Origin of the sequence: Sphingomonas silueang, assembly GCF_040049155.1 — a bacterium.
GTDB classification, from domain to species: domain Bacteria; phylum Pseudomonadota; class Alphaproteobacteria; order Sphingomonadales; family Sphingomonadaceae; genus Sphingomonas; species Sphingomonas silueang.
This window is the reverse complement of sequence record NZ_JBDZDK010000002.1, coordinates 1-57003: the sequence shown is the minus strand read 5'-3', so window position 1 is coordinate 57003 and position 57003 is coordinate 1. Positions and strand designations below refer to the sequence as shown.

The following is a 57003-nucleotide window of genomic DNA, read 5'->3' as shown; positions in this document are numbered from 1 at the left end:
CAGGTCGCGGCGATGGGTCACGCGGTCGATCAGGCCGTGGTCGCGGTAATATTCCGACGTCTGGAAATCGTCGGGCAGCTTCTCGCGGATCGTGCTCTCGATCACGCGCCTGCCGGTGAAGGCCAGCGTCGCCTTGGGTTCGGCGATCTGCACGTCGCCGAGCATCGCATAGGCCGCCATCACCCCGCCCGAGGTCGGATCGGTCAGCACCACCAGATAGGGCAGGCCCGCATCGTGCAGCATCTCGATCGCCACGGTCGTGCGCGGCATCTGCATCAGGCTGAGAATGCCCTCCTGCATCCGCGCACCACCGCTGGCGGTGAAGACGATATAGGGCACGCCGCGCGCGATCGCCGCCTCGACCCCCGCGATGAACGCCTCGCCGACGAACTGGCCCATCGACCCGCCCATGAAGGCGAAGTTCTGGACCCCGATCACCGCGCCGTGGCCCCGGATGGTGCCATAGGCGTTCTGGAAGGCGTCCTGTTCGCCGGTGTCGGTGCGCGCGGTCTTCAGCCGGTCGACATAGCGCTTGCTGTCGCGGAACTTCAGCGGGTCTTCGGCGACGCGCGGGTTGGGCAGCACCTCGACGCTCCCGGCGTCGAACAGCTGGGCGAACCGCTCCTTGGGGCCGATGCGGCCGTGATGGTCGCATTGCGGGCAGACGTGGAGATTTTCCTCCCATTCCCTGGTGAAGATCATCTGCCCGCATCCCCGGCACTTGTGCCACAGGTGATCGGGGGTTTCCTTGCGCGCGACGAAGGGGAGCGCGTTGCGGACGCGGTTCAGCCAGCTCATGCGGGGTCCTTTGCCGCGCCACGCACCGCGGAGGCAAGCGTTTCGATATAGGCGCGCACCGGTTCGGCGGCGTACGCGCCGTGCTGCGCCACGATCTCGACGATCGCCGAGCCGACCACGACGCCGTCCGCCACCGTCGCGATGGCGGCGGCCTGCTCGGGCGTGCGCACGCCGAAGCCGACCGCGATCGGCAGGTCGGTCTGTGCCTTCAGTCGCGCGACGGCGCTGTCGATCGAGGTCTGCTGCGCCTGCTGCTTGCCGGTGATCCCGGCGACCGAGACATAATAGAGGAACCCGCCCGCACCCGCCAGCACGGCGGGCAGCCGGGCGTCGTCGGTCGTCGGCGTGGCGAGGCGGATCGCGGCGATGCCGTGATCGCGCAGGGTCGTGCCGAGGCTGTCGTCCTCCTCCGGCGGGATATCGACGCAGATCACGCCGTCGACCCCGGCGGTGGCGCAGCCTTGCGCGAACCAGTCCGGCCCGCGCCGGACCATCGGATTGGCATAGCCCATCAGCACCAGCGGCACGTCCGGATGACGCTCGCGGAAATCCGTCGCGATGCGCAGCACGTCGGCGGTGCGGGTGCCCGCCGCCAGCGCCCGGATATTGGCCGACTGGATCGCGGGACCATCGGCCATCGGATCGGTGAACGGCATGCCCAGTTCGATCACGTCCGCTCCCCCGGCGACCAGCGCGTCGAGGATGGCGGGGGTGGCGTCGGGCGAAGGATCGCCCGCGGTCACGAAACACACGAGCGCGGGGCGGCCTTGCGCGAAAGCGGCGGCGAGGCGGGCGGTCAAAGCCCTCTCTCCTTCAGGGGAGAGGGTTGGGAGAGGGGGTTGTTCACAACGTCTTCCAACTGTCTGAGCACGCCGTCGAGATGGTGCATCACATCGGCATTGGTGAAGCGCACTACCCGATAGCCTGCCTGCGTCAAATAGGCGGTGCGTTCGGCGTCATAGGCGGCGGTGGTTCCATGCAGGTGGCCGTCGAGCTCTACCACCAGCTTCGGTACGTTCGATGCGAAGTCGGCGATGTAGGGATCGATGACCTTCTGGCGGCGGAACTTGACGCCTGCGAAGCGTTCGGCGCGGAGGGCGAACCATAGTTTTTGCTCGGCTGGGGTGGGGGCTTTGCGCGCGGCCTTGGCCCGTTCGGTCAAACCGACGTCTCGCATTCCCCCTCTCCCAACCCTCTCCCCTGAAGGGGAGAGGGCTTTAGATGTTTACCCCCAGCGCGCTGGCCACCGTAAAGATATCCTTGTCGCCGCGCCCGCACAGGTTGGCGAGGATGATCTGGTCCGACCGCATCGTCTTCGCGCGGCGCGCAACGGCGGCGATGGCGTGGGCGGGTTCCAGCGCAGGAATGATCCCCTCGGTCCGGCACAGCAGCTGGAAGGCGTCGAGCGCCTGCGTGTCGGTCGCGCTGTCGTACTCGACCCGGCCGATGTCGCGCAGCCACGCATGTTCCGGCCCGATGCCGGGATAGTCGAGCCCCGCCGAGATCGAATGCCCCTCGGCGATCTGCCCGTCCTCGTCCTGCAACAGATAGGTCTTGTTGCCGTGCAGGATGCCGGGGAAGCCGCCCGCGAGCGACGCGGCATGGTCCTTGTCCAGGCCGTGCCCAGCCGCCTCGACGCCCAGCATCGCGACGTCGGGATCGTCGAGGAAGGGATGGAACAGCCCGATCGCGTTCGATCCGCCGCCGATCGCCGCGACCAGCAGGTCGGGCAGGCGTCCGGTGCGCTCCAGCAGCTGCGCGCGCGCCTCGCGCCCGATGATGCTCTGGAAATCGCGCACCAGTTCCGGGTACGGATGCGGCCCCGCCGCAGTGCCGATGATGTAGAAGGTGTCGTGGACGTTCGCGACCCAGTCGCGCAGGCCCTCGTTCATCGCGTCGGACAGGGTAGCGGCACCGCTCGTCACCGGGCGGACCTCCGCGCCCAGCAGCTTCATGCGGAAGACGTTGGGCTGCTGCCGCTCGACGTCCTTGGCCCCCATGTAGATCACGCAGGGCAGGCCGAAGCGCGCGCACACCGCGGCGGTGGCCACGCCGTGCTGCCCCGCCCCCGTCTCGGCGATGATCCGCGTCTTGCCCATGCGGATCGCCAGCAGGATCTGGCCGATGCAGTTGTTGATCTTGTGCGCGCCGGTATGGTTCAACTCGTCGCGCTTGAACCATACCTGCGCGCCCATGCCCGGCTCGGCGGATGCGCGCAGCGTCTCCGACAGCCGTTCGGCATGATAGAGCGGGCTGGGGCGACCGACATAATGCGTCATCAGGTCGTCGAACTGCGCCGCGAAGGCGGGGTCGGCCTTCGCCGCCTTGTACTCGCGGTCGAGGTCGAGGATCAGCGGCATCAGCGTCTCGGCGACGTAGCGGCCGCCGAATGCACCGAAATGCCCACGCTCGTCGGGCTGGGCGCGATAGGAATTGGGGGCGTTCATGGGGCAGTCCGTTACGCCCCGCCGCCGCGCCTGTCGAGGGATCAGGCGGCGTGTACCGCACGGGCAAAGGCGGCGATGCGCGCGGCGTCCTTGACGCCCGGCGCGCTTTCGACGCCCGAGGACACGTCGACCAGCGGCGCGCGCGTCCGCCGGATCGCCTCCCCGACATTGGCAGGGTCCAGCCCGCCCGACAGCGCCCAGGGCAGCGGATGCGCGAACCCGTCGAGCAGCCCCCAGTCGAAGCGCAGCCCCATCCCGCCGGGCAGCGCCGCGCCTTCGGGTGTCTTGGCATCATAGAGCACGCGATCGGCAGCACCCGCCAGCGCCCGCGCGCCGTCGAGATCGGCGCGGGTCTTGACCGCCACCGCGCCCCAGGTCTCGCGCCCGAACCGGGCGCGGATCGCGGCGATGCGGGCGGGCGCGGTCTTGTGCAGCTGGATCGCGTCCAGCCGGCCGGCGGCGAGCGCCTGTTCGAGCAGCGCGTCGTCGGGATCGACGAACACGCCGACCCGCGCGACCTGCGGCGGCACCATCGCCGCCAGCCCCGCCGCCCGATCGAACGCCAGGTGCCGGGGCGAGGGCGGGAAGAACACGAAGCCGACATGGCTCGCCCCCGCCGACAGCGCGGCGGCCAGTGTATCGGGAGTCGAAAGGCCGCAGATCTTGATTCCGGTCATGGCCCCCGCCTAGCCGGTGGCGCGCGGCGGGTCCACGCCATGCCGTCGCGATGCGCCTTGGCCGGAATCGCGCTCGAACCCTGATGCGGCGCGGCATGGCGGAAGGGGGCGGGCAGGGTTGCTGCTGCCGGTCGCGTTGCTCGGGCTCCCGCCTGTCTTTCACGGCAAGCGGGTGGCGCAGGCGATTCACGCCGCCCGGCGGCGGGGTGGAGCGGGAATCGGGCGCCGCGCGTAGCTGCGGACTCGGCTGCCGCTCCATCCCCCGTTCGTCCCGAGCGGGGTCGAGGCACGTGCCGCAGGTGTTGCGTACGGTGTCTCGACGTCGCCCGACACGAACGGCCGGGGGTGGGGATCGCACCCCCGGCCGGACTTCAGCGTGCGGGCGGCGGCGGCGGCGGTGGGACGGCCCCGGGCGCGGCGGGCGGCGTCACGCCTGCGCCGGGCGGGGGCGGCGGTACCGCACCGGCGGGGGGCGGCGGCGGGACGGCACCCGGTGCACAGGGCGCGCCGGGACCGGCGGCCGGGCCGTCATGTCCCGGCCCGTGGCGACCGGGGCGGGGTGGCGGCGGGCCGACCGGCGTCACCTTGCCCGCGCCGTCGACCAGATAGGAGGCGCGCAGCTGACCGTCGTCATAGCGGCCCTGCACCTGCACCGGCGCGCCGCGCGTCGGTGCCGCATCGCGCCCGGCATCGACCATCGTCCGCCCCGTCGCGTCCTGCACCACGAAGCGGTCGCCATAGACCTCCGCTACGCGGCCCTTGACCGTCACCACGCCGCTGCTGTCGCCGAGCTTCGCCACCGGGGTCGCGACGGTCGGTGCCATCTCCACCGACGGGCGGGTCAGCGACACCGCGCCCGCGCCGCCTGCGGCACCCAGCCCCAGCCCGATCGCGACGCCCAGCGCCACCTTGGCCGTGCCGGTCACTGCAAATCTTGCCATCATCTTCACTCCTGCTTCGTTGGTGAAGCCGGTGTAGGCGATTCGTCCCCGCGCCCCGCTGAACCCCGCGGTTCAGTTTCGGTTTAGCCATGCGAGATAGCGAGCCGGCCCATGCGTATCCTGCTTGTCGAGGACGATCCCGATCTTGGCCCCGCCATCGCGCGGGCGCTGCGCGCGGAGCAATGCGCGGTCGACCTGGTGCCGAGCGGCATCGACGCGCAGCATCTGGGCGATACCGAACGCTATGACGCGGCGGTGCTCGATCTCGGCCTGCCCGATCGCGAGGGGACGGCGGTGCTGCGCGGCTGGCGCGAGGGCGGGCGGACCCTGCCGGTGCTGATCCTGACCGCGCGCGACGGCTGGTCGGACAAGGTCGCCGGGTTCAAGGCCGGGGCCGACGATTTCCTGACCAAGCCGTTCCGGATCGAGGAACTGATGATGCGGCTGCGCGCGCTGGTTCGCCGCGCGGCGGGGCATGGCGCGACGCGCATCACCTGCGGTCCGCTCGCCTATGAAAGCCAGACCGGGGTGTTCGAGCTGGACGGACTGCCGCTGCGCCTCACCGCGCTCGAACATCGCGTGCTGGCGCAGCTGATGCTGGCCAAGGAAGCGGTGATCGAACGGCTCGACCTGATGGAGCGGGTCTATGAAGGCGATGCCGATGTCGATTCCAACAGCCTCGAGGTCATCGTCGGGCGGCTGCGCAAGAAGATCGGCGCATCGCTGATCGAGACGGTGCGCGGGCGCGGCTACCGCCTGACGGCGGATCGGCCATGAGGCTGCCGCGATCGATCCACGGGCGGATGCTGGCGCTGTCGGCGGCGACGACATTGGTCGCGCTGCCGGTCGCGGGGTTCGCGATCGGGCAGGTGCTGGAACATTTCGTCACGCGCAACATCGATGCACGGCTGGGCGACCGATTGCGGCTGGCGGGGGCGATGGTGCGCGACGACGGCACGATCGACCGCGCGCTGCTGCGCCGTGCCGCGATCGGGCAGGCGATCGGCGACGACGGCGTCTGGCGGATCGAGACGCCGGGCGGCGCGATCGGCGACATAGGCCTGGCCGGTCCGCCGCCGCCCGGTCCACCGGGGCCGCCGCCGCCGCTACCGCCCCTCGAACGGGACGAGCGCGCGCGACCGTTCGAGGGACGGCTGGCGGACGGTACCCGCATCCATGGGCTTCAGGCGACGCTGCCGACCACCGCCGGGCCGGTGCGGATCGCGGTCGCGGTGCCGCATTGGCAGATCGACCAGCCATTGCGCCTCGCCATGCTGCCGCTGCTGGTAACGCTGGCGATCGTCGCGCTGCTGCTGGCGGCGGCGACATTGGTCCAGCTCCGCTATGGCCTGCGACCGCTGCGCGCGCTGCGCGACGGCGTGGCGGCGGTGCGCGCGGGGAATGCCGTGCGCGTGGACGAGGACCAGCCCGACGAACTGCGTCCGCTGGCGACGGAGTTGAACGCGCTGCTCCACGACAACGGCGTCGCGCTGGCCAGCGCGCGGGCGAGCGCGGCCAATCTCGCCCATGCGCTCAAGACGCCGGTGGCGACGCTGGCGCTCGACCTCGCAGGCGATCCGCGCGGGCGGCAGGTAGCGCGGATCGATGCGACGATCCGCCACCATCTGGCGCGCGCGCGCGACGGCGCGGTCGATCGCCGCGCCGCCGCCGCACTCGCCCCGGCGATCGCGGCGCTGGCAGGGGCGGTGCGGGCGCTGCACCGGGGGCGGGGGGTGACGATCGTCGCCGACGTGCCCGACCTGTACGTCGCGGTCGATGCCGCCGACCTCGACGAACTGGCAGGCAACCTGATCGACAATGCCGCGCGGCATGCCCGTTCCACCGTCCTCGTCAGCGCGGTCCGCGACGGTGCCATGGTGACGATCGCGGTGGCCGACGATGGCCCCGGCATCCCCGCCGCCGACCGCGCCCGCGCGACCGACCCCGGCGTGCGGCTGGACGAGCGCGGCGACGGCCACGGCTTCGGCCTGGCGATCGTGCACGATCTGGCGGCGCTCTACGGCGGGGCGCTGACGCTCGACGCGGCGGCGGGGGGCGGGCTGCTCGCGCGCGTCACCCTGCCGGTGGCGGGCGGTCCGGCAACGCTCTAACCCACACGGATGGTTGCGATATCGCCCGTCATGCGGCAAGCGTGGGGCCGGTAGTGCAGGGGACCGAGTGTGGCGTCAGGGGTGAACCGGCGGACGGCGATGGCCGGACTGGCGCTGGCGTTGCCGGGAGCGGGGGTGCTGGCCCGCCCGGCACGCGCCGAACCGCTGGTCTTCGCCTATTTCGGCACCGGGCGCGGCGAGGCGGCGGGCCTGAAACTGGCCATCAGCGACGACGGCTTCGCCTTTCGCGAGGTGGCAGGCGGGGCGAGCTTTCTGAAGCCGACGGTCGGCGAGGCGAAGCTGCTGCGCGATCCGTTCCTGTTCCACGGGCCGGGCGACCGCTGGCACCTGTTGTGGACCACGGCATGGGACGGGGTGACGATCGGCCATGCCACCAGCCGCGACCTGCGCCACTGGTCGCCGCAGCGCGCGATTCCCGTGATGGCTTCGGTGGCGGGCACGCGCAACTGCTGGGCGCCCGAGGCGGTGTGGGACGCGCGGACGCGGCGCTGGATCGTCTTCTGGTCGAGCACGGTCAAGGGGCGTTTTCCCGAAACCGACGGCACCTCCGAATCCGGCTACAACCATCGGCTGTGGTATGTCACCACCCGCGACTTCGTGACGTTCGACGCGCCGCGCGTGCTCTATGATCCGGGGTTCAGCGTGATCGACGGCACCTTCGCCACCGGTCCCGGCGGCGCGCTGCACCTGATCGTGAAGGACGAGACGGTGCAGCCGCCGCGCAAATACCTCCAGGTCGCCCGCGCCCGATCCGCCACCGGCCCGTTCGCCCCGCTGTCGCCGCCGTTCACCCCGTCATGGGTCGAAGGGCCGATGACCGCGCGGGTGGACGACGAGACGATCTGCTACTGGGACGTGTATCGCGACGGGCGCTGGGGGGCGGCGGCGACGCGCGATTTCCGGACGTGGCGCGACGTCGGCGAGCGGCTGGCGATGCCGAAGGGCGCACGCCACGGATCGCTGGTCCGCGTGCCCCGCGCCCTGGCGAAGGGACTGGCGGCGGGGCCGGTGACGGGCGCCTGAGGCGATGACGGTCGCCCCCTTCCTGAACGGCGGCGGCCGCGCGACGGAGATGATCCGCGCGCGCGACTGGTCCGGCCATCCGCTGGGACCGCCCGATGCGTGGCCGGACGCGCTGTGCGCCGCGCTCAGTCTCGTCGTCAATTCGCCCGAATCGATGATCCTGTGCTGGGGGCCGGAACTCTGGTTCTTCTTCAACGAGGCGTATTTCCCGCTGCTGGGGCCGCGCCTGCCATGGGCGATGGGAGAGCGGTTCGACCGGGTATGGGCCGACGGCCTCGAACAGGCGATGCCGATCATCCATGCCGCCTATGCCGGGAACAGCCCGCGTTACGTCGACCTGCCGTGGAAGCTCGATACCGATCGCGGGGCGGCGGATACATGGTGGAGCTTTTCCTACTCGCGCATCCTCGACCGGGACGGCGCGATCGCCGGGCTGTTCATCTTCACCAACGAAACGACGGCGCGCGTCCTGTCCGATGCGGCGCTCAAGCGCAGCCAGGCCGAGCTGACCACCGCGCTCGAGGATTTGCGTCAACTCAACCGCACGCTGGAACAGCGCGTCGCCGAGCGCACCGCCGAGCGCAACGTGCTGGCGACGATCCTCGAGACGACCGACGCGACGGTCAACGTGCTCGACCTCGACTATCGCTGGCTGGCGATCAACCGCGCCGGGATCGCCGAGTTCGAGCGGGTGTTCGGCATCCGGCCCGCCGTGGGCGACTGTATGAAGACGCTGCTCGCCGACCAGCCCGAGCAGCTCCGCGCGGTATGCGCGATCTGGGACCGCGCGCTGGCGGGCGAGGAGTTCACCGCGATCCACGGCTTCGGCGACCCGGCGCAGGGACGGGCGCGGCGCCTGTACGAGATGAAGTTCAACAGCCTCTACGACGACCGGGGGCAGCGGATCGGCGCGTTCCAGTTCGTGACCGACGTGACCGACCGCATCGCCGCCGAGACGAAGCTGCGCGATGCCGAGGATGCGCTGCGCCAGGCGCAGAAGATGGAGGCGATGGGCCAGCTTACCGGCGGCGTCGCCCATGATTTCAACAACCTGCTCACCCCCATTCTCGGCAGCCTCGACCTGTTGCAGCGGCGCGGGCAGTTGTCCGCGCGCGAGGCACGGCTGATCGACGGCGCGCTGCAGTCGGCGGAACGCGCCCGTACCCTCGTCCACCGGCTGCTGGCCTTTGCCCGGCGGCAACCGTTGCAGGCGGGGCCGGTCGATCTGGCGCGATTGGTGAACGACATGGCCGAGCTGATCGACAGCACGACCGGGCCGCAGGTCGCGCTGTCGATCATGATGCCTGCCGATCTGCCGCATGCGACCGCCGATGCCAACCAGCTCGAACTGGCGGTGCTGAACCTGTGCGTCAACGCGCGCGATGCGATGCCGGGCGGCGGGCGGATCACCATCGCCGCCGACGAGCCCGCGACCGAGGAGACGCGCGAGGCAGGCGTCGCGCCGGGCCGCTATGTCCGCCTGTCGGTGATCGACACCGGCACCGGCATGGCCCCCGACATCGCCGAGCGTGCGATCGAGCCGTTCTTCTCGACCAAGGGCATCGGCAAGGGCACCGGGCTGGGCCTGTCGATGGTCCATGGCCTCGCCTCGCAGCTCGGCGGTACGATGCGGATCGTCAGCGCGCCAGGCTTCGGCACCCGCATCGACCTGTGGCTGCCGGTCAGCGCCGTCGCCGCCGAGCGCGCGGTACCCGGCGAGGCGGTCGACCTGCCCCGCTTCCGCGGTCGCGCGCTGGTGGTGGACGACGAGGTGCTGGTGCGCATGACCACCGCCGACATGCTCCAGAGCATCGGTTATGACACGGTCGAGGTGGACGGCGCGCTTGAGGCCGAACGCCTGCTGGGCAGCCGCCGGTTCGACCTGGTCGTCACCGACCATCTGATGCCGGGCGCGTCGGGGGCATGGCTGGCGGGAGTCGTCCGGACCCGCTTTCCCGGCGTGCCGGTGCTGATCGTGTCGGGCTATGCCGAGGTCGACGGCCTTCCCGCCGATCTGCCGCGCCTGACCAAGCCGTTTCGCGAGGACGAACTCGCCCGGGCGATCGCCGCGCTGGGCAACTGAACCGGATCGCACGGCCGGACGTTGCGCGATGCGAACCGTTCAGCCGGAGTATCGCATGCCCCACGACACCCAAGGTTTCGCGCTCAACCAGACGATGCTGCGCGTCCGCGATCCCAGTGCCAGCCTCGCCTTCTATCAGGACGTGCTGGGCATGACGCTGCTCCAGAAACTGGATTTCGAGGAAATGGCCTTCTCGCTCTATTTCCTCGGCTATCTCCGGGACGGCGAAACCATCCCGACCGACCCTGCCGAGCGCGCCCGGTTCCTGTTCAACCGCGAGACGACGCTGGAACTCACCCATAACTGGGGCACCGAGGACGACGCCGATTTCCCCGGCTATCACAGCGGCAACGACGAGCCGCGCGGCTTCGGTCATATCGGCATCTCGGTGCCCGACGTCGCCGCCGCCTGCGCACGGTTCGAGGCGATGGGCGTGCCGTTCCGCAAGCGCCCCGACGACGGCCGGATGAAGGGCATCGCCTTCATCACCGACCCCGACGGCTACTGGATCGAGATCCTGTCGGCGCACGGCATGACCGATGCGATCGTACAGGCGGACGCGGCGGCATAGCGGCAAGGCCCCCCTCTACCGCCGGGGAAGAGGGGGGCGGCGGATCAGTTGCCGCTCGGCGTCTTCGCCTTCACCGTCTCGGGCGGCGTGACCGGCGAGAGCGTCTGTTTCTGCGTCGCGGTGTTGATCCGGCGACGACGCTCGAACGGCGGCAGCTCGACCCGGCGACCGGTCCTGAGCGCCTCGACGATCCCCTCGATCACCCGCAGGTCGGCGAGGCCTTCCTCGGCATCCGGCTCGGGATCGTCGCCGCTCAGGATGCAGTCGGAGAAATATTTCATCTCGCCGCCGAACTGGTCGGTCGGCCTGAACTTCTCCTCGGCCTTGTCGGTGCCGGTGGTGATCGTCTGATACTGGGTATCGCCATAGCCGAAGGCGGGGTCGATATGGATGCTGCCCTTCGTCCCGCAGATCGTCAGGTGATCGACGTTCCCGGCGTAATAGCTGACGGTGAAGCTCGCCAGCCGGTCGCCCGGCATCCGCAACACCACCGCGAAGCTATCGTCCAGATCGCCGAAGCCCGCGCGCGCCTGTCGCGTCGCCACCGCCGATTCCACCGCCACCGGCTCCTCGCCGAACAGATAGCGGATGGCGTTGATCGGATATGGCCCCATGTCGAACAGCGGCCCTGCCTCGATCCCGTGCCTGGCGCGGTGGTTGTCGGGATCGAGCGACTGGCTGAAGGTCGCGGTGAAGGTGACGAGATCGCCGAGCTTCCCGTCGCGCACCTTGTCGATCGCCGAGAGCGTGCCGGGTTCAAAGTGCAGGCGATAGGCGGTCATCAGCTTCGCCGACGATGCCTGTTGCGCGGCGAGGATCGCGCGGGCCTGGTCGGTCGAGATTTCGAGCGGTTTCTCGCACAGCACATGGATGCCCGCGGCCAGCGCGGGGATGGCGAATTCGGCATGCCGCCAGTTGGGCGTGCCGATATAGACCGCATCGATCGTGCCCGACGCCAGCAATTCGTGATATTCGTCATAGGCATAGGTGCGCTCGAGGCCGTACATCTCGGCCAGCGCCGCCGCCTTTTCCCGGTCGCCGGTGACGACGGTGACGAGCCTGGAATTGCCGGTGTTCCTGATGCCCGGCAGCATCGATCGCTGGGTGATGTCCCCTGCGCCGATGACGGCGTAGCGGACCTTCTTGCCGAAGCCGAAGGCGGATGCGAGGCTCATGCGGGATTCTCCAAACGGGTGGGTGTTGGGTCCGCAACGCACGCCGCCGCCGCTGTCTCCCTGCGATTACGGACATTTGCGCGTTATCATGGGTTATCGCGCCCATGCTGTTCCGAACCGACCGTTCCGCCGCCCCCGCTCCCTCGCGCGATGCGGCGGGCTATCTGCCGCTCGCCCGCTACGGCGCACTGGGCGACGGGCGGGCGGTGGTGCTGTCGGGCGCGGACGGATCGATCGACTGGTGGTGCGTGCCCAACATGGATTCGCCGCCGCTGTTCGACCGGCTGCTCGACGGGACGAAGGGCGGCTATTTCGCGATCACGCCGACCGAAGCCTTCACCAGCGAGCAGCGCTACCGCGACAACAGCAACGTGCTGGAGACGATCTTCACCACCGCCACCGGCCGGGCCAAGCTGGTCGAGAGCCTCAACAGCGGCACCGCCGGGCGGCTGCCCTGGGCCGAACTGGCGCGGCGGGTGGAGGGGCTGGACGGGCGTGTCGCCTTTACCGTCACGCTGCGCTTCGGGCGGCGGGCGGATACGGTCAGTCCGTACTGGGCGCGCGCCGGGGGGCATGACGTATTCCACATCGGCGCGGTGCTGGGGCTGTTCCGCCATTGCGACCGGGTGACGATCGACCGGTGCGGGGACGACGGCATCGACGCCCGCCTCGCCGTCACGCCCGGAGAGCGCGCGACGATCGGCATCGTCGCCGGGGCCGACGAGCCGCTGGTAGTGCCGACGATAGAGGCGATCGACGAGCGGATCGAACTGTCCGACAAGGAATGGCGCGACTGGACCGGGCGGCTGACCGTCGCCGATGCGGACCGCGACCTGACGATCCGCAGCGCGCTGGCGTTGAAGCTGCTGCTCTATTCGCCGTCGGGTGCGATCGTCGCGGCGGCGACCAGCTCGCTGCCCGAACGCATCGGCGGCAACAAGAACTGGGACTATCGCTACGCCTGGATTCGCGACGCGGGCTATACGATCAAGGCGTTCCTGCGCATCGGCGCGCTCGGCGAGGCGAAGGCGGGCTTCACCTGGCTGCTCCAGCGACTGGGCGAGGACGTGCCGCGCGTATGCTATACGCTGGGCGGCGATCCGGTGCCCGACGAACGGCACATCGACCTGCCGGGCTATCGCGGATCGCAGCCGGTGGTCGTCGGCAATCTTGCCACCGGCCAGCACCAGCACGGCATCTACGGCGACATCTTCGAGACCGCCGAGCGCTTCGTCGCGTGCGGCAATATCCTCGATGCGAAGAGCGCCGAAACACTGTCGCACCTCGCCGACCGGTGCGCCGACCACTGGCGACAGAAGGACGCGGGCATCTGGGAACTGCCCGAGGCACAGCACTATACCATGTCCAAGATCAGCTGCTGGCAGGCATTGCAGCGCGCGGTCGAACTGGCCGATGCGGGCCAGATCCCGACCACCTGCCGCGATCGCTGGGCGCGCGAGCGCGACCGGATCATGGACTGGATTTCCGAGCATTGCTGGTCGGAGGCGCGCGGCGCCTATCTCTGCTATCCGGGTGCCGACGGGCTGGATGCCTCGCTCGCGCTGGCGGTGCGCTTCCGCTTCGACGGGCAGGACCGGCTGGCGCGCACGCTCGACGCGATCGACCGCGAGCTGGGCGCGGGCGCGTTCCACTATCGCTATTCGGGGATGGAGAAGGAGGAGGGCTGTTTCCTCGCCTGCACCTTCTGGATGGTCGAGGCGCGCGCGATCCTCGGCCAGCACGCCCGCGCCCGTGCCGCCTTCGATGCGGCGATGGCGGGGCTGGCGCACGGCACCGGCGTGCTGCCCGAAATGATCGATCCCACGACCGGCGCGTATCTCGGCAACCTGCCGCAGGGCCTCAGCCACCTCGCACTCATCCAGGCGATCGCCACGCTCGGCGGCGCGGAATTGTAAGACGGAGAACTGACGATGGATTTCGGACTGAAGGGCAAGGTCGCGCTGGTCACCGGCGCGGACAGCGGCATGGGACGCGAAACGGCACGGCTGTTGCTGGCGGAGGGGGCGCGGGTGGCGATCAGCGACCGGGATGCGGACAAGCTCGAGGAGACGCTGGAGGAACTGCGCCGCCATGACGAAGCGGTGGGCTTCGCCGCCGACGTGACCGACGCGGCCGATGTCGACGCGATGGTCGCCAAGGTCCGCGATGCGCTGGGCAATCCCGATATCCTGGTCCATGCCGCGGGCGTGACCGGCGCGACCGGCGATTTCCTCGAAACCGACGACGACGGCTGGTGGTCGACGCTCGATACCAATCTGATGGGCGCAGTGCGCGTGACGCGCGCGGTCATCCCGGCGATGCGGGCGAAGGGCGCGGGTCGGATCGTGCTGATCGCATCCGAGGACGCGGTGCAGCCCTATGTCGACGAACTGCCCTATTGCGCGTCGAAGGCGGGCATCCTCAACCTCGCCAAGGGGCTGTCCAAGGCGTACGGCTGCGACAACGTGCTGGTGAACAGCGTGTCGCCCGCCTTCATCGAGACGCCGATGACCGACGCGATGATGGAAAAGCGCGCCAGGGAACAGGGCACCAGCGTCGACGAGGCGATCGCCAGCTTCCTGAGGGAAGAACGCCCCGGCATGGTGCTGAAGCGTCGCGGCAAGGCGGAGGAGGTCGCCGCGGCGATCCTGTTCCTGTGCTCCGGCCCGGCGAGCTTCGTGAACGGCGCGAACCTGCGCGTGGATTCGGGATCGGTGATGACGATGGCGGGGTAGGGCGACCGACGCACCGTATCCCCGCGCAGGCGGGGATCCAGGGTTCCGCGGGCTACCGATGGTTCCCTTGGCCCTGGACCCCCGCCTGCGCGAAGGTACGGTGGGTCACACCAGCACCGGCTCCGGCTTCGGCACCGCCGTCAGCGGGGTCGCGGCATCGATCTCCATCAGCGGTTTCAGCAGCCCGTCGCGCAGGTCATAGACCCAGCCGTGGAGTTCCAGCGGCTTGCCCGCAGCGAACGCCGTCTGCACGACATCGGTACGCGCCAGCTTCACCAGCTGGTCGCGGACGTTCAGTTCGACCAGCCGGTTGCTCCGCGCCTCGCCCGCGGGCAGCGCGTCCAGTTCGTCGGCATGGTCGCGGATCACGTCGCGCAGGATGTTGAGCCAGTCGTCGATATGCCCGTCGACCTTGCCCGAGAGCACCGCCTCGACGCCGCCGCAGCCGTAATGGCCGCAGATGATGATGTGCCGCACGCCGACGATCTCGAGCGCATATTGCACCACCGACATCAGGTTCTGGTCGTTCGGATCGATCAGATTGGCGATGTTGCGGTGCATCAGCATCTCGCCCGGCTGGGCGTTGGTCAGCTGATCGGGCGCCACGCGGCTGTCGGACGGGCCGATCCACAGGAAATCGGGCTGCTGGCCGACGGTCTGCCGCGCGAAATATTGCGGGTTCTCCTCCAGCTTCTCGGCGGCCCATGCCTTGTTGGCGAGCAGCAGGTGCTTGTATTCCCTCATGCGTAGGCGACCTCCTTGCGCGGCGCCTTGATCTGCGGCGCGGTCTTTTCGCCGATGTCGCCGCGCACCAGCACCTTGATGTTGCGATAGCCCGCATTCTTGATGAAGCTGTTGATGATGTCGATGTTGTCGAGATCGACATAGCTGGTCGCCGACAGGTCGATCACCACCGTGCAGTCGTCGGGCACCTTGTCCAGTTCCCTGGTCAGCTCGACCTTGTGGATGAAGTACAGGTTGCGCTTGGCGCGGATCATGCAACTCGCCCCCGGACCCTCGCCGTCCTGCACGAAGGTGACGGCGGGGCGGAAGTTGCGCGCGATCACGAAGATGAAGCCGATGACCAGCCCGATGACGATGCCCTTGAGCAGATCGGTGAACAGGATCGCCACCACCGTCGCGACGAACGGCACGAACTGGGTATAGCCCTGCTTCCACCGCTTCACGAACAGGTCGGGCTTGGTCAGCTTGTAGCCGGTCTGGATCAGCACCGCCGCCAGCGCCGACAGCGGGATGAGGTTGAGCAGCGCCGGGATCAGCAGCACCGACAGCAGCAGCCACGCGCCGTGCAGGATGGTCGATGCCTTGGACGCGGCGTTCGCGCCGACGTTCGCCGACGACCGCACGATGACCGAGGTGACGGGCAGCCCGCCGATCAGGCCCGACAGGATGTTGCCGCCCCCTTGCGCGAACAGCTCGCGGTTCTTGTCGGTCACGCGGCGCTTGGGATCGAGTTCGTCGACCGCCTTCACCGACAGCAGCGATTCGAGGCTGGCGACGATCGCCAGCGTCACCGCCACGGTCCACACCGTCGCATTGCCGATCTGGCCGAAGTCGGGGAAGCTGAACAGCTTGACGAAGCCGGTCACGCTGTCGGCCACCGGCACGCTGACCAGATGGGTCGGCTTCACCTGGATCGCGGGCGCGAATACCCCGAACAGCGCGTTGATCACGACCGATCCGACCACCACGACCAGCGGGCCGGGCACGAACTTCAGGAAGCCGTCGCTCGGCTTCGCCTTTTCCCACCAGAACAGGAAGACGAGGCTGATGGCGGCGATGATCGCGGCGCCCCACACCACCTGTTCCTTCAGCACATAGACGATGGTGTTGAAGGTGTTGCGCCCGTCGCCCTGCGAAAAGGCGAAGTCGCCGCCCGGATCGCCGTCATAGCCGATCGCGTGCGGCACCTGCTTCAGGATCAGGATCAGCCCGATCGCCGCCAGCATGCCGGTGATGACCGACGAGGGCACGAACTCGCCCAGCACGCCTGATCGCGAGAAGGACAGCAGCACCTGCATCACCCCCGCCAGCATCACCGCCAGCAGGAACGCCTCGAACGAGGGCAGGCGGGTGATCGCGTCGAGCACGATGACGGTCAGGCCCGCCGCCGGGCCGCTGACCGACAGCGGCGACTTGGACAGTGCGCCGACGACGATGCCGCCGACGATCCCGGCGATCAGCCCGGAGAACAGCGGCGCACCCGATGCGAGCGCGACGCCGAGGCACAGCGGCAGCGCGACCAGCGCCACCACGATCGATGCGGGCAGGTCCTGCCGGATATTGGCGAGTAGCGATGGTTGCGACATGGGCGGGGGCCAGCCTTGCGGTTGAACGGGGTGCGCCGGCCATGCTTCGGGGGAAGCATGGCCGGCGCGGAACCCACTAAACCGGCGGGACGGGGGAGGGAAGATTCGCCCCGCCGGATTGCGGGAACGGCTATTCGGCGGCTTCGGCCGTCACGAAATCGGCGGCGAGCCGCTTGGCGGCGGGCAATGCCACCGGCAGCGGCACATCCTGCTTGATCGGCGCGAACCGTCCGGTCCGCCCGTCGAGCGCGAGGATGGTGCCCGCATGGATGTCGACGAACCAGCCGTGGAGCGTCAGGTCGCCCTTGGCGATGCGCGATGCGACCGCCGGATGGGTGCGCAGGTGCGAGATCTGCACCACGACATTCTCGAGGCTGGCGGCGCGCACCGCCGCCTGATCGTCGAGGTCGGGATAGCTGTGCGCGACGACCGAATGGGCGGCATGCGAATGGCGCAGCCATGCCGCGACGCTGGGCAGGCCGTCGAGCGTCTCCGGCTTCATCAGCGCGCCCATCGCGCCGCAGCCCGAATGGCCCGACACGATGATGTCGGTGACGCCGAGCACCGCGACGGCATATTCGACCGTGGAGGTCGTGCCGCCGTTCTGCTGGGTGAAGGGGGGCACGATGTTGCCCGCGTTGCGGATGACGAACACGTCGCCCGGCTTCGCCTGCAGGATGTGTTCGGGCACCACGCGGGAATCGGAGCAGGAGATCATCAGGACCTTCGGGCTCTGACCGTCGGTCGCGAGCTTGGAGTACAGGTCCGCGTCGTTGCCGAACACGTCCTTCTCGAATCCGAACACCCGGCCGATGACGTCGTTCATCCTGCTTCTCCATTATCGTTGGGGCGGCATGCGCCCGATCGGATCAGCGTATAGCGGGGCGATAGTTGCTGCGTTCGGCGGTCCTGTAACAAATCATTGCGCGGCGGCGGGCAGCACGATCGCGGCGCACAGCCCGCCGCCGGTGCGGTTGCGCAGGTCGAGCCTGCCGCCCTCCGTCTCCACCGCACGCGCGACGATCGAGAGGCCGAGGCCGAACCCCACGGTGTCGCGCTTGCGCGCGCTGTCGAGCCGGACGAAGGGTTCGAGCACCAGCGCCAGCGATTCCGCGGGGATGCCGGGGCCGTCGTCCTCCACCCGGATCACGGTGTCGCCTGCCTCGATCGCCACCGTGACGCGCGCGCATCCGCCGTAATGCACCGCATTCTCGACAAGGTTCACGACCGCGCGGCGGAAGTTGGAGCGCCGGACGATGCGTTCGAGATGATCCGGCCCGGCATAGGTCGCGTCATGGCCGTGGTCGGCGGCATCGTCGACGATGCTGGCGCACAGCACCGCGATATCGACCAGCATCGGCTTTTCCGGATCGCCCTCGCCGCCGAGGAAGGCGAGCAGCGACGTGACCATCGCCTCCATTTCGGCAAGGTCGTTCTGCACCGTGTCGCGCACCTGTGCGTCGCGGATCGCATCGGTGCGCAGCCGGAGGCGGGCGAGCGGGGTGCGCAGGTCGTGGCCGACCGCCGCCAGCGCGCGGGTGCGATCCTCGATCAGCCGGTGGATGCGCGCCTGCAACCCGTTGAACGCGGCGACGAGGCGGCGGACCTCGCCCGGCCCCGTCTCCTCGACCGGCGGCAGCGCGGACAGTCCGCCGGGGCCGAAGCGATCGACCGCATCGGCCAGTTGCCGCATCGGCCTGAGCGTCCGGCGGATCAGCAGCCCGCCGACCACCATCAGCGCGATCGCCGGGATCAGCGCCAGCAGGATGCGCCCGATCGCCAGATCGAACGCGCGCAGCGGCTCCAGCGTGCGGAAATACAACCAGCTCCCGTCGCCGAGCGTCAGGGCACCGGTCACCACCGATCGTCCCCCCGGCGACGCCAGCGTCAGGTGCAGCCCGGTGTCGGCCAGCGTCGGCTCCCACGCCAGCACCTGCTGCTCCATCTCGCGCAGCTCGGCCCCCTTGGCGGGCAGCGCGGGCGGGGTGGGGCGCCATTGCACCGCATAGCGATCGGTGGTCAGCTCCGCCGCCATGCCCGCCCGTTCGGCGAGCGGACGTTCCTCGACGATCCGCCGCGCGATCACCAGATGCTCTGCCAGCCGCCGCGCCTCGTCGTCGCGGACCGAGAACTGGCTGGCGCGCTCGTACAGCAGCACCGATACGCCGAACTCGATCACGATCGTCAGCAGCAGGATCGCGACGATCCGCCCGATCAGCCCGAGCGGCGGGCGGCGGATCACCGGCGCTCGACCGGCACGTTCAGCATATAGCCGACGCCGCGCACCGTCACGATCGGCGGGGTGCCGCCCGCCGTCGACAGCTTGCGGCGCAACCGGCTGATGAGCACGTCGATGCTGCGGTCGGACGAGTCGCCGAGGCGCGTGCGCGACAGCTCGATCAGCCGTTCGCGCGCGATCACCCGCTGCGCATGGTCGAGCAGCACGACCAGCAGGTCGAACTCCGCGCCGGTCAGGTCGACCGACGCGCCGGTGGGGGAGGTCAGCTCACGCCGCGGCAGGTTCGCGGTCCAGCCCTCGAAGCTGTAGATGCCTTCCTCGCGCTGCGTCGCCTGCGCATTCAGTTCACCCCGGCGCAGCACCGCGCGCACGCGGGCGATCAGTTCGCGCGTGCCGAACGGCTTGGGCAGGTAATCGTCCGCGCCCAGTTCCAGCCCGATGACACGGTCGACCTCGCTCCCCTTGGCGGAGACGAAGATGATCGGCACCGCGCTGTTCTGGCGAATCTGGCGGCACAGGTCGATGCCGCTGGTGCCCGGCAGCATGATGTCGAGCAGGATCAGGTCGACCGGCCCCTGTTCCAGCGCCAGCCACATCTCGGGCGCCGCCGAACAGGTGCGGACGAAATAGCCGTTTTCCTGAAGCGCCCGCGCGGTGAGGGTGCGCAGCGCGGGATCGTCCTCGACGACGATGATGGACGGGGCGGTCATGCAGGCGGTCTCTTCGTGCGGGTTTCGGAAACAGGCGATCCCCTTCCTTCCAGGGAGGGGAGCATGTGGGACATGTCGCCGCCTTTCGTCAATTCACCTCCCGCCCGACCGGATAGAGCAGGTAGCGCTGGTCGTAATAGGGCGTGCGGGCATAGAACCATTGCAGCCGCGCGGCGGGGTCGGCGGCGAACGTCGGGTCGCCGGCCAGCTTCGCCTCGAACGCGGCCTTGAGCGCGGGATCGCCCGCCAGCATCCGGTCGGCCAGCGGGGCGATGGCATAGCCCTCGATATATTCGGTGCGCTGGAGCATGCCCGGCGCCATGTTCCATGCCAGCACCCCGTCCTCGCTCTCGGGTTCGAGCAGATAGGCGGCGAGCAGCCCCAGCGGCTGGTCGGCGGGCACGCGGACCGATCCGGGCGGCATCGTCTCGCGGCGGCGTTCGTGGACGACCGTCGCGTCGAGCGGGACGTGCCCCTCGCTCGCCGCGCCCAGTTCGGGACTGGTCGCCCGCGCCATGTCGAGGTCGACGGTGCGGGCCTCTCCGATCGGTTCGACCGTCACGCCGTGCAGCTTCAGCAGATCGATGACATGCGGCAGCGTGGGCGGCACCCACCATGCGCGGGGCAGGGCGACGACCTTGTCGGGCAGGCTGCCGTACACCGGCATCCGGAACGTCACCGGCTTCGGCAGCCAGCGCAGTTCCGCCCGGCCCGATGCGGGCGAGACATAGCTGTCATGCGCGAGGCCGAGGAAATCGACGGTGTAGAGCGGGGTCGGGTTCGGCTTCCATGTCGCGGTCAGCGTGGTCGGGCGCGCCGCACGATCCGCGGCGATCGCACCGCGCAGCGCATCGCCGCGTTCGCCCGCGATCCGAAGCGCCTCCTCGACGAACACATAGGTGCCGAGCACCCGCTGGCGATAGGGTTTGAGCGAATGCGTCTCGACCAGCACGGTCGGGATATGCGCGACATCGCCATAGCCGGTCGAGAAGCGCGGGGTGTCCACGTCCTGCGACATGCCCTTTTCGGGTTCGCGATTGTCGATGGTGCTGACGTAATAGCCCGGCGTATGCCCTGCCTTCGTCAGCGCGCGGTCCATCGCCGGGCGCAGGTCGGTGTCGAGGAACCGTCCGATCGCCGCCGAACGCGCATAGTATCCGCGCCAGCCGGAAAAGGCATAGGTCACGTCATAGCGGTGGTCGATCCCGTCGGTGACGTGCAGGTCGAGGTACAGCACCGGATCGAGCCGCCGGATCAGGCCGATCATCGCCTGCGTCTCGGGCGCGTCGGCTTTCAGATAATCGCGATTGAGGTTCAGGTTCTGCGCGGTGGTGCGCCAGCCCATGTCGCGCGGCCCCCGCTGGTTCGGGCGGTTGTACGGGCCGGAGCGTTCGTGGCCGTCGACGTTGTAGATCGGCACGAACACCAGATCGACCTTGTCGAGCAGCCGGTCCTTGCCGCGCAGCGCGATGTCGCGCAGCAGCATCAGCCCGGCGTCCTTGCCCTCGATCTCGCCCGCGTGGATGCCCGCCTGCACCAGCACGACCGGCTTGGCCGGACCGTCGCCCTTGTGCGCACGCACGAAATACAGGTCGCGGCCCTCGGGGCTCTTGCCGAACGTCTCGACCGACAGCAGCGGCGATGCGGCGACCAGCCGGTCGATCCACGCGCGCGTCGCGGCATAATCGGGGGTGGTGGCGAAGTTCGCCGCCTCGGCGGGGGTGATCCACGGGTCGGCGGGCTTCGCGACCAGCCGTTCGCTGGCCCCGTGCCATGGCCGCACCGGGGGCAGCGGCGCTTCGGGCGGGGTCTGGGCGGTCGCGGTGGTGGCGAAGAGGGCGGCGGCGAGGATCGGTGAGCGCATGCGGGGGATGGTAGCGGATGGCGTGGGCATTGCCAGCATCCTCGAATGATCCACCCGCATCGCCCTGCCTTCGGAATTCCCGCCCGAGCGGGAGTGACGCACAGTAGCTGCGCCCCGCCTGCGACGGTGACGCGCGCCACCAAAGCCGTTGCCGCCCCGGAACGAAATCCTTTGTAACAAGTTATTGCCGGGCACTATTCCCACATGGAGCCACGGCGATCGCCACGGCCTATCAGTTCAAGCCGCACGAACGGCCGTTCCTGCCCGGATCGCCCGCGACGCCCGATCATCCGTTCGGGCGGCGTGTCGGCTATTTCGCGATCGGCATCCTGCTGGGCGTGACCGGCGGGTTCAGCAACGCGCTGCTGCTCGCCAACCTGCCGCAGATTCAGGGGTCGCTGGGACTGACCCCGGTCGAGGGCGGGTGGCTGACCGCGATCTCGTCGATGACCAGCGTGTGCATGTCGATGCTGCTCATCAAGTTCCGCCAGCAGTTCGGGATGCAGCGCTTCACCCGCATCTTCCTCGCCGCCTTCCTCGTGCTCAACGTCCTGCAACTCGTCGTGCACAGCTTCGGGGTGCAGTTGCTGGTGCGCGGCGCGGCGGGCATCGTCGCCAGCGCGCTGACGACGCTGTGCTTCCTCTACATCATGCAGTCGCTGTCCCCGGCCAGGCGGCTGTCGGGGATGATCATCGGTTTCGCCGCGTCGCAGATCGCACTGCCGCTGGCGCGCATGCTGTCGCCGCTGCTGCTGGCCGACGGGCGGATCGAGGCGCTGTTCTGGTTCGAGCTGGGCCTGACGCTGATGTGCCTCGGCAGCGTCGCGCTGCTCCGCCTGCCGCCCTCGGAGCGTACCCCGGCGTTCGAGCGGATCGATTTCCTCACCTTCGCGCTGTTCGCGCCGGGCGTGGCGCTGTTGTGCGCGGTGCTGGTGCAGGGGCGCATCCAGTGGTGGTCGACGCCGTGGCTGGGATACGCCACCGCCGCCGCGATCCCCCTGATCGGCGCGGCGCTGCTGATCGAGCACAACCGCGCCAACCCGCTGCTCAACACCCGCTGGATGCTCGGGCGCAACATCATCCGCTTCGCCGTGGTCGCCGCCTCGCTGCGCGTCCTGTTGTCCGAACAGACCTATGGCACGGTGGGCCTGCTGACCGTCGTCGGCGTGGGCAACGACCAGCTGGTGACGTTGAGCCTCGTCATGGTGCTCGCCTCGATCGCCGGGCTGGCGGTCAGCCTGCTCACGCTGAACATGGCCGATCTCTACAAGCCGGTGGTCATCGCGGTCGCGCTGATCGGGATCGGTGCGTGGCTGGATTCGGATTCGACCAACCTGACCCGCCCGTCCAGCCTGTACGTCAGCCAGGGGATCATCGCCTTCGCCGCGCTGTACTTCCTGGGGCCGATGCTGATGATCGGCATCTTCCGGGCGCTGGCGCGCGGGCCGAGCCATATCGTCAGCTTCTCGGCGGTGTTCGGCATCACCCAGACGCTGGGCGGTCTGGCGGGCACCGCGCTGCTCGGCAGCTTCCAGATCGTGCGCGAGAAATATCATTCGTTCGAGCTGGTCCAGTCCCTGACCGCCACCGACCCGCTGGTGGTGCAGCGCATCCAGCAACTGGGCGGTGCCTATGCCCGCGTACAGGGCGATCCGGTGCTGCGGCAGGGCACCGGCACCAGCCTGCTCGCGAGCCAGGTCACGCGGGAGGCCAATATCCTCGCGTTCAACGACGTGTTCCTCGCCGTGGCGATCGTCGCCGCGCTCGTCGTCTTGTGGCTGGGGGCGCTGTGGCTGCGTTTCCGGCTGCGGGGCGAAAACCCCCTCGCGGCCGATCTCGCCGCGGTCCAACGCATGCGACAAGCGCAAAACTGATGACCGAGACTCCCCCCGAAGCCCAACGCCTCGCCGATCCGGTCGAGGTTCCCGCCGAACCGGCGCGCGCACGCGGCTGGGCGCCGCCGCGCGGCGGGCTGAAGTCCACCCTCGGCTTCGTCGCGCTGCTGCTCGGCGGCGTGGCGCTGGCGCTCTATGCATGGGGGCTGTGGCCGTTCGGCAGCGCGATCCAGGCGACCGACAACGCCTATGTCCGCGGCCAGACGACGGTGATCGCGCCGCAGGTCAACGGCTATGTCACGCAGGTGCTGGTCCGCGATTTCGAGACGGTGCGGGCGGGACAGATTCTCGCCCGGATCGACGACCGCATCTATCGCCAGCGCGTCGATCAGGCGCAGGCGCAGCTGGCGGCGCAACAGGCCAATCTCGCCAATTCCCGCCAGAGCGAACGTTCGAGCGAGGCGAGTCTGGGCGGACAGGCGGCGGCGGTCGAGAATGCCCGCGCGCAACTGGTGCGGGCGCAGGCGGACATGGCGCGGGTGAACGATCTGGTGCGGGAAGGATCGGTATCGCTGCGTGAACGCGACCAGACGCTCGCCGGCCTGCGTGCGGCACAGGCGGCGGTGGCACAGGCGCAGGCGCAGCGCAGCGTCGCGCAGGAACAGGTCCGCACCGTCGAGGTCGGTCGCGGCGGGTTGCAGGCGGCGGTCGAGAACGCCCGCGCCGCCGTACGCCTCGCGCAGATCGATCTCGCCAACACCGTCATCCGCGCGCCGCAGGACGGGCGGCTGGGCGAGGTCGGCGTGCGGCTCGGCCAGTATGTCACGGCGGGAACCCAGCTGATGTTCCTCGTGCCGCCGACCGTGTGGGTCACGGCCAATTTCAAGGAGGCGCAGACCGCACGCATGGCGCCGGGACAGGCGGCGACGATCCGCGTCGATGCGCTCGACCGCGCCGAACTGCACGGCCGGGTCGAGCGGATCGCACCCGCCGCCGCCAACGAGTTCGCCGTGATCCGCCCCGACAATGCCACCGGCAATTTCGTGAAGGTGGCGCAGCGGATTCCGGTGCGCATCGCGATCGACCGGAACGACCCGCTGTTCGCCCGGCTGCGCCCCGGCATGTCGGTCGAGGCGCGGGTCGATACCCGCGGGCGGCGTTCGCCCGCCGACCGATGAGGCGGCTCGCGATCCTTGCGGTGCTGCTGGCGGCGGGAGCCTGCACCCCGCCCGATCGCCCGCGCCCCGCCGCCGCATCGGTCACGCCGCCCGGCGGCTGGCGCACCGCACTGCCCGGCACCGCTCCGGTCGACGCCCGCTGGTGGCAGGGGTTCGGCGACCCCGAACTGTCGCGGCTGGTCGAGGCGGCGCTCGCCAACAACCCCGATATCGCCATCGCCGCCGCGCGGGTGGCGGAGGCGCGCGCGCAGGAAGGGCTGGCGCGCGCCGCGCGCTTCCCCACGCTCGACGCCGGGGTGGGCATCACCGAACAGCGCGCGCTGAACGCGCTGGGCCGGGCCAGTACCGGCACCTCGGCCCAGCCGGTGTTCCAGTCGTCCTACGAGGTCGACCTGTTCGGCCGCATCGGGAACCAGATCGAGGCGGCGCGGCTGTCGGGCGTCGCCGCGCTCGCCGCCGCGGATGCCGCGCGCCTGTCGGTCGCGGCGGCGACGGCCAGCGGCTATGTCACGTTGCTGGGGCTCGACGCGCGGATCGCGACGGTGCGCGCCACCATCGCCTCGCGCGGGGAGGCGCTGCGCATCGCCCGCTCGCGCGCGGAGGCGGGCTATACCTCGCGGCTCGAACTGCGGCAGGCGGAGGCGGAATATGCGGGCGTCACCCAGACGCTGCCGCAACTGGAACTGCTCGCCCGGCGACAGGAGGATGCGCTGGCGCTGCTTACCGGTACGCCGCCGCGCGCCATCGCGCGCGGGACGACGCTCGCGACGCTGCGGTCCCCGCCGATCCCCGCCGGGCTGCCGTCCGCGCTGCTGCGCCGCCGCCCCGACATCGCGCAGGCCGAGGCGACGCTGGCGGCGAGCGACGCGACGCTGGCGGCGGCACGGGCGCAGTTCCTGCCCAGCCTGCGCCTGACCGGATCGACCGGCGAGGTGCTGTCCAGCGCGCTGCCCAATCCGGTCGGCATCTGGTCGATCGGGGCCAGCATCCTCGCGCCGCTGTTCCGCGGCGGACAGTTGCGCGCCGGGCTGGACACCGCCGCCGCCCGCCGCGATCAGGCCGCCTTCGCCTATCAGCGCGCCGCGCTCACCGCGTTCCGCGAGGTCGAGGATGCGCTGGCGGCGGTCGACCGGCTGGGCGCGCAGGCACGTGCGCTGGAGACGCAGCGCACGGCGCTGGCCGAGGCGCTGCGCCATGCGACCAACCGCTATCGCGCCGGATACAGCCCCTATCTCGAACAGCTCGATGCGCAGCGCGCGCTGTTCAGCGCCGAACTGTCGCTGGAACAGGTGCGGGCGGACCGGCTGGCGGCGCTGGTCGCGCTGTATCAGGCGCTGGGCGGCGGCTGGAGCGCGCAGCCGTGATCCGCCGCGCGATCCCTGCGGACATCCCGGCGCTGCACGCGCTGGTCGAGGCGGCGTTTCGCGGCGACAGCGCGCGGGCAGGCTGGACGCACGAGGCGGACCTGCTGGGCGGGCAGCGCACCGATCCCGACATGCTGGCGGCGATGCTCGCCGATCCGCGGTGCGCGCTGCTGCTGGCGGAGGAGGGCGGGGTCTTCCTCGGCTGCGTCGCCGTCACGCGGGTCGCGGCGCGCCGTTCGGCGCTGGGCATGCTGGCGGTCCGGCCCGATCGGCAGGCGGGCGGCCTCGGACGGGCGCTGGTCGCGGCGGCGGAGGACCATGCGTGGGACGAGGGCGCAGGAGCGATGGAGATGACCGTCATCGGCCAGCGCGGCGATCTGATCGCATGGTATGAACGCCGCGGCTATCGCCGGACCGGCGAGCGGCGCGCCTTTCCGCTCGACGACGCCCGCTTCGGCCTGCCTTACACGCGCACGCTCTATTTCGAGGTGCTGGAGCGATCGCTTGGTGAATAGCACGGGGCCCGCCCGACGGTGGGTCGGACGGGCCCCGGCATCGATACGCAAGGGAGTGCGTACCCCTGTTCTAATCGCATACGGCGGGACTGCAATCCTTCTTTTGGAGGATCGGGTATGGTCCGGTTCGGATCAACCGCTCCACCGCCTCGTCGATGAATTCCAGCAGCCGACGACGGGTCGCATCCTCGTCGAAATCGGCGTCGGCGATGCGGCGATGCATCAATCCGGCACCGATCGTGAGGATCAGGTCGGCCAGCCGCGCCCGCTCCGCCGCCTGTTCGGGTTCGGGGGCCAGCGCAAGGATCGCCCGGCCCAGCGCGGCACGGACCCGCCGGTTGATCGCATGGGCGATGCCCGCGATGCGATCGTTGCGCGCCGCCTCGGCGATGATCTCCGGCACCAGCGCGCGCGAGTCGGTCGCCCCCTCGCAGCGGGAGAAGACGCGCAGCCAGTGGCGGATCGCGCACGGATCCTGCGCGGCGATCGCGCGGTCGAGATCCGCCTCGTTCAGGAAGGTCGCAAGGTCGCTCTCGACGATCTCGGCGACGATCGCTTCCTTGTCGGCGAAGTCGCGGTAGATCTGGCCGACGCGGATGCCCGACTCGGCGGCAAGCTGGGCCACGCCGGTGCTGTGGAACCCCTGTTCCGCGAACAGCCGCCGCGCCACGCCGACCAGTTTTTGGCGCCGGGCCGCTGCCTTGGTGGCACGACACGCATCACCGCACTGCAACAAATTCACGTCAGATTCACCTGCAACCTCTTGCCACATCCGTCGGGACGGCGTACCCGCCGCCCATGTGTGAGTGATCGATCACTCACTGTTAGCACATCCGTCGAGGACGTTCATGAAAAAAAGCACGGCCCCACTGGCACTGGCGATCATCCTTTCGGCCTGTGGCGGCGGGGGAGGGGGCGCGGAGCAGCAGCAGCAGGCGCCGCAGGGGCCGCCGCAGGTGGGCTTCATCACCGTGCGGCAGGAACCGGTGACGCTGACCACGCAGCTGCCGGGCCGCACCGCCGCGTTCGAGACGTCGGAAGTCCGGCCGCAGGTCAACGGGCTGATCCTCGCCCGGCTGTTCCAGGAGGGCGATTACGTCCGCCGCGGGCAGCCGCTCTATCGCATCGATCCCGCGCCCTATCAGGCGGCGGTCGCCAGCGCGCGGGCGGCGTTGTCCCGCGCGGAGGCGGCGATCGCGTCCACCCGCAACCTCGCGCGGCGCTATGGCGAACTGGTCAAGATCAACGCGATCTCGCGCCAGGAATATGAGAATGCGGTGACGACCGCCCGCCAGGCGGAGGCGGACATCGCCGCCCAGCGCGCCGCGCTGCGCCAGGCGCAGATCGACCTGTCGCGCACGACGATCACCGCGCCGATCTCGGGCCGGATCGGGCGGTCGGTATCGACCACCGGCGCGCTGGTGTCGGCGGCGCAGACCAATGCGCTGACCACGATCCAGCGGCTCGATCCCGTCTATGTCGATATCCAGCAGTCGAGCGCGGACCTGCTCAAGCTGCGGCAGCAGATCATGGGCGGCGACCTGTCGCGCGGGGCGGGTGCCTCGCGCGTCCGGCTGAAGCTGGAGGACGGCAGCACCTACCCGATCGAGGGCACGCTGCGCTTCACCGACGTGACCGTCGATCCGGCCACGGGGACGCAGGCGATCCGCGCCGTGTTCAGCAACCCGCGCGGGCTGCTGCTGCCGGGCATGTACGTTCGCGCCGAACTGGTCGAGGGGACCGAGAGCGACGGCATCCTCGTGCCGCAGCGGGCAGTGACGCGCGATCCCAAGGGCAATGCGACCGTGATGGTGATCGGACAGGACGGCAAGCTCGCGCCGAGGCCGCTGACCACCAGCCGCACCGTCGGCGACGCATGGCTCGTCACCGGCGGCCTCAAGACCGGCGACAAGGTCGTGATCGAAGGCGCGATGAACCTCCAGCCCGGCACCCCGGTCAAGGGCTATCCATGGAACCCGCAGACCGGGGCCCAGGCACCGCAGGGTGCCGCCCCCGCAGGTGGCGGCGCTCCTCAGGCACAGGCGAAGTAAGGCCCCATGTCCCGTTATTTCATCGATCGACCCATCTTCGCATGGGTCATCGCGGTCGGGCTGATGCTGTTCGGCATCCTCGCCATCCGCTCGCTGCCCATCGCCCAGTTCCCGGAGATCGCGCCGCCCGCGGTCACGATCAACGCGACCTATCCCGGCGCCGACGCGACGACGCTGGAGAACACCACCACCCAGATCATCGAGCAGCAGCTCAAGGGCATCGACAACCTGCGCTATTTCTCGGCGTCGTCGTCCTCGGCGGGCAGCGTGACGATCACGCTGACGTTTGAACAGGGCACCGATCCGGACATCGCGCAGGTGCAGGTGCAGAACAAGCTGCAGGCCGCGACCCCCCTGTTGCCGCAGGAAGTGCAGCAGCAGGGCATCCGCGTCGCCAAGTCGTCGGCCAGCTTCCTGCTCATCATCGGCCTCGTGTCCGAAGACGGCAAGCAGTCGGCATCCGACCTGTCCGACCTGATCGCGTCGCGCGTGCAGGACCCGCTCAGCCGCGTCACCGGCGTCGGCGATACGCAGGTGTTCGGCGCGCAATATGCGATGCGCATCTGGGTCGATCCGCTCAAGCTCAACAGCTACGCGCTGACGATGACCGACGTGACGCAGGCGGTGCAGGCGCAGAATGCGCAGGTCTCCGCCGGTCAGCTGGGGTCGCAGCCGGCGCCCAAGGAGCAGATGCTGAACGCGACCGTATCGGTCCAGTCGCGGCTTCAGACGCCCGAGCAATTCGCCGCGATCCGGCTGAAGACCAATGCCGACGGCGCGGTCGTGCGCCTGTCGGACGTGGCGCGGGTGGAACTGGGCGCGGAGAATTACGGGTTCGACACCCGCTGGAACGGCAAGCCCGCATCGGGCTTCGCGATCCGCGCCGCGCCGGGGGCCAATGCGCTGACGACCGTCGATCTCGTCAAGGAACGCATGGCCGAAATCGCCAAGGGGTTCCCGGCGGGCGTCAAGGTCATCTACCCGCTCGATTCGACGCCGTTCGTGCGGCTGTCGATCAAACAGGTGATCCACACGCTGGTCGAAGCGGTGGTCCTCGTCTTCCTCGTGATGTTCCTGTTCCTCCAGAACTGGCGCGCCACGCTGATCCCGACGATCGCGGTGCCGGTGGTGCTGCTCGGCACGTTCGGCGTGATGGCGCTGGCGGGGTTCACCATCAACACGCTGACGCTGTTCGGCATGGTGCTGGCGATCGGCCTGCTGGTCGACGACGCGATCGTCGTGGTCGAGAACGTCGAACGCCTGATCCAGACCGAGGGGCTTTCCCCGAAGGAAGCCGCGCGCAAGTCGATGGACGAGATCACCGGCGCGCTGGTGGGCATCGGCCTCGTCCTGTCGGCGGTGTTCCTGCCGATGGCGTTCTTCGGCGGATCGACCGGCGTGATCTATCGCCAGTTCTCGATCACGATCGTCTCGGCGATGGTGCTTTCGGTGCTGGTCGCGCTGATCCTGACGCCCGCGCTGTGCGCCACGATCCTGAAGCCGCACGATCCGGACAGGCATCACAAGCCCGGCCGCAACCCGGTCGTCCGGTTCTTCAACCGCTTCTTCGACTGGTTCAACGACACCTTCGACAGGGGCACGCGCAAGTATGAGCGCGGCGTCGGGCGTACCGCGCGCGGCTGGAAATGGTCGATGCTGATCTACCTCGGCATCGTCGCGGTCATGGTGCTGCTGTTCGTCCGGCTCCCCTCGGGCTTCCTGCCCGACGAGGATCAGGGGTCGGTGATCGTGCTGGCGCAGGGGCCGTCGGGCGCCACCACCGCGCGTACCGACAAGGCGCTGGCGGTCGTGCGCGATCACTTCCTCAGGAACGAGGCGGCGAACGTCGAGGGCGTGTTCACCATCAACGGCTTCTCCTTCGCCGGACAGGGCCAGAACGCGGGCCTCGCCTTCGTGCGGCTCAAGGACTGGTCGGTGCGCGAAGGGCCGGAGAACAAGGCGCAGGCGATCGCCGGGCGCGCCATGGGTCCGTTCATGGGCTACAAGGACGCGCTGATGTTCGCGGTGGTCCCGCCTGCGGTGCAGGAACTGGGCAATGCCACCGGCTTCGACCTGCAACTCGTCGATACCGGCGGGATCGGCCACGAACGGCTGGTCGCGGCACGCAACATGATGCTGGGCATGGCGATGCAGAACAAGGCGGTGGCGCAGGTGCGTCCGCTCAGCCTCGACGATGCGCCGCAGCTGCGCGTCGACGTCGATCAGGACAAGGCGCGCGCGCTGGGGCTGGACCTGGGGCAGGTCAACAGCACCATCGCGACCGCGTGGGGCGGGGCCTATGTCAACGACTTCATCGACCGCGGTCGGGTGAAGCGGGTGTATGTCCAGGCCGACGAACCCTATCGCCAGCGCCCCGAGGATCTCGCCTCCTTCTTCGTGCGCGGCGACAACGGGCAGATGGCACCCTATACCGCCTTCTCGACGCTCAACTGGACGCAGGCCCCGGTGCAGCTCACCCGCTACAACGGCCAGCCCGCGATGCAGCTGCAAGGTGCGCCCGCGCCCGGCACCAGCACGGGGGCAGCGATGGCGGCGATGGAGGAAATCCACGCCAAGCTGCCGCCGGGCACCTCGCTCGAATGGACCGGCCTCAGCTATGAGGAACGGCTGTCGGGCGGGCAGGCCCCGGCGCTCTATGCGCTGTCGCTGCTGATCGTGTTCCTGTGCCTCGCGGCGCTGTACGAAAGCTGGTCGGTGCCGATCTCGGTGATGCTGGTCGTGCCGCTCGGCATCGTCGGTGCGCTGGCGGCGGCGATGCTGACGGGCCTCAACAACGACATCTATCTGCAGGTCGGCCTGATCACCACGATCGGCGTGTCGGCGAAGAACGCGATCCTGATCGTCGAATTCGCCGAGGAGCAGATGGGCGAGGGCAAGAGTCCGCTGGAAGCGGCGATCGAGGCGGCGAAACTCCGCCTCCGCCCGATCCTGATGACGTCGCTGGCGTTCATCTTCGGCGTGCTGCCGCTGGCATTGTCCACCGGTGCGGGCGCGGGCGGGCAGAACGCGATCGGCCGCGCGGTCGTCGGCGGCATGCTGTCGGCCACGGTGCTCGCGATCTTCTTCGTGCCGATGTTCTTCGTCGTCGTCCTCCGGCTGTTCGGCCATGGCGGCAAGAACGCGCACTCGGCCAATCGCGACATCGAGCCGGACGGCGGCAACCAATCCTCCGACGGCGGCGAACCCGCCCGGCAGGGGGCATGACCATGGGACTTCCCGCAATGAAGCTGCGTATCGTGGCGATGCTGTGCGCGACGAGCGTGCTGACCGCCTGCAACCTCGCACCCAGGAACGTGCGGCCCGACGGGGCCATTCCGCTGACGCTGCCGCAGGGCGGTGCCTATCCCCCGCTCGGCCCCGAGCAGGCGGACGTGACGCAGATCGGCTGGCGGCAGTTCTTCATCGATCCCCGGTTGCAGGGGGTGATCGCGACCGCGCTGGAGAACAACCGCGACCTGCGCGTCACGGCGGCGAACGTGCTGCAGGCGCGCGCGCAATATCGCGTCACCCGTGCCGACCGGGTGCCCGGCACCGGCGTCAACGGCGGCGTCACCTATACCAACAACCCGTTCGGCGCGCTGGGCGGCGCAGGCGGCGCGGGTGCAGGCGCAGGTGCGGGCGGTGGGGGTGCGGGTGGCGTGCCCGCGCAATCGTCCGGCAACCTCGAAATCTATCAGGCGTCGGTCGGCTTTTCGGCGTTCGAGCTGGACCTGTTCGGGCGGGTGCGCAACCTGAGCCAGGCCGCGCTCCAGCAATATTTCGCGACCGAGGAGGCACAGCGCGCCGCCCGCATCGCGCTGATCGGCGAGATCGCGACCGCATGGCTGACGATGGCGTCGGACCAGGAACTGCTGCAACTCTCGCGCGAGACGCTTGCGAGCTTCGGGCGCTCGCTGGAGCTGACGCGGGCGCAGTTCCGCGTCGGCGTCATCTCCGAACTGGAGGTGCAGCAGGCGGAAACCAACTATCAGCAGGCGCGCAGCGACATCGCCACGCTGACCGCGCAGATCGCGCAGGACCAGAATGCGATCAACCTGCTTGCCGGAACGACCATCCCCGCCGAACAGCTGCCCGCCGGGCTGGGTACGCAGGATCTGACGCTGGCCGATCTGCCCGCAGGCGTGTCGTCGCAGGTGCTGCTGCGCCGTCCCGACGTGCTTCAGGCCGAACGGCAGCTCTATGCCGCCAATGCCAATATCGGCGCGGCGCGCGCGGCGCTGTTCCCCACCATCTCGCTCACCGCGACGCTGGGGACGATCAGCACTGCCCTTGGCGGACTGTTCGGGACGGGCAGCGAGAATTTCTCGATCTCGCCCACCGCCGCGCTGCCGCTGTTCGACGGCGGGCGGCGGCGTGCGAACGTCGAGGTCGCGCGCGCGCAGCAGCTGGCGGCGGTCGCGACCTATGAGGATACGCTCCAGACCGCGTTCCGCGAGGTCGCCGATGCGCTGGCGACGCGCGGGACGATCGGCGAGCGGCTGTCGGCGCAGAATGCCCGCGCCACGGCCGCTATCACGGCCGCGCGCCTGTCCGACGCGCGCTACCGGGCCGGAATCGATTCGTTCCTGACCACGCTGGACGCGCAGCGCACCAGCTATGCCGCGCGGCAGACGCTGGTGCAGACCCGCCTCGCGCGGGCGACCAACCTCGTCACCCTGTACCGTACGCTCGGCGGCGGACTGAACTGACGCGCGGTGCCGGGCGGGACAGCCCCGCCCGGCACGCCCCTTGCGTCCGGCTGCGATCGGCATATCCTCCCGCTATAACGATAGGAGAGGACCGATGGCCGTTATCGAACCCCGCGATCCCGTGGGCGAACAGAGCATGGTGATCCTGCAAAGCCTGCTCTGCCTGCTGCGCGAGAAGAACCTGCTGTCCCGCGCCGATATCGAGGAACTCGCCGCCAAGGTCGCGCGCCGCGCCGCCGACCGCGATCACGATCCGCTGCCGTGCCAAAGCGACGCGGTGGTCGCGGCGGCATCGGAGATGGACCGGCTGGGCGCCTATATCGGCGGACGCTATGGCGGCAAGCACCGGCGACTCTGACGCGCCTGCGCCGGTCGGTGTCATCCCCGCGTCAGAATTATCGGCGAGAGGCATCCGCAGCGGCGATCGGGCGTTGATACGGCATCCGGTTGAACCGGGTGTGTATCAGACAAGGGCGGCAAACGCCCGCGAGAGGTTGACGTGTCTTTGATTGGTCCGGACGAAATGTCCTACTTCGTGCGCCGCGCCGAACAGCAACTGGAACTGGCCCAGCGTGCCGAGCATGAACAGGTCGTCCATGCCCATTACGAACTCGCGAACCTCTATCTCGATATCGCCTATGCCGATGAAGCGCCGCCGGTGAGCGCGGTCGTGCCCGAGGCGGCGTAACGGGCGCCGGAGCCGCAGGACATCCGGTCGGATCGACATTCCGTTCGCTTGGAGCGTGATGATGTCAGTTGGCTCCGTTCGTGCTGAGTAAGGGCCGAGCCTGTCGAAGCCTCGTATCGAAGCACGAACGGGTCCGCGTGACGTCATCACGCTACAGCGCCGTAGCATGGGCGAAGGGGGCTATTGCCACGACGCCGCAGATCGTTTGCGCGACGACAGCCCGCGTGATCGATTCCCCTGACCGTTCGTGTCGAGCGCAGTCGAGACACCCCGCGCACCGTTCGCGGCACCTCCCTCGACTGCGCTAGGGACGAACGCAGGTCGGGCGATTCGACGCCCCCCGTCAACCGATCGCCGTCGCTCCTACTGCCCCTGCTGGTTCGACATCGCATCGTCGACCGGCGCGGTATCGTCCTGCGGCGGCTGGTCGCGGGTGGTGCGTGAGGTCATGCCGGTGGCGGAGGCGTCGTCCAGCACCTGCTGGTCCGGCGCGACCGGCGGCGGGGGCGGCAGTTCCTCGGCAGGTGCGACCGCGGCGGTGTTCTCGACGATCACCGGCGCGGATTCGTAGCTCGCCTCGGCATTGGGTTCGGCGGGCGGCGGGGCCTCCTCGTCGAACGCGTTGTTCTCGATCGGCGCGTCGGGCACGTTCTCGTTGGAACATGCCGCCAGCCCGGTGCCCAGCAGCAACGCGCCGCCCGCCAGCATCCACCCACGCCATCCCTGCTGCATTCCGGTCCCTTTCATCGCGCGGCCACCTGCATCTTTTCCGAGCGCGCGGCGATCTTGTTCGCCAGCACGCCGTCCCATTTATACGGGTCTTCGCGGAAGCTCATCGTACCGTTCGGCGTGGCGAAGGCGGTCCAGTACAGCAGATACACCTTTACCGGATTGGCGACCTGCGCCCGCACGGTCTTGCCCGATGCCAGCGTCGCGTCGATCTGCGTGTCGCTCCATTCGGGCGTGGTGCGCAACAGCATCCGCGCCAGATCCTCGGGCTTTTCGAGGCGCACGCAACCGTGGCTGGCCAGCCGGTCGAACTTGTCGAACCCCGACTGCACCGGCGTGTCGTGGAGATACACCGCGAACGGATTGTCGAAATCGAACTTGAACCGGCCGAGCGCGCTACGCTCCGACGCCTGTTGCAGCCGCTTGCCGCCGCCGCCGGTATCGATCACGCGAAAGCCGTTGCGCTTCAGATAGCCGGGGTTCGCCCGCTCCTTCGGCCACAGCTCCTTCTCGGCGATCGAGGAGGGCACGTTCCACGGCGGATTGAGCACGATCGAATGGATCGTCGAGGTCAGCATCGGCGTCTCGTCGCCCGGACGGCCCGTCACCGCCTTCATCGACGTGACCGGCTGGTCGCCGTCGAACACCGTCAGCACGGCGGCGGCGATATTGACCTGAATGCGGTCCTTCTCGAGCTGGGTCGGCAGCCAGCGCCACCGTTCCATATTCGCCTTGATCTGCTTGATCCGTTCCGACACCGGCACGTTGAGCGAGGCGACGGTCTGCGCGCCGACCTGCCCCTGCGGGTTCAGGCCGTAGCGGCGTTGGGAGCGGCGCACCGCATCCAGCAGCGACTGGTCGAATACGTCGCCGGTCGCCGAAACCTCCGGGTCTTCGGCCGCCAGCCGCTTGCGCAGCGCCGCGACCTGCGGCCCGCGTCCGCCGAGCTTCAGTTCGGACCCGGCCCCGATCGTGCCCCAGCCGCCCGCCGCCTGGATCTTGCGATAGCGCGCCAGCCCCGCGACCAGCGTGTCATATCCGGCATAGGGCGGCGGCAGCGATGCGACCCACGACGCCAGCCGGTTCTGCGCCACCGCGGCGCGGAACGACGGCAGCGGATCGAAGGGTTGCGGGCGCATCGCCCAGTCCTTCTGGAAATCGGCGGTGTCGAGCCGCCCCGAACGCACCGCGCGCGCATGGTCGAGCGCCGCCTGCACCAGCGCCGGGCCGCTCAGCGCCGCCAGTTGCGGCTCGCGGTCCTTCAGCCCCTGCGCCACTTCGTCGCGCGCGATCAGCCGGGCGAGTTCGCTCTCCTGCGCCGGGGTCAGCACCGGCATCGACTGGGCGACGCCCGTCGTCTGCGGCAGTGTCGGCACGACCGGCGGGGGCAGCACCTGCGCGCCGGCGGTACCGGCAACCCCGAGCGCCGCGCCGCCCAGCATCAGGCGGCGGAGCGGGGCGGCAAGGCGGTGGCGGTGATCGAAAATCGCTTTCATCCTTCAACACTCTTCGCGTGCGGTGGAGTCTATACCCGACCGAACCTGCCGCACGATGAACCGTTCCCCTTATGCGCTTCCTAGCACAGGGCAGGGGGGTATTCGCACCCCCTGCGTTCAGGAAAGATGCCGTTTGTCCAGCTTTCTCGCGAGCGTGCGGCGATGCATCCCCAGCCGTCGCGCCGCTTCCGAAATGTTGAATCCGGTATCGGCCAGCGTCTGGTGGATATGTTCCCACTCCAGCGTCTTGATCGAGGTGGGAGCAGCGGTCAGGTCGACTTGCGGGTTGCCCTCCACCTTGGCGAAGGCGGCCTCGATCTCGTCGGTGTTGGCGGGTTTGGTGAGGTAGTTGGTCGCCCCCAGCTTGATCGCCTCCACCGCAGTCGCGATGCTGGCGAAACCGGTCAGCACCACGATCCGCATCATGGGGTCGATCGCCGACAGCGCCGACACGCACGCCAGCCCCGACGCACCGCCGAGCCTGAGATCGACCACCGCGAAACCGGGGCGGAAGTCGCGCGCCAGTTCGTCGAGCCGGTCGGGACCGCCGATCGCCTCCACCTGATAGCCGCGCCGCTCGAACGAGCGGGCGAGGGTGCGGGCGAAGGTGGCGTCGTCCTCGACGATCAGCAGGCGGGGGGTGGTCATCGCGTCTTCTCCAAGGCCAGCGATTCGATCGGCAGGACCAGCGTCGTCTCCGCGCCGCCGCCGTCGCGGTTCATCGCCTCGATCGTGCCGCCCAGCGGGCGCAGCACGTTGGTGGCGAGATAGAGGCCGAGGCCCGCGCCCTGCCGGTCCTTGCTGGTATTGTACGGCTTGCCCAGCCGCGACAGCACCGGCGCGGAAAAGCCGTTGCCGTCGTCGCGCACGGTCAGGCGCAGCATCGCCCCGTCGCGCAGCGCCAGCAGCGCGATCTCGCGCCCGCCCGCCTCGACCGCATTGTCGAGCAGGTTGGTCAGCGCCTGCGCCAGCGCACGGTCGGCGACGATCGGGATGTCGGGGCCGAGCCGGTCCTCGAACCGCGCGCGCGTCGGATCGCTGCCGCACCAGCGATCGAGCGTATCGGTCAGGAAGGTGCGCAGCGTCGTGCGGGTCGGCGCCTCGCCGGTCACTTCGCCCGCCGCGAACAGGATGCCCGACACGATGTCCTTGCACCGCGCGACCTCGGCGCGCATGTCCTCGACCTCGGCGGCGAGGCGCGGGGAGCGGCGGATCGCCGGTTCGGTCTTCCAGTCGCCCAGCAGTACCGAGATCGAGGCGAGCGGCGTGCCCAGTTCATGCGCGGCCCCGCTGGCGAGCAGGCCCATGCGCACGATATGCTCCTCCTCCACCGCGCGATTGTGGAGTTGCGCGACCTTGGCATCGCGGTTGCGCAGGTTCGCGGCGATGCGCGTGACGAAGGCGACCAGCAGCACTGCCGCCAGCACGAAATTCACCCAGTTGGCGATCAGATACGGCGCCGACAGGCTGCTGGCATAGCCCGGCGGCAATGCCAGCGGACGGTAGAACGCACCCAGCAGCGCGAACGCCCCCCCGGTGATCGCGACCAGCGCCCAGCTCCACCAGAATTCCAGCAGGATCGCGCCGATAACCACCTGCAGCAGGAACAGCGACACGAACGGGTTGCGCGCCCCCCCGGCCAGATAGAGTTGCGCGCTGAGCGCCGCGACATCGAGCACCAGTGCGGCGAACAGCGGCAGGTTGGTATCGCTCCAGCGCGACCGGCGGGCGAGGGTGACGAGGTTGAGCAGCACCAGCGCGGCCAGCACGCTTGCCATCGGCACCAGCGGCAGGCGGATGCCGAGCAGTCCGTCGACGACGAGGATCGTCGCCAGTTGCCCGCCCACCGCCAGCCAGCGCAACTGCACCAGCAGCAGCATGTTGCGCCCGACCCCTTCGGCCGGGGCGGACGGGCGCGGTAGCGCGGCGGGGGCGGCAGGCTGCATCATCGCCATGTAGGACGAAGAAGGCGTGCCGGTAAGGCGTGCCGGTCAGTCGGCAGCGCGCCGCCGCACCGCCCACCACGTCATGCCGCCCAGCAGCGCGGCGAGGCCGAACCAGGTCAGCGCATAGACGAGGTGGTTGTTGCGGAACGCCACGACGGTCAGCCCGCCGCGCGGCCACTTCTGCCCCGGCGTCGCGGCGGCATCGATGAAATAGGGCGCGACCGGCCCGACCCGGCGCGCCGCGGCGATCGCCGCCACGTCGCGCGAATACCAGCGGTCGGCGGTGGGGTCGTTCGATCGCAGAAAGGCACCGCCCGGCTCGGTGATCCGCAACAGGCCGCGCACGGTGACTGGTTCGATCGGTGGCGGCACCTTGCCGCGCTCGTCGGACGGCACGAACCCGCGGTTGACCAGCACGGTGAAGCGCCCGGTATCGAGCGGCGTGACGACCCAGAAGCCGCCGCCCAGCACCGTCACCGCCTGCACATAGGTGTCGGCCCCGGCGCGGTATCGCCCGGTGGCGATGACCGGGCGATATTCGTCCTCGCGCCCGACCGTCGCGCCCGGCGGCGGGGCAGGAACCGGGGGCGACTTCACCATCGCCCCGGTCCGCGCGATCAGGTCGAGCTTCCACGCCCGGCGCTGCAACTGCCACACGCCCAGCCCGATCAGGGCGGTGATGACGAGGGCGATCATGCCCCCCGGCAGTACGCGCCGCACGCTCACATCGCGCTCATGTCTCCGCTCATCTGCGGCATCATGTTGATGTTCATGTGATACATGACCCACAGCGACCCGGCGATGGTGATGCCGACCAGCACGACCGTGAAGATCAGCGCCATCAGCGTCCAGCCGTTCTCCGACTTGGTGTTCATGTGCAGGAAGTAGATCATGTGGACGACGATCTGCACGACCGCGCAGACCATCACAATCCCGGCGGTGATGCGCGCATCGGCGATCACGCCGGACATCACCAGCCCGAAGGGAATCGCGGTCAGCAGTACCGACAGCAGGAAGCCGATGACATACTCCTTGCGCGACCCGTGCGCAGGCGCGTCGCCATGGCCCCCGTGACCATGCGCGTCGTGGTGAGCGTGGCCCGCCATCAGAGGACTCCCAGCAGATAGACGAAGGTGAAGACGCCGATCCAGATGACGTCGAGGAAGTGCCAGAACAGCGACAGGCACATCAGGCGGCGCATGTTGGCCGCGCCCAGCCCGTGCCTGGCGACCTGTACCATCAGCGTCACCAGCCAGACGATGCCGAAGGTGACGTGCAGCCCGTGCGTGCCGACCAGCGTGAAGAAGCTGGAGAGGAACGCGCTGCGCTGCGGCCCCGCGCCCTCATGGATCAGGTGGCTGAATTCGTAGAGTTCGATGCCGAGGAAGCACAGGCCGAACACGCCGGTGACGGCGAGCCAGCGCAGCGTCGCGCCCTTCTTGCCTTCCTCGGCCGACAGCATCGCAAAGCCGTAGGTGATCGACGAGAACAGCAGCATCGCCGTGTTCAGCGCGACCAGCGGCAGGTCGAACAGTTCCTTGGCGTCCGGCCCGCCCGCGGTGCTGCCCGAATAGACGCCGTACGCTGCGAACAGCATGGCGAAGATCAGGCAGTCGCTCATCAGATAGAGCCAGAAGCCGAGCATGGTGCTCGACCCCGCCGCATGCTCATGCTCCTCCGCGAGGTGGTAGGCGCGTTCCGCCGCGCCTGCGGGGACTTGTACCGACGAACCCATTGTTATGCCCCCGCGGCCTGGAGGTCGGCAGTGCGCTGCCGCTCCGTCGCGACGACTTCCTCCACCGGAATGTGAAAGTCGCGCTTGTAGTTGAAGGTGTGGAAGATCGCGGTGCCGATGACGGCGACGAACGACAGCGCCGCCAGCCACCAGATGTACCAGACCATCGCCAGACCGAACACGGTCGACAGCCCCGCCAGCACGATGCCCGCCCATGTGTTGCTCGGCATGTGGATGGCGGCGAAGCCCTCCGTCGGCCGCGCGTACTTGTGGCTCTTCATGTCGTACCACGCATCCATGTCGTGGACGACCGGCGTGAACGCGAAGTTATAGTCCGGCGGCGGCGACGAGGTGGCCCACTCGAGGCTGCGCCCGCCCCACGGATCGCCGGTCACGTCGCGCAGCTTGTCGCGGTTCATGATGCTGACGGCGATCTGGATCAGGAAGGCGGCGATGCCGACCGCGATGATCGCGGCGCCGACCGCGGCGATGATGAACCAGATCTGCAACGACGGATCGTCGAAGTGACGCAGGCGACGGGTGACGCCCATCAGCCCCAGCACATACAGCGGGGTGAACGCGACCCAGAAGCCGACGAACCAGCACCAGAAGCTGACCAGACCCCATTTGCGGTCCAGCTTGAAGCCGAACGCCTTGGGGAACCAGTAGTTGATCCCCGCGAACATCCCGAACACCACGCCGCCGATGATGACGTTGTGGAAGTGGGCGATGAGGAACAGCGAGTTGTGCAGCACGAAGTCGGCGGGCGGCACGGCGAGCAGCACGCCGGTCATGCCGCCGATTGTGAACGTCAGCATGAACGCGATCGCCCACATCATCGGCAGTTCGTAGCGGATGCGACCGCGGTACATGGTGAACAGCCAGTTGAAGATCTTCGCGCCCGTCGGGATCGAGATGATCATCGTGGTGATGCCGAAGAACGAGTTGACGCTCGCCCCCGACCCCATGGTGAAGAAATGGTGCAGCCACACCAGATACGACAGGATGGTGATGACCAGCAGCGCGTAGACCATCGACGTATAGCCGAACAGCCGCTTGCCCGAGAAGGTCGAGACGATCTCGGAGAACACGCCGAACGCGGGCAGGATCAGGATGTACACCTCCGGGTGGCCCCAGATCCAGATCATGTTCACGTACATCATCGGGTTGCCGCCCAGCGTGTTCGTGAAGAAGTTCGTGCCGACATAGCGGTCGAGCGACAGCAGCGCTAGCACCGCGGTCAGCACCGGGAAGGCGGCGACGATCAGGATGTTGGTGACCAGCGCAGACCAGGTGAAGATCGGCATCTTCATCAGGCCCATGCCCGGGGCGCGCATCTTGACGATGGTGGCGATCAGGTTGACGCCGGACAACAGCGTCCCGACGCCCGCGAGCTGCAACGCCCAGATATAATAGTCGACCCCCACGTCGGGCGAATAGTCCAGCCCCGACAGCGGCGCGAACGCGAGCCAGCCGGTGCGCGCGAATTCGCCGACGAACAGGCTGGCCATCACGATGACCACGCCCGAGGCGGTCATCCAGAAGCTGAAGTTGTTCAGGAACGGGAAGGACACGTCGCGCGCACCGATCTGGAGCGGGACGATATAGTTCATCAGCCCGGTCACCAGCGGCATCGCCACGAAGAAGATCATGATGACGCCGTGCGCGGTGAACACCTGGTCATAGTGGTGCGCGTTCAGGAACCCTTCGTTCTGGCCGAAGGCGATCGACTGCTGCGCGCGCATCATGATCGCGTCGGCGAAGCCGCGCAGCAGCATGACGATGCCGAGGATCATGTACATGATCCCGATGCGCTTGTGGTCCACGGTGGTGAACCATTCCTTCCACAGATAGCCCCAGAGCCTGAAATAGGTCAGCGCCGCCAGCACCGCCGCGCCGCCGATGGCGACCGCGATGAAGGTCATGACGATGATCGGCTCGTGGATCGGGAAGCTTTCGAGCGTGAGGCGCCCGAAGATCATCTTGGTGAGGGTGTCGGACATGATGTGTCTCAGCCTTGCGCCGGAGCGGGGCGGCCCGGGATCGCGACGGGCGCGAGGCGGGTCATGTTACGGTTGGCGCCGCTGCCGGGATCGGCGGCGCCGGGGGCGGCCTTCGATCCTTCGGGAGCGTCGCCGCTGCTGTGCGGGCTCACGCCATATTCGGAGGGCGATTTCTCCAGCGCGCCCTTGGTCCGCTCGCCCTCGGGCGGGATGCGGCTGTTGGTCGGCGCGCCATGGCCCATGCCGTGGTGCATGCTCTCGGTCATGCACGGCGTGTTCGGCTTCACGCACATCTGGACGATGCGGGTGAACAGCCCCTGTTCCACGCCGGAGAAGCCCATCGGCGGCACCTTCTCGCTCGGCTTTTCGAGTTCGAGGTAGCGCGCGGTGTCGAGCCGGTTCGGCATCGCCTTCACCCCCGCGACGAAGCGGTCGAACCCGGCCTGATCGGTGCTGATCGTGCGGAAGTTCATGTAGGAGAAGCCCGCGCCGCTATAGTGCGCCGACATGCCCTCGAAATTGCCGGGCTTGTTGAGCACCGCGTGCAGCTTCGTCTCCATGCCGGGCATGGTGTAGATCATGCCCGCCATCGCGGGGACATAGAAGGTGTTCATCACCGACGACGACGACAGGCGGAACCGCACCTGCCGATCGACCGGAAGGACGAGGCGGTTGACCGTCGCGATCCCCTGTTCGGGATAGATGAACAGCCATTTCCAGTCGAGCGAGACGACCTGGATCTCCAGCGGGGCATCCCGCGGCGTGGCGGGCTTCTCCGCCGAGATGCGGCCGATCGGGCGATAGGGATCGAGCAGATGGGTGCTGATCCACGTCAGCGCGCCGAGCGCGATGACGATCAGCAGCGGCCCCGACCAGATCACCAGTTCCAGCGCGGTCGAATGGTCCCAGTCGGGCTTGTAGGTCGCCTTCTCGTTGGCGGCGCGATATTTCCACGCGAACCAGACGGTCAGCGCCATGACGGGCACGATGATGAGCAGCATCAGGCCGACCGAGATCATCAGCACGTCGGCCTGTTGCCGCGCGACGTCGCCGGCGGGGTTGAGCACGACCGTATTGCAGCCCGCCAGCAGGGACAGGGCACCAAGCGGCAGGAGCGAACGCAGTGGCCGATGCCACGGGAGCGAGCGGGGCAGGTTCATGCGCGCGACCTATGCCGATCCATGCTGCACTGCGATAGGACATTTTGTCCTATCCCCGCGTTTGGTGCATTGCGATAACGGGCGCATAGTCTGTTTCCGATGCGCGCGTGCGCGCTTGCTCTGGAGTCCCCATGGCCGAGGCCTTCGTCCATTCCCGCGATCTCGAGGCCGATGCCCGGGCGGTCAACACGTCCGCCAACGGCGAGGCGGAGATCAGCGTCCAGTCCGAAGAGATCGCCATCGGCGTCATCATCGGGCGCACGTCCGAATTCTTCGACTTCTTCGTCTATGCGATCGCGTCGGTGATCGTGTTCCCGCAGCTGGTCTTCCCGTACGTCGACCGGCTGACCGGCACGCTCTATTCCTTTGCGCTGTTCCCGCTGGCGTTCTTCGCGCGACCGCTCGGCACGCTGCTGTTCATGTGGATCGACCGGCGGCACGGGCGCGGGACCAAGCTGACGATCGCGCTGTTCCTGCTCGGCACCGCGACGGTGGCGATGGGCTTCCTGCCCGGCTATGCCGCGATCGGCGCGGGATCGGCGATCCTGCTGGCGACGCTGCGCATCCTGCAGGGGATCGCGCTCGGCGGCGCATGGGACGGGCTCGCCTCGCTGCTGGCGCTGAACGTGCCGCAGGACCGGCGCGGCTGGTATGCGATGATCCCGCAGCTGGGCGCGCCGCTGGGGCTGATGGTGGCGAGCGCGCTGTTCGCCTTCTTCACCGCCTATATGAGCGCCGAGGACTTCATCAGCTGGGGCTGGCGCTATCCGTTCTTCGTGGCGTTCGCGCTGAACGTCGTCGCGCTGTTCGCGCGGCTGCGCATCGTGGTGACGCCCGAATATACCGCGCTGTTCGAGAACCGCGAGCTGAAGGCGTCGCCGGTGCTGCCGACCGTGGGCCGCGAGTGGAAGACGATCGCGATCGGCGCGCTGGTGCCGCTCGCCAGCTTCGCGCTGTTCCACATGGTCACCGTGTTCCCGCTGTCGTGGATCTTCCTGTTCACCAGCCAGGAAATCGCGCGTTTCCTGTGGATCGAGACGGCCTGCGCGATCTTCTTCATCTTCGCGATCGTGATTTCGGGCGTGCTGGCCGATCACGTCGGGCGGCGGACGCTGCTCGGCTTCGGCGCGATCGCCATCGCGCTGTTCTCCGGCCTTGCGCCGCTGCTGCTGAACGGCGGCGACGCGGGTGAGATCGCGTTCATGATCACCGGCTTCATCCTGCTGGGCCTGTCGTTCGGCCAGTCGTCGGGGACGGTGGCATCGAACTTCGCCAAGGATTCGCGCTATACCGGCGCCGCGCTGACCTCGGATCTCGCATGGCTGTTCGGGGCGGGCTTCGCGCCGCTGGTCGCGCTGGCGCTGGCGGGCAAGCTGGGGCTGATCGCTTCGGGCCTCTACCTGCTGTCGGGTGCGGTCGGCACGCTGGCGGCGCTGGTGCTGAACAAGGAACTGGCGCGTCGTCTCGACTAAGGGGATGGCGGTCGCGCTGCTGCTGGCGGCGCTGGCGGCGCCGGTCGCCGCGGCACAGCCGATCGCGCCCGACGCCGCGCTCGCCCGCGACGCCGCCGACATCGCGCGGGTCGAGGGTCGCGATCCGGTCGAATCGCTCGCCGAACTGCGCAGGCAGGCGGCGAGTGTCGCACTGACCCTATGGCTGGAAGGCCGGTATCGCGACCGGCTGGCCGGGCTGGCGCTCGATCCGGGCGGCGACATCGACGTGCTGCTGACCGGGCGCAGGCCGGTCGCCGACGTCGCGGTGCGTGTCGGCGAAAGCGTGGTCGTCGGCCGCTTCCGCACCGGGGCCAGGGCGACCCATGCCGAACTGCTGACCGCACTGCGGCAGCATCAGGCGGCGATCCGGGCGATGCTGGCGCGTCCGCCCGCCATGGGAATCGACCCGCGACGCGGCGAACTGGTGGTCATGATCGGCCTCGCCGATGCGGCGGGCGATCGGGCCGCGCTGCGGCAACGGCTGGAGCGGCTGACGGGGGTGCCCGTCCGCCTCGCCGCCGCCGACCGGCCCGACAGCGAATTGCAGGCTCCCGACGTGTCGCCGGTGCCGCCGGTCGCGCCCGGTGAGGTCGTCGGCGGATCGCGGGTGATCGGCCCCGATCCGGTCAGCGGCGTACGCTTCATCTGTACGACCGGTTTCGTCGTCACCGACGGCGTGCGGCGCGGGATCGTCACCGCCGCCCATTGTCCCGACCAGCTCGACCATATCGGCACCGACGGTCGCGCGACGCCGCTGGCGTTCCTCGGCCAATGGGGCTGGGGATATCAGGACGTGCAGCTGGGCGAGACGCCCGCTGCCATCCGCCCGCTATTCTATGCCGATGCGGCACGCAGCGAGGTGCGCACCGTCACCGCGCAGCGCAGCCGGGCGGCGACCCGCGTCGGCGATATCGTGTGCCACCGGGGCGAACGATCGGGCTATAGCTGCGCGCGGGTGCTGATGGTCGATTTCGCGCCCTCGGGCGACCTGTGCGGCGGGGCGTGCCTGCCGCAATGGGTCGCGGTCGCCGGGCCCGGCTGCAAGGGCGGCGACAGCGGCGGGCCGGTCTTCATCGGCTCGACCGCGATCGGGCTGCTCAAGGGCAGCAGCTATCGCGGCGACCGGTCGTGCGGCTTCTATTACTATATGTCGCTCGACTATCTGCCCGGGGGCTGGCGGCTGGTGACTGCACCATGACCGCCGCGATCCCCGCCGCGACGCTGATCCTGCTGCGCGACCGACCGGACGGCCTGCCGCAGGTGCTGATGGTCGAGCGCGCGCCGACACTCGCCTTCGCCGCCGGGGCGCTGGTGTTTCCGGGCGGGCGGATCGACCCCGGCGACCGGGCGTTGGCAGCGGCGATGGGCGACGACGACCTGGCACCGCGACTGGCGGCGATCCGCGAGACGGTGGAGGAGGCGGGCATCGCCGTCGGCCTGTCGGGCGATGCTGTGGCGATCCGGGCCAGCCTCGCGGCGGGCGCGACGATCGGCGCGGTCGGGCCGGTCGACGTGTCGGGGCTGGTGCCCTATGCCCGCTGGCGACCCGATCATGTGCCGGTGCGGGTGTTCGACACGCATTTCTATCTCGCCACGGCGCCGGACGACGCGCCCGATCCGCAGGTCGACGGCACCGAGAATGTCCGCGCCTTCTGGACCACCGCCGCCGAGGTGCTGGCGGCGAACGACCGGGGGGAGGCGATGTTGCTGTTCCCGACGCGCCGGGTGCTCGAACGCCTCGCGACGCATGGCGACAGTGCCGTCGCCTTCGCCGCCGCGCGGGCGTGGCCGGTGCGCACGATCGTGCCGTGGATCGAGTCGCGCACGGACGGCGACTGGATCTGCATTCCGGACGATCTCGGCTATCCGGTGACGGCGGAGCGTCGCGACCGGGCGACGCGCGGATGAAGCCGCCGCCGGTCCGCGCGCTGACGAGCGGCCTGCGCGCGCTGCTATGGCTGGCGGTGATCGCGGCGATCGGCTTCGCGCTCTACGTCTTCGTCCGCAGTCGGCCGCAGGACGTGCCATGGACCCCGCTCGACCTCTCGCAGCCGATCGGCATGTTCACCCGCGGCAAGATCGGCGCGTTGCGCGACGACTTCGCCGGATGCCGCGCGCTGCTCGACAAGGCCGGGGTCCGCTACAGCGCGCTGCCGCCGCGCGAGGGCGGCGAACAGTGCGGCTATGCCGATGCCGTCCGGCTGCGCACCGGCGGGGCGCGCACCACCGCCTATGCCCCCGCCGATGTCGGCGTGTCGTGCCGCGTCGCGACCGGCCTCGCTCTATGGGAGTGGCAGGTGGTGCAGCCCGCCGCGCAGGCCCGCTTCGGCACCGGCGTCGCCCGGATCGAGCATTTCGGCAGCTACAACTGCCGCCGCCTCTATGGCCGCGATTCGGGCGCGTTCAGCCAGCACGCCACGGCCAACGCGATCGATATCGCCGCCTTCGTACTGGATGACGGTCGCCGGATCAGCGTGGTCGGCGACTGGACGGCGGGGCAGGGCAGGGGCGATGCCGACAAGGCGGCGTTCCTGCGCGAGGTGCGCGACGGGGCGTGCGGCGTGTTCTCGACCGTGTTGTCGCCCGATTACAATGCGGCGCACCGCGACCATTTCCATCTCGACCAGGCGGATCGCGGCATGGGCGGGGCCTGCGGCTGATCCGCCGGTCCGGGCGCGTCAGTGCATCGCCGCGCCGGTCTCCACCTTCTCCACCCACGCCGGATAGAAGGCCGGTTGCCGCAGCGACCAGCCCGAAGCGGTCGCCGCCGCCTCGCTCAGCGACTGGAGCAGCTTGCGCCGCAGGTCGGGATGGAGGTGCGGCAGCGCCGCCGACGCGCAGAAGGCGGCGGGCAGCCACGGGCGCGCCTCGGCACCCACCAGCCGTTCGTAGAGGAAGCGATAGGCGCCGAAGGTGGTCAGCCGCCCCTGTCCCAGATCAAAGGCGGTGACGAGCAGCAGCGGCGTCATGAACGGTTCCACCGCGTCCAGCCCGCTGTCGTCGGGGATGCAGGCGCGGATATCGGGCAACCGGTCGTAGACGCGAACCTGTGCACGGATGCTCGCCGCCTCCACCATGTCGCGCGACCAGCGCTGCATCGCGTCGTCGCGGTCCAGCCCGATGTCGAGCGAGCGGCGGATGTAGCGCTGCGTCGCTGCGGTGAAGCTCGCGAATTCCTTCATCTCGGCAAGGGTCATCGCCCCTTCCGCCGGCCTGCCTGCTTTCGCCATCGTCTTTCTCCCCGCCCGAGTACAACCGACGGGAGATTGCCCGAAGCTGGTTAACAGCTTGCTGAACGGCAGCATCCGGGCACCCGTCGACGACACATCCGAACATAACGCCTGTTGCGTTGCAACATTCTCGTCATGCGGTTCGTCGCATTCATACGGGTGCAGGCCGCAGCGCACCGAATCAGGGGAAGCGGCGTCAGGGGGCGATCGCGGGCGTAACGACCGCTGCCGAACGACCGCGCTCGAAGGGCGGTTTCGCGGGTCATCGCCGGGGCAACACGCTTCATCGGAAAAGGTTCCCGACGACCTGTCAGCGGGGTTTCCGTGGGCGATGAACCCTGCTTGAAGACGCTCACAACGTTTCACGGGGCCTGGGGGTCAGATGAAGTTCGGTGGTTTGGCAGCGCGTTTTGCGCTGGTGGTTTCGTGCGCCCTGACGATGGTGGCACCGGCGCAGGCACGCTTCTGGCAGTGCGCGCCCTATGCCCGCGAGATTTCGGGTGTCGAGATCTTCGGCAATGCCCATACCTGGTGGAACCAGGCGGCGGGCAAGTACGAGCGCGGCCACGCTCCGAAGGAAGGCGCGGTCCTGTCCTTTGCCGCCACCTCGCGGATGCGGCTCGGCCATGTCGCGATGGTGTCGAAGGTGGTGAGCGAGCGCGAAGTGCTGCTGACCCATGCCAACTGGTCGCGTCGCGGCGGTATCGAGCGCGATGTGCGCGCGATCGACGTTTCGGCGAACGGCGACTGGAGCGAAGTGCGGGTGTGGTTCGGGCCGGTCGGCGGGCTCGGCACCTCGACCTATCCGACCAACGGTTTCATCTATTCGGGCCGTGCCCCGCACGTCACCCCGTTCGACGCGCCGCTGGTGATCGCCAAGGCCCCGTCGCCGGTCCCGGTGGTGGTTGCCTCGATCGCCCCGGCGCAGGTCGCGCACGCCGCGCCGACCAACTGACCGTCCCCGTCACGACGTTTATCCGGCCCGGCGCTTCCCCAGGAGCGCCGGGCCGGTGTCGTTTCAGGCGCTGGCGGGGCGGAAGGTCATCGCATCGCCGTTCATGCAATAGCGCTTGCCGGTCGGCGGCGGGCCGTCGTCGAACACATGGCCGAGATGCCCGCCGCAGCGGCTGCACAGCACCTCGGTCCGCGTCATCATCAGCGAGCGGTCGGTGCGGGTCGCCACGGCCCCCTTGAGCGGCGCGTAGAAGCTCGGCCAGCCGGTCCCGCTCTCGAACTTGGTCGTCGAGGCGAACAGCGGCCGGGTGCAGCCCGCGCAGGCGAAGATGCCGCGCCGCTTCTCCCGGTTGAGCGCGCTGCTGTAGGGGCGTTCGGTCCCCTCCTGCCGCAGGATGGCATATTGCGCGGGGGTGAGGCGCGCCTTCCACTGGGCGTCGGTCAGCTTGAACGGAAAGTTCGGCGCGGCCTCGCTTTCCGGCGCGCAGCCGATCAGCGCGGCAAGGCCGGTCAGGCCGGTGAGTTCGAGCAGGCGACGACGGGCGAGCGGCATGGGCGATCCTTTTCCGAGGATCGGATGTGGGGTGCGCGCGATCGCCCTGCAACGATCCTCCCCGGCATGGGGAGGGGGACCGCCGCGCAGCGGTGGTGGAGGGGGCACTCCCCGCACGCAACACCGGCGTTCGCGGACACCCCCCTCCACCATCCTGCGGATGGTCCCCCTCCCCGTGCCGGGGAGGATCAGGCGGCTACCGCCCCAGCAGCACCCGTGCCTGTCCGGCGATCTGCGCCAGCATCGCCGCGCCCGGTACCGGCGCCTGCCGCGCGCGGTGGACCAGTGCGGCGAACTGCGCGACGCGGGCGCGATTCGCCTCCAGCCATGCCTCGACCGCCGCCTGCGGGTCCTTGCCCGCCTTGCGGTTCAGGAAGTCGAAGCGCAGCTGCTGGAAATCGCGCGCCAGCCCCGCGATCAGCAGCCGTTCCCACGGATCGCCGGTCTGGATGCGCGCCGCCACCGCCTGCGCCCAGTCCAGCCCCAGCGCGAAGCCGAGGTGGGTGAACGCCTGCGTCAGCTTCGTCTCGTCGAGCTTGAGCCGCTTGCCGAGGTCGGCGAGGCCGACCGCGCCGTCCAGCTCGAACAGCCGCACGACCTGACCCGCCAGTTCGCCCGGCGCGCCCGCATCCTGCAACACGCCCGCGATCCGGTCGCGCTGCTGCGCGGCTTCGGCGCGGAGCAGCGCCTTGGCCTGGGTCGCCAGCGTCGCCACCCCCTTGGACAGATGCGCGACGGCATGCGCCGGGGTGGTGCCCGCCGGGAAGGCGCGCAGCAGGTCGGCGATCTGCGAGCGCACGCCCACCGCCACCTCGTCGAGCAGCGCGATGCGCGCGCGCTCGGGAATGTCCGCCGATTCGATCCGGTCGTAGAGCGCATCGACGTCGAACAGCCGCTCGGCGGCGACGAACATCGCCGCGATATCGGCCAGCGCCTCGCCTTCCTCTTCCGCCAGCTCGAATACGTGGAGCACGCCCAGCCGGTTGACGATGCGGTTGGCCAGCTTGGTCGCGACGATCTCGCCGCGCAGCCGGTGCGACAGGATCGCCTTCTTCTGCGTCTCCTGCATTTCCCTTGGGAAGGCGGCGAGCAGGTCGCCCGCCATATCGTCGTCGGTCGCGAGCGGCGCGGCCTCGATCGCTTCCTGCAACGCCAGTTTCACGCTTGCCAGCAGCACCGCGAGTTCGGGCCGGGTCAGCCCGCGCCCGTCCTGCGCGCGGCGCAGATAGTCGTCGTTGCCGCCCAGCCCCTCGACCGCGCGGTCGAGCTTGCCCGCCGCCTCCAGCATCTCGATCACGCGGACATAGCTCGGCACCGCGACCGGACCGTCATTCTCCATGACCGACAGCGCCAGCGTCTGGAGACGGTTGTCCTCCAGCACGAGGTGGGCGACATCGTCGGTCATCCGCGCCAGCAGCGCGTTGCGGTCGTCCTGCACCAGCCGCCCCTCGATCACCTCGCGGTTCAGCGCGATCTTGATGTTCACCTCATTGTCCGAACAATCGACGCCCGCCGAATTGTCGATGAAGTCGGTGTTGATCCGCCCGCCGAGCATGCTGAACGAAATGCGCGCCGCCTGGGTGACGCCCAGGTTCGCGCCCTCGCCGATCGCCTTGGCGCGCAGGCTCTGCGCATCGACGCGGATGCGGTCGTTCGCCGGGTCGCCCACGTCGAGGTGGCTTTCGGCGCGGTCCTTCACATAGGTGCCGATGCCGCCGAACCAGATCAGGTCGACCGGGCTGCGTAGAATCGCCGAGATCAGCGCGGACGGCTCCATCTCGCGCTCGCTCACCCCCAGCATGGCGCGCACCGCATCAGTCAGCGGGATCGTCTTGGCGGTGCGCGGGAACACGCCGCCGCCCTCCGAGATCAGCGACGGGTCGTAGTCGGCCCAGCTCGAGCGGGGCAGGGCGAACAGCCGGTCGCGCTCGGCCCAGCTCGCCGCCGCATCGGGCGCGGGGTCGAGGAAGATGTGGCGATGGTCGAACGCCGCCTTCAGCCGGATCGCCTTCGACAGCAGCATGCCGTTGCCGAACACGTCGCCCGACATGTCGCCGCAGCCGACGACATCGATCGGCTGGGTCTGCACATCGACGCCCAGTTCGAGGAAGTGCCGCTGGACCGAAATCCACGCACCCTTGGCGGTGATGCCCATCGCCTTGTGGTCATAGCCGACGCTGCCGCCCGACGCGAAGGCATCGCCGAGCCAGAAGCCGCGCTCCAGCGCCAGTGCATTGGCCACGTCGCTGAACGTCGCGGTGCCCTTGTCGGCGGCGACGACGAAATAGGGGTCTTCGCCGTCCCACACCGTCACCTGATCCGGATGGACGACCTTGCCCTCGACGATGTTATCGGTGATCGACAGCAGCGAGCGGATGAAGATGCGGTAGCTCTCGGTCCCCTCCGCCGTCCATGCGTCGCGGTTGGCGGGGCTGGGGAGCTGCTTGGGATAGAAGCCGCCCTTGGCCCCGGTCGGCACGATCACCGCGTTCTTGACCCGCTGCGCCTTCATCAGCCCGAGGATTTCGGTGCGGAAATCGTCGCGCCGGTCGGACCAGCGCAGGCCGCCGCGTGCGACCGGGCCGGCACGCAGGTGGATGCCCTCCACGCGGGGGCTGTACACGAACACCTCGCGCCACGGCAGCGGCTTGGGGAGACCGGGCACCTGCGCGCTGTCCAGCTTGAACGCCAGTGCCTCGTTCGCGGCGGGGGCGAAGGCGTTGGTGCGCAGCGTCGCCGCGACGACCCCGCGATAGCTGCGCAGGATACGGTCGTCGTCGATCGCGGAGACGGCATCGAGGCCCGCCTCGATCGCGGCATCGGCAGCGGCGATCGCGGCGTCGCGGTCGCTCCGCGACGGATCGTGCGCGGCGTTGAACCGCTCGATCAGCGCGGTCGCGACCCTGGGCGCGCGGCGCAGCGCATCGACCACGGTGGCAAGGCTGTAGCTGACCCCGGTCTGGCGCAGATAGCGGAACCACGCGCGCAGCAGCACCACGGCGGCGGGCGCGATCCCCGCCTCGACGGTCAGGCGGTTGAAGGCGTCGTTCTCGGCACGGGTCTCGAGCACCGCCTGAATCGCATGTTCGACCGTGGTATAGTCGAACCGCACGGGGCCGCCCGATGCCAGCGCGACCTCGAAGTCGTGGATGTAGCTCTTCTCGTCGTCCTCCAGCCGGGTCGGCAGTTCCTCGATCACGCGGAAGCCGAAATTCTCGAACACCGGCACCGCATCCGACAGCGGCAGCGCGCCACCCCGGCGATAGACCTTGATCCGCAGGCCGGTGGCGTCGCCGCCGATGATCCGCACCGACCGTGCATCGGCATCGGTCAGGCCCGCCACGCGCACGATGTCGCGCGCCGCCTCGTCGGGCAGGTTGGAATTGCGGTAGTTGGCGGGAAAGGCGTTGGCGAAGCGCAGCGCCAGCCGGGTCGCGCCGTCGGGCACCCGCTCGGCCAGCGCCGCCTCGACGGCGGGGCGCCAGCCGCGCACCATCCGCTCGATCCGCCGGTCGAGTTCGGCGGTGTCGGGCATCCGTCCGTCCTGCCGCAGGTCGAGCACGAAGCGCAGCAGCGCCGCCTCGCCGTCCTCCATCGCGATCGACCAGTTGAGGATCGCGGCATTGGCGGCCTGCGCCAGCATCTCGCCGATCGCGAGGCGGCGCTGCGTCGTCACGTCGTCGCGCCCCAGCCAGACGAAGGCGAACAGATGCCGTCCCAGCGCCGAGCGGATCAGCACGAGCCGCGAGCGCGGGCGATCGGCGACCGACATGGCGGTCAGCGCCAGTTGCTCCAGCGAGTCGGGGTTGAGCGCGGTCGTCAGGTCGTGCGGCAGTGCCGAGATGGCGTGGGACAGCGCCTTGCCCGCATGGCCGTGCGGATCGAAGCCGAACTTGGCGCGCAATGCCGCCAGATTGCGACGCAGCACCGGCACCTCCGCCGGATCGGCCTGCAACGCCGCGCTGGTCCACAGCCCGCCATGGATCGACAGGCCCGTCACCGCGCCGCCTTCGCGGATCGGCACCAGCACCAGATCGATCGGCGCGCGGCGATGCACGGTCGAGATGCAGTTGGACTTGAGCAGCAGCGGCTGGACATTGCCCGCGTCGAACCATTCGATCGCCCGCCGCCGCGACGCATCGGCCAGCAGCGGCACCTCCAGCTTCGCGCGCGACAGGCCGAGCCGCTGCGACACGGTGCCGTCGCGCGACCAGCGTTCGTGCGCCAGCAGCGTCAGGCTGCCGCCGACGAACCAGTCGAGCAGCGCCGCATCCTCGGCGGTGGCCGCGTCGGCGCTCAGGCTGGCCGCATCGGCGCGCATCGCCGCCTGCATCGCCCGCCAGTCGGCCACGGCGAAGCGGACATGGTCGAGATTGCGCTCGATCTCGGCGACCAGCGCATGGCGGACGCGGGCGTCGGCGCGCTCCATCTCGATATAGATCATCGATTCGCGACGACCCGCGCCGTCGATGCCGGTCAGCGTACCCGCCGCATCGCGTTCCACCGCGACCACCGGGTGGAGGATGCGGTCGATCGCGATGTCGTGGGCGACGATCGTGCCCGCGATCGAATCGACCAGGAACGGCATGTCGTCGTTGACGACCGCAAGGCGCATCCGCCGCGCATCGCCCCGGTTCAGCGTCTCCAGCGCGACGCTGACCGTGCCGGGGGAGCGGTGCGCGGCGGCGGCGGCCACGAACTGTGCGGCATCGGCGCGCGCGGCGGCGTCCAGACCTTCGATTTCGCCGGGAAGGGCGCTGTCGACCAGCAGCGTTTCCAGCGGGCGGGCGAGCTTGGCTTTTGGTGTCATGGCCGCGCTATGCGCGCGGAAAATGACAGGCTCAACCCTTGTGGCACTTGCGAACAAAATGTCGCGTTGCGGTAATTATCGTACACCGCGGGACGACGGGCATCGTCCGGCCTGCGGCAAGCGCCGGGCGATCGCGCCGCCCCCGATGGCCGCAAGTGGCTGAAGTCGCGGTCCCGATGTGCCGAATCCCGTGGGTTCAGCCCGCGATCTGGCCGATCGCACGCTCGATCTGTTCGGGATCGGCATCGACCCGGCCCAGCACCGCCACCGTCCCCGGATCGTCGGCGCGCGCCAGCAGCAGCACGAACTCGTCCGCCCCCGCCGAGACCGCCACGCCGCCGATCCCCGGCAGGCGTCGCGCGCGCTCGATCGGGGAGGGGGCGGGGCCCTCCGCCGCCTCGCCCGGCGCGTCGGGCAGCGGTGCGCTCGGACCATCGGCCCAGGCCGCGGCGGTCGACACCGGGCGCGGTGCGGCACGGCGCGATGCGGCCAGTTCGGCGTGCAACTGCGACTGGGTGGTCGGATCGACCACCTCCTTCCAGTTGATGACGCCATAGAGGTAATCGATCGTCTCGCCGTCCGACGAAAAGGGCATCAATATGCCGCGATACATCATCGGATGGCCGCGCGTGCCGACGAATTCCGCCTCGAACCCGATCGGCGCGCGATTGGCGATGATCTGGAGATAATGATCGGTCAGCCGCGACAACAGCGAACGCGCCGGAACCTGCGACAGCCGGCTGATCGACGAATCCGCCCCGCTTTCGGCCCGCAGCGCATGCCCCAGGAAGCGGATCGCGGGATCGTCGCGCCCTTGCGTAAAGTCGAGCAGCACGCTGTTCGGCCCGAAATCGGCGATGCCCGCCGGATCGAGATCGTCGATCGACGGGCAGTTGCGCCCGCGCAGCAGCGCGATCCAGTGGTTGTAGGCGCGCACCTGCATCCGGCGTTCGTCGGTGCCGATCGCCACGGCTTCGCCGCCGATCCCGTCGCGATCGTCCTCGCCGCCCTGTTCGCCCGGTCCGCGTGCCATGTCCATCATCGGTCCCCATGGGCGACGCCGCCGCCCGATCCTCGCACCCTATTGCCCGTGGTGCAGTAAACGACCCGTAAAGCCGCTGCACACCCAAAAACTTGGGACAACACTCTTGCCACGCCCGCGACCCGCTGATAAGCGCCGCCGCCTGGGACGCACGACGCCCCACGCCGCTTTAGCTCAGTTGGTAGAGCATCGCATTCGTAATGCGGGGGTCACAGGTTCGAGTCCTGTAAGCGGCACCATCACGTCCCCGGAACAAAGCTGGAAAACCGCAGAAATCTGCGGTAAAATGCCTCTCGGCGGTCCCGTGAAATCTCATTATGTTCCGCCGTGGCCCACTCAAAAGGGGCCACGAATCATGGGGCCACGAACGTTGCAGGAGGCGTGGCCCCATGCTTACGGTTGTGCAGATCCGGGCGCTGAAACCGGCAGAGCGTCCCTACAAGGTGGCCGATTCGGACGGCCTGTATCTACTGGTGCAGCCATCCGGCGCCCTGCTCTGGCGCTTTCGCTACCGGTGCTGCGGCATCGAGCGGAAACTTTCGCTGGGCAGTTTCCCCGATGTCACCTTGGTGCAGGCGCGCAGGAAGCGCGACGAGGCCAAGGCCGAACTCGATGACGGGATCGATCCCGTCGAGGAAAAGCGCCAGCGGCGGCTGAAGGCCGAACTGGCGGCGCAGACGACGTTCGCGCTCGTCGCCGGGGAATATATCGAGAAGATGGAGCGCGAGGGCCGTTCCCCCGCTACCATCAAGAAAGCGCGCTGGTTCCTCGAACTCCTCGATGGCATCGCCAAGCGCCCGATCGCGGCGATCACCCCGCATGAGCTTCTCGACGTGCTGAAGCGGGTCGAGCGTCGCGGGCATCATGAGACGGCGCTTCGGCTCCGCTCCTTCGCCGGCCGTGTCTTCCGCTATGGTTTCGCGACCCTGCGCACCGAGCGCAATCCAGCCGACATCCTGCGCGGCGCCCTTACTGTTCCCAGGGTCAAGCATCATGCCGCGATCGTCGAGCCTAAGAAGGTCGGCGACCTGCTGCGCGCAATCGACGGGTACACGGGCCGGCCCGAGACCCTGCATGCACTCAGGATCGCGCCGCATGTCTTCCTGCGCCCGGGAGAGTTGCGGCAGGCGAAGTGGAGCGAGATCGACTTCGCCGAAAAGGTCTGGCGCGTGCCGGCCGAGCGCATGAAGATGAAGCTGTGGATCGGCGTGGAAAAGGGACCCCGGTAGCGGGGTGATCGGCGTCGAAAAAGGACCCCTCATCCCGGTGGTCTAGGCTGTTCGCTTGGCGGTGTGTCAGGCGGCGAGATCGGGATGCTGGTATTGGAGACGGTGTTGAGGATCCGGCGCGAGCACGCGTCGGGGAAGGCCATCAAGGCGATAGCGCGGGACCTGCACCTGTCGCGCAAGGTGGTGCGCAAGGCGATCCGAGCGCCGGAGGCGGACATGGGCTACCGGCGGGAGGTGCAGCCGCTGCCGAAGCTGGGGCCGTTTCAGACGCGACTGGATGCGTTGCTGGAGGAAGACGAGGCACGGCCGCGGCGCGAGAAGCTGCGCCTCACGCGTATCCACGATCTGCTGCTGCGCGAGGGGTTCGACGGCTCATACGACGCGGTGCGCCGCTATGCCGCCCGCTGGCGGCAGGCGCGGCGTCGCGACGTGATGAATGCGCCGGCGTTCATCCCGCTGCTGTTCCGACCGGGCGAGGCGTATCAGTTCGACTGGAGCCACGAGGACGTGGAGATCTCGGGCAAGCCGATGCGCGTGAAGGTCGCGCATGTGCGGCTG

Annotated in this window: 50 protein-coding genes and 1 tRNA gene (1 of these 51 only partly in view); 24 read left to right on the top strand and 27 right to left on the bottom strand. The window is 69.2% G+C overall.

Annotated elements, in window-relative coordinates; translation table 11 throughout:
- From accD to ABLE43_RS02245, 6 genes are all read right to left on the bottom strand, one after another.
- Positions 1–798, bottom strand: the 5' portion of a protein-coding gene (gene accD / locus ABLE43_RS02270; protein ID WP_348976856.1) for an acetyl-CoA carboxylase, carboxyltransferase subunit beta. The gene continues 54 nt to the left of window position 1, outside the view; only the first 798 of its 852 coding nucleotides appear in the window; its start codon is at positions 796–798; the stop codon falls past the left edge of the window.
- Positions 795–1598 (bottom strand): tryptophan synthase subunit alpha, encoded by an 804-nt coding sequence (gene trpA / locus ABLE43_RS02265; RefSeq protein ID WP_348976855.1) that lies wholly within the window; start codon positions 1596–1598, stop codon positions 795–797. Before trpA ends, accD begins: the two co-directional genes overlap by 4 nt.
- Positions 1595–1975, bottom strand: coding sequence for an endonuclease domain-containing protein (locus tag ABLE43_RS02260; RefSeq protein ID WP_348976854.1), 381 nt, complete (start codon positions 1973–1975; stop codon positions 1595–1597). Before ABLE43_RS02260 ends, trpA begins: the two co-directional genes overlap by 4 nt.
- Positions 1976–2015: 40 nt before the next feature.
- On the bottom strand, positions 2016–3245 hold the full coding sequence (gene trpB / locus ABLE43_RS02255) for a tryptophan synthase subunit beta (RefSeq protein WP_348976853.1): 1230 nt from the start codon (positions 3243–3245) through the stop codon (positions 2016–2018).
- A gap of 41 nt (positions 3246–3286) precedes the next feature.
- Complete coding sequence (locus ABLE43_RS02250) at positions 3287–3922, bottom strand: phosphoribosylanthranilate isomerase (protein ID WP_348976852.1); 636 nt, start codon at positions 3920–3922, stop codon at positions 3287–3289.
- 371 nt (positions 3923–4293) lie between these two features.
- Positions 4294–4863: a hypothetical protein gene (locus ABLE43_RS02245; RefSeq protein WP_348976851.1), complete on the bottom strand. Its 570-nt coding sequence runs from the start codon at positions 4861–4863 to the stop codon at positions 4294–4296.
- 111 nt (positions 4864–4974) lie between these two features.
- Here ABLE43_RS02245 and ABLE43_RS02240 point away from each other — a divergent pair, with 111 nt between their 5' ends.
- The 5 genes from ABLE43_RS02240 (at position 4975) to gloA (ending at position 10672) form a co-directional block, all read left to right on the top strand.
- Positions 4975–5640 carry a response regulator gene (locus ABLE43_RS02240; RefSeq protein WP_348976850.1) on the top strand — a complete coding sequence of 222 codons (666 nt, stop codon included), beginning with the start codon at positions 4975–4977 and terminating at the stop codon, positions 5638–5640.
- Positions 5637–6974: an ATP-binding protein gene (locus tag ABLE43_RS02235; RefSeq protein WP_348976849.1), complete on the top strand. Its 1338-nt coding sequence runs from the start codon at positions 5637–5639 to the stop codon at positions 6972–6974. The genes ABLE43_RS02240 and ABLE43_RS02235 overlap by 4 nt, the downstream gene beginning before the upstream one ends.
- Before the next feature lie 81 nt (positions 6975–7055).
- The gene (locus ABLE43_RS02230; RefSeq protein WP_348976848.1) at positions 7056–8018 is read left to right on the top strand and encodes a glycoside hydrolase family 43 protein; all 963 of its coding nucleotides are present in this window, start codon (positions 7056–7058) and stop codon (positions 8016–8018) included.
- 4 nt (positions 8019–8022) lie between these two features.
- Complete coding sequence (locus ABLE43_RS02225; protein ID WP_348976847.1) at positions 8023–10101, top strand: PAS domain-containing sensor histidine kinase; 2079 nt, start codon at positions 8023–8025, stop codon at positions 10099–10101.
- 55 nt (positions 10102–10156) lie between these two features.
- Complete coding sequence (gene gloA, locus ABLE43_RS02220) at positions 10157–10672, top strand: lactoylglutathione lyase (protein ID WP_348976846.1); 516 nt, start codon at positions 10157–10159, stop codon at positions 10670–10672.
- Between the two features lie 44 nt (positions 10673–10716).
- On the opposite strand, the gene ABLE43_RS02215 is transcribed toward gloA, so the two are convergent.
- Positions 10717–11847 carry a Gfo/Idh/MocA family protein gene (locus ABLE43_RS02215; protein WP_348976845.1) on the bottom strand — a complete coding sequence of 377 codons (1131 nt, stop codon included), beginning with the start codon at positions 11845–11847 and terminating at the stop codon, positions 10717–10719.
- A gap of 104 nt (positions 11848–11951) precedes the next feature.
- Here ABLE43_RS02215 and ABLE43_RS02210 point away from each other — a divergent pair, with 104 nt between their 5' ends.
- Positions 11952–13763 (top strand): glycoside hydrolase family 15 protein, encoded by a 1812-nt coding sequence (locus ABLE43_RS02210; protein WP_348976844.1) that lies wholly within the window; start codon positions 11952–11954, stop codon positions 13761–13763.
- Positions 13764–13778: 15 nt separating this feature from the next.
- Positions 13779–14582, top strand: a complete 804-nt coding sequence (locus ABLE43_RS02205; protein WP_348976843.1) for an SDR family NAD(P)-dependent oxidoreductase — start codon at positions 13779–13781, stop codon at positions 14580–14582.
- A 105-nt stretch (positions 14583–14687) separates the two neighbouring features.
- Here the strand turns inward: ABLE43_RS02205 and ABLE43_RS02200 are convergent, their stop codons facing one another.
- The 6 genes from ABLE43_RS02200 to ABLE43_RS02175 all read right to left on the bottom strand — a co-directional run bounded on the left by ABLE43_RS02200 (position 14688) and on the right by ABLE43_RS02175 (position 21755).
- A complete protein-coding gene (locus tag ABLE43_RS02200; RefSeq protein ID WP_348976842.1) occupies positions 14688–15326 on the bottom strand; it encodes a carbonic anhydrase in 639 nt (212 codons plus the stop codon).
- Positions 15323–16912, bottom strand: coding sequence for a SulP family inorganic anion transporter (locus ABLE43_RS02195; RefSeq protein ID WP_348976841.1), 1590 nt, complete (start codon positions 16910–16912; stop codon positions 15323–15325). Before ABLE43_RS02195 ends, ABLE43_RS02200 begins: the two co-directional genes overlap by 4 nt.
- A gap of 130 nt (positions 16913–17042) precedes the next feature.
- Complete coding sequence (locus tag ABLE43_RS02190; protein ID WP_348976840.1) at positions 17043–17738, bottom strand: carbonic anhydrase; 696 nt, start codon at positions 17736–17738, stop codon at positions 17043–17045.
- A 93-nt stretch (positions 17739–17831) separates the two neighbouring features.
- Positions 17832–19151 (bottom strand): ATP-binding protein, encoded by a 1320-nt coding sequence (locus ABLE43_RS02185; RefSeq protein ID WP_348977132.1) that lies wholly within the window; start codon positions 19149–19151, stop codon positions 17832–17834.
- The gene (locus ABLE43_RS02180) at positions 19151–19861 is read right to left on the bottom strand and encodes a response regulator (RefSeq protein ID WP_348976839.1); all 711 of its coding nucleotides are present in this window, start codon (positions 19859–19861) and stop codon (positions 19151–19153) included. Before ABLE43_RS02180 ends, ABLE43_RS02185 begins: the two co-directional genes overlap by 1 nt.
- 88 nt (positions 19862–19949) lie before the next feature.
- Complete coding sequence (locus ABLE43_RS02175; protein ID WP_348976838.1) at positions 19950–21755, bottom strand: M14 family metallopeptidase; 1806 nt, start codon at positions 21753–21755, stop codon at positions 19950–19952.
- Positions 21756–22063: 308 nt separating this feature from the next.
- Here ABLE43_RS02175 and ABLE43_RS02170 point away from each other — a divergent pair, with 308 nt between their 5' ends.
- The 4 genes from ABLE43_RS02170 to ABLE43_RS02155 are packed head-to-tail and all read left to right on the top strand — an operon-like array spanning position 22064 to position 26617.
- Positions 22064–23599: an MFS transporter gene (locus ABLE43_RS02170; RefSeq protein WP_348976837.1), complete on the top strand. Its 1536-nt coding sequence runs from the start codon at positions 22064–22066 to the stop codon at positions 23597–23599.
- Positions 23599–24738, top strand: coding sequence for an HlyD family secretion protein (locus ABLE43_RS02165; protein WP_348976836.1), 1140 nt, complete (start codon positions 23599–23601; stop codon positions 24736–24738). The genes ABLE43_RS02170 and ABLE43_RS02165 overlap by 1 nt, the downstream gene beginning before the upstream one ends.
- A complete protein-coding gene (locus ABLE43_RS02160) occupies positions 24735–26102 on the top strand; it encodes an efflux transporter outer membrane subunit (RefSeq protein WP_348976835.1) in 1368 nt (455 codons plus the stop codon). Before ABLE43_RS02165 ends, ABLE43_RS02160 begins: the two co-directional genes overlap by 4 nt.
- A complete protein-coding gene (locus ABLE43_RS02155; protein ID WP_348976834.1) occupies positions 26099–26617 on the top strand; it encodes a GNAT family N-acetyltransferase in 519 nt (172 codons plus the stop codon). The genes ABLE43_RS02160 and ABLE43_RS02155 overlap by 4 nt, the downstream gene beginning before the upstream one ends.
- A 70-nt stretch (positions 26618–26687) precedes the next feature.
- On the opposite strand, the gene ABLE43_RS02150 is transcribed toward ABLE43_RS02155, so the two are convergent.
- On the bottom strand, positions 26688–27359 hold the full coding sequence (locus ABLE43_RS02150; protein WP_348976833.1) for a TetR/AcrR family transcriptional regulator: 672 nt from the start codon (positions 27357–27359) through the stop codon (positions 26688–26690).
- A 106-nt stretch (positions 27360–27465) separates the two neighbouring features.
- Between ABLE43_RS02150 and ABLE43_RS02145 the strand changes: the two genes are divergently transcribed.
- From ABLE43_RS02145 to ABLE43_RS02125, 5 genes are all read left to right on the top strand, one after another.
- The gene (locus ABLE43_RS02145; protein WP_348976832.1) at positions 27466–28668 is read left to right on the top strand and encodes an efflux RND transporter periplasmic adaptor subunit; all 1203 of its coding nucleotides are present in this window, start codon (positions 27466–27468) and stop codon (positions 28666–28668) included.
- A gap of 6 nt (positions 28669–28674) precedes the next feature.
- Positions 28675–31893: an efflux RND transporter permease subunit gene (locus ABLE43_RS02140; RefSeq protein ID WP_348976831.1), complete on the top strand. Its 3219-nt coding sequence runs from the start codon at positions 28675–28677 to the stop codon at positions 31891–31893.
- Between the two features lie 17 nt (positions 31894–31910).
- Positions 31911–33377: an efflux transporter outer membrane subunit gene (locus ABLE43_RS02135; protein ID WP_348976830.1), complete on the top strand. Its 1467-nt coding sequence runs from the start codon at positions 31911–31913 to the stop codon at positions 33375–33377.
- A 94-nt stretch (positions 33378–33471) separates the two neighbouring features.
- Positions 33472–33735, top strand: a complete 264-nt coding sequence (locus ABLE43_RS02130; protein ID WP_348976829.1) for a hypothetical protein — start codon at positions 33472–33474, stop codon at positions 33733–33735.
- A 165-nt stretch (positions 33736–33900) separates the two neighbouring features.
- The gene (locus ABLE43_RS02125; RefSeq protein ID WP_348976828.1) at positions 33901–34065 is read left to right on the top strand and encodes a hypothetical protein; all 165 of its coding nucleotides are present in this window, start codon (positions 33901–33903) and stop codon (positions 34063–34065) included.
- Between the two features lie 363 nt (positions 34066–34428).
- Here the strand turns inward: ABLE43_RS02125 and ABLE43_RS02120 are convergent, their stop codons facing one another.
- The 9 genes from ABLE43_RS02120 to cyoA form a co-directional block, all read right to left on the bottom strand.
- Positions 34429–34797: a hypothetical protein gene (locus ABLE43_RS02120; protein WP_348976827.1), complete on the bottom strand. Its 369-nt coding sequence runs from the start codon at positions 34795–34797 to the stop codon at positions 34429–34431.
- Positions 34798–34808: 11 nt separating this feature from the next.
- On the bottom strand, positions 34809–36290 hold the full coding sequence (locus ABLE43_RS02115; RefSeq protein ID WP_348976826.1) for a L,D-transpeptidase family protein: 1482 nt from the start codon (positions 36288–36290) through the stop codon (positions 34809–34811).
- 117 nt (positions 36291–36407) lie between these two features.
- Positions 36408–36938 carry a response regulator transcription factor gene (locus tag ABLE43_RS02110; protein WP_348976825.1) on the bottom strand — a complete coding sequence of 177 codons (531 nt, stop codon included), beginning with the start codon at positions 36936–36938 and terminating at the stop codon, positions 36408–36410.
- The gene (locus ABLE43_RS02105) at positions 36935–38236 is read right to left on the bottom strand and encodes an ATP-binding protein (RefSeq protein ID WP_348976824.1); all 1302 of its coding nucleotides are present in this window, start codon (positions 38234–38236) and stop codon (positions 36935–36937) included. Before ABLE43_RS02105 ends, ABLE43_RS02110 begins: the two co-directional genes overlap by 4 nt.
- A gap of 45 nt (positions 38237–38281) precedes the next feature.
- Entirely contained in the window at positions 38282–38932 is a 651-nt protein-coding gene (locus ABLE43_RS02100) for an SURF1 family protein (RefSeq protein ID WP_348977131.1), read from the bottom strand.
- 26 nt (positions 38933–38958) lie between these two features.
- Positions 38959–39342: a cytochrome o ubiquinol oxidase subunit IV gene (gene cyoD, locus ABLE43_RS02095; protein WP_348976823.1), complete on the bottom strand. Its 384-nt coding sequence runs from the start codon at positions 39340–39342 to the stop codon at positions 38959–38961.
- Entirely contained in the window at positions 39342–39971 is a 630-nt protein-coding gene (cyoC, locus tag ABLE43_RS02090) for a cytochrome o ubiquinol oxidase subunit III (RefSeq protein WP_348976822.1), read from the bottom strand. Before cyoC ends, cyoD begins: the two co-directional genes overlap by 1 nt.
- Before the next feature lie 2 nt (positions 39972–39973).
- A complete protein-coding gene (gene cyoB, locus ABLE43_RS02085) occupies positions 39974–41974 on the bottom strand; it encodes a cytochrome o ubiquinol oxidase subunit I (protein ID WP_348976821.1) in 2001 nt (666 codons plus the stop codon).
- A gap of 8 nt (positions 41975–41982) precedes the next feature.
- Entirely contained in the window at positions 41983–43134 is a 1152-nt protein-coding gene (gene cyoA / locus ABLE43_RS02080; protein WP_348976820.1) for a ubiquinol oxidase subunit II, read from the bottom strand.
- Between the two features lie 131 nt (positions 43135–43265).
- On the opposite strand from cyoA, the gene ABLE43_RS02075 reads away from it, so the two are divergent.
- Genes ABLE43_RS02075 through ABLE43_RS02060 form a run of 4 tightly spaced genes read left to right on the top strand, consistent with a single transcriptional unit; the run spans position 43266 to position 47287 of the window.
- The gene (locus tag ABLE43_RS02075) at positions 43266–44606 is read left to right on the top strand and encodes an MFS transporter (protein ID WP_348976819.1); all 1341 of its coding nucleotides are present in this window, start codon (positions 43266–43268) and stop codon (positions 44604–44606) included.
- 4 nt (positions 44607–44610) lie between these two features.
- Entirely contained in the window at positions 44611–45825 is a 1215-nt protein-coding gene (locus ABLE43_RS02070) for a chymotrypsin family serine protease (RefSeq protein ID WP_348976818.1), read from the top strand.
- Positions 45822–46535, top strand: a complete 714-nt coding sequence (locus tag ABLE43_RS02065; RefSeq protein ID WP_348976817.1) for an NUDIX hydrolase — start codon at positions 45822–45824, stop codon at positions 46533–46535. Before ABLE43_RS02070 ends, ABLE43_RS02065 begins: the two co-directional genes overlap by 4 nt.
- A complete protein-coding gene (locus tag ABLE43_RS02060; RefSeq protein ID WP_348976816.1) occupies positions 46532–47287 on the top strand; it encodes an extensin-like domain-containing protein in 756 nt (251 codons plus the stop codon). Before ABLE43_RS02065 ends, ABLE43_RS02060 begins: the two co-directional genes overlap by 4 nt.
- A gap of 18 nt (positions 47288–47305) precedes the next feature.
- On the opposite strand, the gene ABLE43_RS02055 is transcribed toward ABLE43_RS02060, so the two are convergent.
- Positions 47306–47857: a hypothetical protein gene (locus ABLE43_RS02055; RefSeq protein WP_348976815.1), complete on the bottom strand. Its 552-nt coding sequence runs from the start codon at positions 47855–47857 to the stop codon at positions 47306–47308.
- A 382-nt stretch (positions 47858–48239) separates the two neighbouring features.
- On the opposite strand from ABLE43_RS02055, the gene ABLE43_RS02050 reads away from it, so the two are divergent.
- Positions 48240–48812 (top strand): CHAP domain-containing protein, encoded by a 573-nt coding sequence (locus tag ABLE43_RS02050; protein ID WP_348976814.1) that lies wholly within the window; start codon positions 48240–48242, stop codon positions 48810–48812.
- Positions 48813–48875: 63 nt separating this feature from the next.
- Here ABLE43_RS02050 and msrB read toward each other — a convergent pair whose 3' ends face one another.
- From msrB to ABLE43_RS02035, 3 genes are all read right to left on the bottom strand, one after another.
- Entirely contained in the window at positions 48876–49364 is a 489-nt protein-coding gene (msrB, locus tag ABLE43_RS02045; RefSeq protein ID WP_348976813.1) for a peptide-methionine (R)-S-oxide reductase MsrB, read from the bottom strand.
- A 196-nt stretch (positions 49365–49560) separates the two neighbouring features.
- Positions 49561–54174, bottom strand: a complete 4614-nt coding sequence (locus ABLE43_RS02040) for an NAD-glutamate dehydrogenase domain-containing protein (RefSeq protein ID WP_348976812.1) — start codon at positions 54172–54174, stop codon at positions 49561–49563.
- A 196-nt stretch (positions 54175–54370) separates the two neighbouring features.
- Entirely contained in the window at positions 54371–55207 is an 837-nt protein-coding gene (locus ABLE43_RS02035; protein WP_425475223.1) for a PAS domain-containing protein, read from the bottom strand.
- Positions 55208–55379: 172 nt separating this feature from the next.
- Here ABLE43_RS02035 and ABLE43_RS02030 point away from each other — a divergent pair.
- The 3 genes from ABLE43_RS02030 to ABLE43_RS02020 all read left to right on the top strand — a co-directional run.
- Positions 55380–55455: transfer RNA gene (locus tag ABLE43_RS02030), tRNA-Thr, on the top strand.
- Positions 55456–55617: 162 nt separating this feature from the next.
- The gene (locus ABLE43_RS02025; protein WP_348976811.1) at positions 55618–56445 is read left to right on the top strand and encodes a tyrosine-type recombinase/integrase; all 828 of its coding nucleotides are present in this window, start codon (positions 55618–55620) and stop codon (positions 56443–56445) included.
- An 84-nt stretch (positions 56446–56529) separates the two neighbouring features.
- Positions 56530–57003, top strand: a 474-nt coding sequence (locus ABLE43_RS02020; RefSeq protein WP_484592966.1) for an IS21 family transposase, incomplete at its 3' end; no start/stop codon positions are given.

What these genes read in the sequence shown, in the direction of transcription:
- ABLE43_RS02250 (WP_348976852.1), bottom strand. Translation starts at nt 3,922, where the DNA reads ATGACCGGAATCAAGATCTGCGGCCTTTCGACTCCCGATACACTGGCC.
- ABLE43_RS02100 (WP_348977131.1), bottom strand. Translation starts at nt 38,932, where the DNA reads ATGATCGCCCTCGTCATCACCGCCCTGATCGGGCTGGGCGTGTGGCAG.
- ABLE43_RS02205 (WP_348976843.1), top strand. Translation starts at nt 13,779, where the DNA reads ATGGATTTCGGACTGAAGGGCAAGGTCGCGCTGGTCACCGGCGCGGAC.
- msrB (WP_348976813.1), bottom strand. Translation starts at nt 49,364, where the DNA reads ATGCCGCTCGCCCGTCGTCGCCTGCTCGAACTCACCGGCCTGACCGGC.
- ABLE43_RS02070 (WP_348976818.1), top strand. Translation starts at nt 44,611, where the DNA reads ATGGCGGTCGCGCTGCTGCTGGCGGCGCTGGCGGCGCCGGTCGCCGCG.
- ABLE43_RS02175 (WP_348976838.1), bottom strand. Translation starts at nt 21,755, where the DNA reads ATGCCCACGCCATCCGCTACCATCCCCCGCATGCGCTCACCGATCCTC.
- ABLE43_RS02140 (WP_348976831.1), top strand. Translation starts at nt 28,675, where the DNA reads ATGTCCCGTTATTTCATCGATCGACCCATCTTCGCATGGGTCATCGCG.
- ABLE43_RS02165 (WP_348976836.1), top strand. Translation starts at nt 23,599, where the DNA reads ATGACCGAGACTCCCCCCGAAGCCCAACGCCTCGCCGATCCGGTCGAG.
- trpB (WP_348976853.1), bottom strand. Translation starts at nt 3,245, where the DNA reads ATGAACGCCCCCAATTCCTATCGCGCCCAGCCCGACGAGCGTGGGCAT.
- ABLE43_RS02195 (WP_348976841.1), bottom strand. Translation starts at nt 16,912, where the DNA reads ATGTCGCAACCATCGCTACTCGCCAATATCCGGCAGGACCTGCCCGCA.
- ABLE43_RS02260 (WP_348976854.1), bottom strand. Translation starts at nt 1,975, where the DNA reads ATGCGAGACGTCGGTTTGACCGAACGGGCCAAGGCCGCGCGCAAAGCC.
- ABLE43_RS02245 (WP_348976851.1), bottom strand. Translation starts at nt 4,863, where the DNA reads ATGGCAAGATTTGCAGTGACCGGCACGGCCAAGGTGGCGCTGGGCGTC.
- ABLE43_RS02145 (WP_348976832.1), top strand. Translation starts at nt 27,466, where the DNA reads ATGAAAAAAAGCACGGCCCCACTGGCACTGGCGATCATCCTTTCGGCC.
- cyoC (WP_348976822.1), bottom strand. Translation starts at nt 39,971, where the DNA reads ATGGGTTCGTCGGTACAAGTCCCCGCAGGCGCGGCGGAACGCGCCTAC.
- gloA (WP_348976846.1), top strand. Translation starts at nt 10,157, where the DNA reads ATGCCCCACGACACCCAAGGTTTCGCGCTCAACCAGACGATGCTGCGC.
- ABLE43_RS02105 (WP_348976824.1), bottom strand. Translation starts at nt 38,236, where the DNA reads ATGCAGCCTGCCGCCCCCGCCGCGCTACCGCGCCCGTCCGCCCCGGCC.
- ABLE43_RS02075 (WP_348976819.1), top strand. Translation starts at nt 43,266, where the DNA reads ATGGCCGAGGCCTTCGTCCATTCCCGCGATCTCGAGGCCGATGCCCGG.
- ABLE43_RS02120 (WP_348976827.1), bottom strand. Translation starts at nt 34,797, where the DNA reads ATGCAGCAGGGATGGCGTGGGTGGATGCTGGCGGGCGGCGCGTTGCTG.
- ABLE43_RS02035 (WP_425475223.1), bottom strand. Translation starts at nt 55,207, where the DNA reads ATGGCACGCGGACCGGGCGAACAGGGCGGCGAGGACGATCGCGACGGG.
- ABLE43_RS02130 (WP_348976829.1), top strand. Translation starts at nt 33,472, where the DNA reads ATGGCCGTTATCGAACCCCGCGATCCCGTGGGCGAACAGAGCATGGTG.
- ABLE43_RS02240 (WP_348976850.1), top strand. Translation starts at nt 4,975, where the DNA reads ATGCGTATCCTGCTTGTCGAGGACGATCCCGATCTTGGCCCCGCCATC.
- ABLE43_RS02215 (WP_348976845.1), bottom strand. Translation starts at nt 11,847, where the DNA reads ATGAGCCTCGCATCCGCCTTCGGCTTCGGCAAGAAGGTCCGCTACGCC.
- ABLE43_RS02190 (WP_348976840.1), bottom strand. Translation starts at nt 17,738, where the DNA reads ATGAACGACGTCATCGGCCGGGTGTTCGGATTCGAGAAGGACGTGTTC.
- ABLE43_RS02235 (WP_348976849.1), top strand. Translation starts at nt 5,637, where the DNA reads ATGAGGCTGCCGCGATCGATCCACGGGCGGATGCTGGCGCTGTCGGCG.
- ABLE43_RS02040 (WP_348976812.1), bottom strand. Translation starts at nt 54,174, where the DNA reads ATGACACCAAAAGCCAAGCTCGCCCGCCCGCTGGAAACGCTGCTGGTC.
- ABLE43_RS02210 (WP_348976844.1), top strand. Translation starts at nt 11,952, where the DNA reads ATGCTGTTCCGAACCGACCGTTCCGCCGCCCCCGCTCCCTCGCGCGAT.
- ABLE43_RS02160 (WP_348976835.1), top strand. Translation starts at nt 24,735, where the DNA reads ATGAGGCGGCTCGCGATCCTTGCGGTGCTGCTGGCGGCGGGAGCCTGC.
- ABLE43_RS02200 (WP_348976842.1), bottom strand. Translation starts at nt 15,326, where the DNA reads ATGAGGGAATACAAGCACCTGCTGCTCGCCAACAAGGCATGGGCCGCC.
- cyoB (WP_348976821.1), bottom strand. Translation starts at nt 41,974, where the DNA reads ATGTCCGACACCCTCACCAAGATGATCTTCGGGCGCCTCACGCTCGAA.
- ABLE43_RS02110 (WP_348976825.1), bottom strand. Translation starts at nt 36,938, where the DNA reads ATGACCACCCCCCGCCTGCTGATCGTCGAGGACGACGCCACCTTCGCC.
- ABLE43_RS02065 (WP_348976817.1), top strand. Translation starts at nt 45,822, where the DNA reads ATGACCGCCGCGATCCCCGCCGCGACGCTGATCCTGCTGCGCGACCGA.
- ABLE43_RS02115 (WP_348976826.1), bottom strand. Translation starts at nt 36,290, where the DNA reads ATGAAAGCGATTTTCGATCACCGCCACCGCCTTGCCGCCCCGCTCCGC.
- ABLE43_RS02225 (WP_348976847.1), top strand. Translation starts at nt 8,023, where the DNA reads ATGACGGTCGCCCCCTTCCTGAACGGCGGCGGCCGCGCGACGGAGATG.
- cyoA (WP_348976820.1), bottom strand. Translation starts at nt 43,134, where the DNA reads ATGAACCTGCCCCGCTCGCTCCCGTGGCATCGGCCACTGCGTTCGCTC.
- ABLE43_RS02125 (WP_348976828.1), top strand. Translation starts at nt 33,901, where the DNA reads ATGTCCTACTTCGTGCGCCGCGCCGAACAGCAACTGGAACTGGCCCAG.
- ABLE43_RS02050 (WP_348976814.1), top strand. Translation starts at nt 48,240, where the DNA reads ATGAAGTTCGGTGGTTTGGCAGCGCGTTTTGCGCTGGTGGTTTCGTGC.
- cyoD (WP_348976823.1), bottom strand. Translation starts at nt 39,342, where the DNA reads ATGGCGGGCCACGCTCACCACGACGCGCATGGTCACGGGGGCCATGGC.
- ABLE43_RS02180 (WP_348976839.1), bottom strand. Translation starts at nt 19,861, where the DNA reads ATGACCGCCCCGTCCATCATCGTCGTCGAGGACGATCCCGCGCTGCGC.
- ABLE43_RS02060 (WP_348976816.1), top strand. Translation starts at nt 46,532, where the DNA reads ATGAAGCCGCCGCCGGTCCGCGCGCTGACGAGCGGCCTGCGCGCGCTG.
- ABLE43_RS02055 (WP_348976815.1), bottom strand. Translation starts at nt 47,857, where the DNA reads ATGGCGAAAGCAGGCAGGCCGGCGGAAGGGGCGATGACCCTTGCCGAG.
- ABLE43_RS02135 (WP_348976830.1), top strand. Translation starts at nt 31,911, where the DNA reads ATGAAGCTGCGTATCGTGGCGATGCTGTGCGCGACGAGCGTGCTGACC.